Raw genomic sequence first — 56584 nt, 5'->3', positions numbered from 1 at the left:
GGGCCGTGCTCCGGGTCCCCGTCCGCGGCGGGGTCCTCGCACTCCTGCGGGGCGGAGGGGCGGCCCAGGATGCCGGACTGGGCGATGAGGTAGCCGAGCTGGGCCCGGCTGCCGCTGCCGAGGGTGGTGGCGAGCTTGGCGATGTGGGCGCGGCAGGTGCGCACGTTCATCCCCAGGCGCCGGGCGATGGCCTCGTCCACGTGCCCCTCGATGAGGAGCTGGGCGATGGTGCGCTGCACGCCGGTGACGCCGCCGGGGGTGCTGCGGTACGTCACCTCTTCCGTCAGGGGCACGGCGCGGTGCCACAGCTGCTCGAACACCTTGATGAGGTAGTCGACGAGGCCGGGGTGGCGCAGTTCCAGCGCCACCCGGCGGTCGTCGCTCACGGGGATGAAGGCGACCGTGCGGTCGAAGATGATGAGGCGCTCTATCAGCTCTTCGAGGGTGCGGATCTCGACCTTGCCGGTGGAGATGCGGTCCACGTAGGCGAGGGTGCCCTGGCTGTGCCGTGCGGTGTGCTGGTAGAGGGTCCGTATGCTGACCCCGCGGTCGATCAGCGGCTGGTCGCGCTCCAGGGCCTGTGTGAGGGCCTCGGAGGGCCGCGCTCCGCCCGGCTGGACCGTCAGCACCTCGGTGTGGCATTCGGCCGTCGCGAGGTTCAGCGCGGCGTTGATCCTTTCGAAACCCTCCAGCACCGTGATGGCATGGGTGTCGGCCGGACTCTGTGCGCTGATGGCCAGGAAAGGCTCGAAAGTGTCGGTGAGATCTACAGCGCTGCGTCGGCGGTCCTGGATCTCGCGTTCAATCGGATGGAGCCGTTGAGCCAAAGCCACGGACGGGGGAACCGGGCGGAGCTGGTTCGCGTCATCCGGATCGGGCTGTAGAAGGGCGAGTTCCAGCAGGCAGGGGGCGTTCTGGATCTCTCCCCGGGCTATCCGGCCGGTGCTCAGGGCAGCCGCGTAGAGCCGCGTCCCCTCGGCGCACATGGACGTGACGGGGTGGGGATGTGTCGCCATTGTCGGTTTTTGCGTCAAATCTCCACCCCCCAGGGTCCTGAACATGCAAGAACATGATGCATCGTCCCTGTGGCATTGACGTGCCTGAATGAGCCATCGTCTGACACGCGGGGGAGAGGATTCCATCAAGTGAGGACGAAGCCGACCATGTACAAGAGAATGCTTCGCTCGGTGCTTGCCATAGGTTTCTCCGCCGTTGCGGTTTTTGGGGCAGTCAGCGCCGTCGAAAGTGACGCGGGGAGCGCTAGGGACGGTCAGGGTACGAGCCTGACGAGCACGGAGTTCGACACCGGCTGGACCACGGCGCCCGTGGGCAAGTACGCGGACACCGGCTGGACCGCCGCAGAGCTGGGCGGCAAGGACGACACCGGCTGGACCGAGGCTCCTGCGACGGTGTCCGCATGACCCCCGACGACCGCGGCTTCCGCCGCGAGATGGCGTCCGCGTACCGCTCGGGCTGGCAGTTCATCGACCTCGCCACGGCCATCCCCCACCCCGGCGACTCGTTGATGGTCACCCTCTTCGGCCAACCGATCGTCATCGTGCGCGAGGAGGACGAGGACGTACGTGCCTACCGGTGCCTGCGCCGCCCGCGCGGCGCGCCGCAGCCCGTCCGCTGCGAGGTGCGCTACGGAATGGTCTTCGTCAATCTCGATCAGCGGGACCACCAGCTCTTCGAGCCCGACATCACCACCGCCACCCCCCGCAGTGCCTGAAGCGATTCCCCCGTCGTTGCAGATCGCTCAGGCGCTACCCCCACACAACGGCGCCATCGTGGACCTGACCACGATGGCGCCGTTGTGATGCCGCCGTCCAGTGCGTGATCCGGACAAGATGAAGGATCAAAGGCTCACGCGCGCCCCATCGCCCGGTCGAGGGTGATCTCCACGACCACACGGTCGGGATTGGGCGACGGCGTCCGCCCGTACCGCTCCGCGTAACGCGCCACCGCGTCGGCGACCGACGCCTCGTCCGTGCGGATCACCGCACGGCCCTCCAGCGTGGCCCAGCGTCGCCCCTCCATCTGGCAGACCGCCACCCGCGCCCCGCCGTCCTGCGCGGCCTGCGCGGCCTGCGCGGCCAGGACGTTGCGGACCTTCTTGCTGTGCTTGTTGCTGATCACCCGGGCCAGGCCGGCCTCCGGGTCGTACGTCACGCCCACCGGCACCACGTGCGGGGTCCCGTCGGGGCGCGGGGTGGTCAGCGTGCAGACGTGCCGCTCCCGCCAGAAGGCGAGGTACTCGGGCGTCGGGTTGAGTACGTCATGGGACATGGCCCGAAGGGTACGGGGAAGCCGTCCCCTCAACTGCCTTGAGTGGAATAGACTCAACTTTGCATACGCTGACTCTGTCAGACCCAGTTGGGGATCCCTCGGAGAGGAGAAGACGCAGTGGACGCCGAGCTGACCAACAAGAGCCGGGACGCGCTGAACGCGGCCACCAGCAGGGCCGTCAAGGAAGGCCATGCAGATCTGACCCCCGCGCACCTGCTGCTGGCCCTGCTCGCCGGCGAGGACAACGAGAACGTGACCGACCTGCTGATCGCGACGGAGGCCGACCAGGCCGCCGTGCGCAGCGGCGCGGAACGCCTCCTCGCCGCACTGCCCAGCGTCACCGGTTCCACGGTGGCGCCGCCGCAGCCCACCCGCGACCTGCTCGCCGTACTGGCCGAGGCCGACAGCGAGGCCGGCGAGCTCGGCGACGAGTACCTCTCCACCGAACACCTGCTCATCGCCATCGCCGCCAAGGGCGGCGCGGCCGGTGAGGTCCTTTCCACCCAGGGCGCGACGGCGAAGAAGCTGCTGGACGCCTTCCAGAACGCACGAGGAGCACGGCGGGTGACCACCCCCGACCCCGAGGGCCAGTACAAGGCCCTGGAGAAGTTCGGCACCGACTTCACGGCCGCCGCCCGCGATGGCAAGCTCGACCCGGTCATCGGCCGCGACCACGAGATCCGGCGCGTCGTCCAGGTGCTCTCGCGCCGCACCAAGAACAACCCGGTGCTCATCGGCGAGCCCGGCGTCGGCAAGACGGCCGTCGTCGAGGGCCTGGCCCAGCGCATCGTCAAGGGCGACGTGCCCGAGTCCCTGAAGAACAAGCGGCTCGTCTCCCTGGACCTCGGCGCCATGGTCGCCGGCGCCAAGTACCGCGGTGAGTTCGAGGAACGGCTCAAGACCGTCCTCGCGGAGATCAAGTCCAGCGAAGGCCAGATCATCACCTTCATCGACGAGCTGCACACGGTCGTCGGAGCGGGCGCCGGCGGCGACTCCGCCATGGACGCCGGCAACATGCTCAAGCCCATGCTGGCCCGCGGCGAGCTCCGCATGGTCGGTGCGACCACCCTCGACGAGTACCGCGAGCGCATCGAGAAGGACCCGGCGCTGGAGCGGCGCTTCCAGCAGGTGCTGGTCGCCGAGCCGTCCGTCGAGGACACCATTGCGATCCTGCGCGGGCTCAAGGGCCGCTACGAGGCGCACCACAAGGTGGTCATCAACGACAGCGCGCTCGTCGCCGCCGCGACCCTCTCCGACCGGTACATCACCTCCCGCTTCCTGCCCGACAAGGCCATCGACCTCGTCGACGAGGCCGCGTCCCGGTTGCGCATGGAGATCGACTCCTCGCCCGTCGAGATCGACGAGCTCCAGCGCTCGGTGGACCGCCTGCGGATGGAGGAGCTGGCGCTGAACAACGAGTCCGACCCGGCCTCGCGCGAGCGTCTCGACAAGATCCGCAAGGACCTCGCCGACCGGGAGGAGGAGCTGCGCGGCCTGACCGCCCGCTGGGAGAAGGAGAAGCAGTCCCTCAACCGGGTCGGTGAGCTCAAGGAGCGCCTGGACGACCTGCGCGGCCAGGCCGAGCGGGCCCAGCGCGACGGCGACTTCGACGCCGCCTCCAAGCTGCTCTACGGCGAGATCCCGGCCCTGGAGCGCGAGCTGGCCGAGGCCACCGAGGAGGAGGCCGAGGCCTCCAAGGCCGGCGCCTCGAAGAACACGATGGTCAAGGACGAGGTCGGCCCGGACGACATCGCCGACGTGGTGGGCGCCTGGACCGGCATCCCCGCGGGCCGCCTGCTGGAGGGCGAGACCCAGAAGCTGCTCCGCATGGAGGACGAGCTGGGCCGCCGCCTGATCGGCCAGACCGAGGCCGTGAGGGCCGTCTCCGACGCCGTGCGCCGCACCCGTGCCGGCATCGCCGACCCGGACCGGCCGACCGGCTCCTTCCTCTTCCTCGGGCCGACGGGCGTGGGCAAGACGGAGCTGGCCAAGGCGCTCGCCGACTTCCTCTTCGACGACGAGCGGGCCATGGTCCGCATCGACATGTCGGAGTACTCCGAGAAGCACAGCGTGGCCCGGCTCGTCGGCGCCCCGCCCGGATACGTCGGTTACGAGGAGGGCGGCCAGCTCACCGAGGCCGTCCGCCGCCGCCCGTACAGCGTGGTGCTCCTCGACGAGGTGGAGAAGGCCCACCCGGAGGTCTTCGACATCCTGCTCCAGGTCCTGGACGACGGCCGGCTCACGGACGGCCAGGGCCGCACCGTCGACTTCCGCAACACCATCCTGATCCTGACCTCGAACCTGGGCAGCCAGTTCCTGATGGACCCGGCCACCTCTGCCGAGCAGAAGCAGCAGCAGGTCCTGGACGTGGTCCGGGCGAGCTTCAAGCCGGAGTTCCTCAACCGCCTGGACGACCTGGTGGTCTTCTCCGCGCTGAGCCGGGACGAGCTGGCGCACATCGCCGAGCTCCAGATCCGCCGTCTCGCGAAGCGCCTGGCCGACCGGCGCCTCACCCTGGACGTCACCCCCGAGGCCCTGGCCTGGGTCGCGGACAAGGGCAACGACCCGGCGTACGGTGCCCGGCCCCTGCGCCGCCTGATCCAGACGGCAATCGGCGACCGCCTGGCGAAGGAGATCCTCTCCGGCGAGGTGCGCGACGGCGACACCGTACGGGTCGACGTGGCCGGCGAGGACCTGCTGGTGGGCAAGGCCCTCTGACCGGGCCCGCGACGGGCCTTCTCACCGGGCCTTCGGCCGGGCCCACGCCCGGGCACCCCGCGTACAGGAACGTGCGCGGGGTGCACTCCTGTCCGCCCGCAGCGGATCCGTGACCGTCGGGCTGGACATGGGGTGGGCGGGATGGGGGAGGATGCAAGTATCCGCACGAAGGGAAGTACACGGTGAGCATCGACCCGGCCTCGATTCCGAACTTCGGAGGGCAGCAGCCCGATCCGCAGGCCACAGGACCGGCGGGCCCCGTCGTCCCCGACCAGGATCTGGTCAAGCAGCTGCTGGAGCAGATGGAGCTCAAGTACGTCGTCGACGACGAGGGTGACCTCGCGGCGCCGTGGGAGGAGTTCCGTACGTACTTCATGTTCCGCGGCGAAGCGGAGCAGCAGGTCTTCTCGGTGCGGACCTTCTACGACCGTCCGCACAAGATCGACGAGAAGCCGCAGCTCCTCGAGTCGATCGACGACTGGAACCGTCGCACGCTGTGGCCGAAGGTCTACAGCCACACGCACGACGACGGCTCCGTCCGCCTGATCGGCGAGGCGCAGATGCTGATCGGCACCGGCGTCAACCTGGAGCACTTCGTGTCCTCCACGGTCAGCTGGGTCCGCGCGTCCATCGAGTTCGACAAGTGGCTCACGGAGCAGCTCGGACTGGAGAAGGACATCGACTCCGCCGACGGCGAGGACGAGGACGGCGGGGAGAACTGACCCCGCCGTCTCACAGGGGCATCTTGGCGAACACCAGGAGGTAGACCCCGTAGCCGTAACCGAGCCCGGCCAGCCCCGCGGTCACCACGACCGCGGAGCGCGGCCGGGCTCGCGCCATCACGGCGGCCAGCGGCAGCAGCAGCGGGAACGCCGGAAGCAGGAAGCGCGGCTTCGATTCGAAGTAGCCCGCCCCGCCCACGGCGATCACCAGCAGCACCGCGGTGTAGACGAGCAGCGGCAGCGGCGGCCGGTTGAACAGCAGCAGGACCGCGAGCAGCAGGGCGGTGCCCAGCAGCACCGCGGTGACGGCGGTGGCGAGCGCCACGGGCTCGCCGCTCAGCACCCGCCAGGTCATGGACAGCGCGTACCCGCCCCCGTCGAAGCGGGACCCCCACTGCCGCTGCACGGTGAAGTACCCCGCCGGGTCCCCCCTGCGCACCCCGACGGCCACCACGTACGCCAGCCAGCCCGCCGGCGCCAGCAGCCCGGCCACCCACACCTCGGGCGGGCGGGATCTTCGGACGAGCAGCGCGTGCAGGGCCGTGACGGACACGGCCGCCGCCACGGCGATCCCCGTGGGCCGGGTCAGCCCCGCGACCAGCGCCAGCGACCCGGCGAGCAGCCAGCGCTCGCGCAGCAGCGCGTACAGCGACCAGGCGGCGAGCGCGACCAGCAGCGGCTCGGTGTAGGCGAGGGTGAGCACCACCGCGTGCGGCACCGCCGCCCACAGCGCGACCAGCAGCAGTGCGACGCGCCGCCCGGCCACCAGCTCCCCGATCCGGTACACGCCGACCGCGGCCACCGCGGCCGCGGTCCAGGAGACCAGCAGCCCTCCCCACTCGCCGCCGCCGGCCAGGCGCACCAGCGCCGGGTAGAGCGGGAAGAAGGCGTAATCGCTCTGCACCAGCCCGGTGACGGGCCAGATCTGGGTGCGGCCGTAGCCGTGCCGGGCGATGGCGAGGTACCAGACGGAGTCCCAGGAGTGCCCCAGCACCCGTACGGGGCTGCGCCCTGCCCACCAGGCGGCGAGGGCCAGCACGGCGGCCCCGGCCACGCGGACGGCGGCGAAGACGCCGAGCGCGAGCGCGGCCGTGGGCACCCCGACGGCCCTGACGTCCCGCGGCCGCACGAAAACAGACGTACTGCCCGTCGCCGTCATCTACCCCGACTTCCTGCGCGCGTGCGTGAGGACGCCCATCCGGACCAGGAGGAGCCTCGGGCACCTTAAGCGTCCCCGCGTCCCTCCGTGGGTGAATGGCCCGGAAGCCCGGGTGACATCGGGCACGCCCGGGCCGCGGCCCGACGGCCGCGCCGCCGGCCGGCCGGCTCAGAGGCGCCGCAGCCGCTCCACGGCCTCTTCGAGGACCTCGGTCTTCTTGCAGAACGCCCAGCGGACCTGCGCGGCGCCGGCGGACTTGTCGTCGTAGAAGACGGAGTTGGGGATGGCGACGACCCCGCAGCGCTCCGGCAGGGCGCGGCAGAAGGCGAGGCCGTCCTTCTCGCCGAGGGGGGTGATGTCGGTGGTGATGAAGTACGTGCCCTGCGGGCGGAAGACCTGGAAGCCGGCCGACGCGAGGCCGTCGGCGAGGATGTCGCGCTTGGCGGCGAGGTCGGCGCGGAAGGCGTCGTAGTAGGCGTCCGGCAGCTGCAGGGCCTCCGCGACGGCGTACTGGAAGGGGCCCGAGGAGACGTAGGTGAGGAACTGCTTCGCCGCGCGGACTGCGGAGACGAGCGCCGGCGGGGCGGTGATCCAGCCGACCTTCCAGCCGGTGAACGAGAACGTCTTGCCCGCGCTGCCGATGGTGACCGTGCGCTCGCGCATGCCGGGGAAGCCCGCCAGGGGGAGGTGGGAGCCCTCGAAGACCAGGTGCTCGTACACCTCGTCCGTGACGACCAGCAGATCGCGCTCCACCGCCAGCGCGGCGATCGCCGTGAGCTCGTCCGCGGTCAGGACGGTGCCCGTCGGGTTGTGCGGGGTGTTCAGCAGGAGGAGCCGGGTGCGCGGGGTGACGGCGGCGCGCAGCTCGTCCAGGTCGAGGACGAAGCCGTCGTCGTGGGGGCGCAGGGTGACGGGGACGCGGGTGGCGCCGGCCATCGCGATGCAGGCCGCGTAGGAGTCGTAGTACGGCTCCAGGGCGATGACCTCGTCACCCGGCTCCAGGAGCGCGAGGAGGGAGGCGGCGATGGCCTCCGTGGCGCCCGCGGTGACGAGGACCTCGGTGTCGGGGTCGTGGCCGAGGCCGTAGAAGCGCTGCTGGTGCGCGGCGATCGCGGTGCGCAGCTCCGGGACGCCGGGGCCGGGCGGGTACTGGTTGCCGAGGCCCGTGAGGACCGCGCGGGAGGCCGCCTCGGCGATCTGCGCCGGGCCGTCGGTGTCGGGGAAGCCCTGGCCGAGGTTGATCGACCCGGTGCGTGCGGCCAGTGCCGACATCTCGGCGAAGATCGTGGTGCCGAAGGCCGCCAGCCGGCGGTTCAGGAAGGGGCGGTCGCTGCTCACGGGTGCGCTCATGGGCGCCATCCTGCGGGCAACCTCTGGACTTGCTCAAGTGTGCTTTGGGCCGTGCGGGCCGAGGGCATCCCCCCTGCACGCGGGACGCGGGGATCCCGCTCCCCGGGGGAACCGGGGCGTGAGAGAGGGGCGGACATGGAGTTCGTCTTGGTAGTGCTCGTGCTGTGTCTGGGGATCGTCTTCCTCTGGAGCCGGCTCGTCCGGTCCCGGTCCGTGCACGCTTCGCGTCCGCGCCGGCCGCGCCGCAGCGGGGGCGGCCGGCGCAGCTGGTGGGCCGGCGACGGCGGCTCGGCGGGCTGCGGGTCGTCGTCCTCGTGCGGTTCCTCGTCCTCCTGCGGGGGCGGGGGGTGCGGCGGCGGCAGCTGATACGGGGCGGCCGGCGCCGTCCTGACGTGGGCGTCCGACGGTCCGCTTCCCGTCGGGCGCCCCGCGCGTCGTCCATGCATCCCGACGCGCGGGACGCAACCTGTTGAACACGTGAACTGCCGAGCCCCCGGGGGGATGTAAACCCCTTCAACTTGGGTAAAAACGCTGTGAGTGCCGTGCCTTTCATGATTCCCTCGGTTGAGTAGACCAGTCCTCGGACCTCCCTGGACTTCCTGTGGACCCGTGCCGGTTTCCCCCCACCCGTGCTTGCTACCGCTGGCGGGCCCGGCCCATCTCCCTCGCGCGTTTGCGGAGCCGACTCATGCTCACGACCCTCCAGACCTCATACACCGACACGCGTGCCGCCGATCTCGCCTGGGCCCTGGGTCGGGACCGGCTGCCCGCCCTGGCCGTACTGAACCTCGAACTTTCGGGTGCGAAGGTCGAGTTGCGCCTGCTCGGGGCCTCCCATCAGGTTCTGCTGGAGGAGCGGGACGTGCTCTGTTCGGAGACGGTCGCCTGCATGCCCGGCAGCAGTACGCCGCTGCCGCTGGGCGTCGCGAAGCGGGTGGGCGACTGGGAGTACGAGTTCGCGGCGCGGGTCGAGACCCTGTCCCGGGGATCCTTCGCGGGGCGGGCGCAGGAGCTGCTCGCCCTGGTGGCGGATCACCCGAACGGACTGGCAGGGACGTTCCCGGGCAGCCCGCACGCCTTCACCGCCATGCTCGCCCAGCGGTACGAGGGTCAGGTGCGGTGGCGCACCTGGCACGCGTACCCGCAGGAAGGGCAGTTGGTGGCCACCCGGACGCGGGTCGCGCTCCGGATGGGCGCCGCGACCCCGCCCCTGGAATCGCCCGCCCTGCTGTAGGCCGTGCGGGGGACGGGCTGCCGGGCGGTGTGCGGCCGGTCGGCGCTGCGCGGTGCGGGGCGTGCGATGTGGTTACGCCAACTGGCCGAATCAATGCACCACTTGCACCCATGTGGGTGACCGGATGCGAGTGGGCGGTGACGTACGGTTCGCTTCATGATCGACCGTTCCGTCCCGCGCCGGGTCCTCCCGGCTCCGGAGCCGGGAGGCGCCGCGGCCGGTCCGGCCGCCCTGCCCGTACGGCCCCGGACCGGCCGACTCCTCGTCCTGGCCACCGTGTTCGTCTGCGCCGCCTGCGGGCTCGTGTACGAGCTGGAGCTCCTCGCCCTGGGCACCTACCTCATCGGCGACTCCGTCACCCAGGCGTCGGTCGTGCTGTCCGTCATGGTCTTCGCCATGGGCGTCGGCTCCCTGCTCGCCAAACGCCTGCGGCACCGGCCCGCCCTCGGCTTCGCCGTCATCGAGGCCGGGCTCGCCCTCCTCGGAGGCCTCTCCGCCATAGCGCTGTACGCGAGTTTCGCCTGGCTGGGCGAGTCCCGTCCCGCGCTCGTCGCGTTCTCCTTCGCCATCGGCATGCTCATCGGCGCGGAGATCCCGCTGCTGATGGTCCTCATCCAGCGCATCCGCAGACAGGACGCCGGCGGCGCGGTCGCCGACCTGTTCGCCGCCGACTACGTGGGCGCCCTCGTCGGCGGTCTCGCCTTCCCGTTCCTGCTGCTGCCGATGCTCGGCCAGCTCACCGGCGCCATGCTCACCGGCACCGTCAACGCCGTCGTCGGCGGCGGGCTGGTCCTGTGGCTCTTCCGCCACGACCTGAGCAGGCGCTGCCGCTGGCTGCTGATCGCTGTGAACCTCGCCGTCCTCGTCGTGCTGGCCTCCGCGACCGTCCTGGCCGACGACTTCGAGCGGGTCGCCCGGCGCGCCGTCTACGGCTCCGAGGTGCGCGTCGCCGTCCAGACCGGGGTGCAGGAGCTGGTGCTCACCGGCCCCGCGACCGGCTCCCCGCGCTCCCTCGACCTGTACCTCGACGGTCGGCTGCGGGTCAGCGGCTACGACGAGCACCGCTACCACGAGGCCCTGGTCCACCCCGCCATGACCGGCCCGCACGCCCGGGTCCTGGTCCTCGGCGGCGGCGACGGGCTCGCCGCCCGCGAGGTGCTCCGCTACCGGGACGTCGCCTCCGTCACCGTCGTCGAGGTCGACCCCGGCGTGGTCCGCCTCGCCCGCACCGATCCCATGCTCTCCGCGCTCAACGCCGGGGTGTACGCCGACCCGCGCCTGGCCGTCGTCAACCAGGACGCCTTCCGCTGGCTGCGCGGGCCCGCCGCGAACGACCGCTTCGACGTGATCGTCTCCGACCTCCCCGACCCCGGCATCACCCCCAGCACGAAGCTGTACTCACAGGAGTTCTACGGGCTGGCCGCGCGGGCCCTGGCCCCCGGCGGCCGGATGGCCGTGCACGCCGGGCCGCTGGCGACGCGCCCCCGTACGTACTGGACCGTCGACTCCACGTTGCGCGCGGCCGGGCTGCGCACCGCCCCCTACAGCGCGGGCGGCCGCCTCACGGGCTTCGCCGCCGGACCCGACCGGACCCCCCTCGGGGGGACCGGCGAGCCGCCCCGGGACTGGGGCTTCGTCCTGGCCGCCCGCGACCAGGAGCCCCGGCTGCGGGTGGACCGTGAGACGCCCGCGCTGCGCTCGCTGACGACCGGCTCCCTCCAGGACGCGGCGCGCGACGCCGAACGCTTCCGGATGAGCGGACTTCCGCCGTCGACGCTGCCGCACCCGCGGTATTCGTGACCCGGTGCGGTCCAGGCCGTAGGCTCGACCGCATGGAGCATCAGGTGTTCGTCCCGGTACCGGCAGACGACCTCCGCGCCGTGCTGCGCGACCCCGCACGGGTGGCCCGGTGCGTGCCGGGACTCCAGCAGGACGCCGACACGGGCGTCGGCCCGCTCTCCGGGCGGCTCAAGGTGCGGGCCGGCGGGAGCACCGTGACCTACCGGGGGTCCGCAGCCGTCATCGAACAGGACCCCGGCCACTTCACCATGGAGGGTGAGGGCACGGAGGTACGCGGCAGCGGCACCGTGAAGTTCTCGCTCGACCTGCGTCTGACCCCGGCCCCGGACGGGACCCGGCTGGACGTCACCGCCCGCGCCGCCGCCGACGGACGCGCCGCCGCCTTCGCCCCCGAGGCCGCGGCCACCGCCCTGCGCAGACTGCTCGACCGGGCCGCGGCCCAGCTGGCCGTCGGGTCCGCGATCGGCGACCCGGTCGCCGAGGCCGAGGACGCGGCGGAGCGCGAGGACGAGGCCGAGGACGCCGACGGTCCGGCGGGGCCGGACGACGACGTCACCGAGGTCAGTGCCACGCTCTTCGAGACCGAGGTGCCGCCCCCGTCCCTGGACCCCTCCCTGGACCCGTTCCTGGCCGGGGGTTTCGAGGACGACGCAGCCGGAGCCGCACGGCCGCCGGCCGAGGCCGCCCACGCCCGCCGCACCATGATCGGCCGTAGCGCCGAGGAGGTGGACCACGCGCCCCCGCGCGGCCGGTACGCCCCGGTCCCCGCGCCGGCCGCGACCGCCCCCGGTGACAGCATGCGCTGGATCGCCCCGGCCGCGGCGCTCGCGATCGCCTCGGCCGTCGTCATCGGCCGTGCCCTGCGCCGCCGCCGCTGACCTGCGCCCTCGGCCCCCTCGACGGCACGACACCTAACGGGCGGGACACCCCCTAGGGTCGACCGCATGAGTACGCAACTGAGCGCCGGCGGCACCGAGGTGACTGTCGACCAGGAGAACGGCTGCCGGATCGGCAGCCTGCGCATCGACGGGACCGAGCTGCTGCGCCAGGGGCCGCGGTACGGATCGTTCCCGATGGTGCCGTGGTGCGGCCGTATGAAGGACGGCCGCTTCCACAACGGTGCGACCGTCCACCAGATGCCCCTCGATCACCCGCCGCACGCCCTGCACGGCTTCGGCCGTGACGCGCGGTGGCGGCCCGCCGGAGCCACCCCCACCGAGGCCGCTTTCATCTACGACCTCGTCGACCCGTGGCCGGCCCCCGGCCGGGTCACCCAGGTCGTCACGCTCACCGAGGACTCGCTGACCCTCACCATGGGCGTGGAGACGTACGGGGACTCCTTCCCGGCCCAGGCCGGCTGGCACCCCTGGTTCCTGCGCAACCTCGGTGGCCAGGACGTGGAGATCTCCTTCGACCCCGCCTGGCAGGAGGAGCGCGGCGCCGACCACCTCCCCACCGGCAACCGCATCGACCCGAAGCCCGGCCCTTGGGACGACTGCTTCGGCATGCCCGACGGGGTCGACGTCACCCTCACCTGGCCCGGCGCCCTGGAACTTCGCATCACCAGCAGGTCCGAATGGGTGGTCGTCTACGACCAGGAGGACGAGGCCGTCTGCGTCGAGCCGCAGTCCGGCCCGCCGAACGGGATCAACACCGCTCCGCGCCTGGTCACCCCCGTCGACCCGCTGGAGGTCTCCACGACCTGGACGTGGCGGCGGCTCGCCTAGCCCGCAACTAAGCTCGTCGGCATGAGTGACGTACGGGATGCGCTTCTGCAGCAGATCAAGGACAAGGCCGTCGTGCACGGCAAGGTGATCCTCTCCTCCGGCCGGGAGGCCGACTACTACATCGACCTCCGCCGGATCACCCTCGACGGCGAGGCGGCCCCGCTGGTCGGCCAGGTCATGCTCGACCTCACGGCCGAGCTCGACTTCGACTGCGTCGGCGGCCTGACCCTGGGCGCCGACCCGGTCGCCACCTCGATGCTGCACGCATCCGCCGCGCGCGGTCAGCGCCTGGACGCCTTCGTCGTCCGCAAGGCGCAGAAGGCGCACGGTATGCAGCGCCGCATCGAGGGCACCGACGTGAAGGGCAAGCGCTGCCTGGTCGTCGAGGACACCTCGACCACCGGCGGGTCCCCGCTGACCGCCGTGGAGGCCGTCCGCGAGGCCGGCGGTGAGGTCGTCGCCGTCGCCACGATCGTCGACCGCGGTGCGGCCGACGCCATCGCCGAGGCGGGCCTGCCGTATCTCACCGGCTACCGCCTCGAGGACCTCGGCCTGTCCTGACCGGCCACTGCGACAACGGATGACAAAGGTTCGCGGCCGCCGGTGAGACGGCCCTGACCTGGCTTTACCCCGCGGCCCGGGATGTTTCACGTGAAACATCCCGGGCCGTTCGCCCACCACGTGAGACCGGTGGGCTGGACCCGTGCGCGGAGTCTGGAAAGATAAGCGCGACGATGACGTCGCCCCCAGGTCAGGGCCCGTAATAAGCACACTCCCCGCACATCCAAGGAGCGGACAGATGCCCATCGCAACCCCCGAGGTCTACAACGAGATGCTCGACCGGGCGAAGGCAGGCAAGTTCGCCTACCCGGCCATCAACGTGACCTCGTCCCAGACCCTGCACGCCGCGCTGCGGGGCTTCGCGGAGGCCGAGAGCGACGGCATCATCCAGATCTCCACCGGTGGTGCGGAGTTCCTGGGTGGCCAGCACAACAAGGACATGGTCACCGGTGCGGTCGCCCTGGCGGAGTTCGCGCACATCGTCGCCGCCAAGTACGACATCACCGTCGCCCTGCACACGGACCACTGCCCCAAGGACAAGCTGGACGGTTACGTACGTCCGCTCCTGGACATCTCCGCCGAGCGCGTCGCCCGCGGTCTGAACCCGCTCTTCCAGTCGCACATGTGGGACGGCTCCGCCGAGACCCTGGCCGACAACCTGGCCATCGGCCAGGAGCTGCTCGCCAAGGCCGTCGCGGCGAAGATCATCCTTGAGGTCGAGATCACCCCGACCGGCGGCGAGGAGGACGGCGTCAGCCACGAGATCAACGACGAGCTCTACACCACGGTCGAGGACGCGATCCGTACCGCCGAGGCCCTGGGCCTGGGCGAGAAGGGCCGCTACCTGCTGGCCGCCTCCTTCGGCAACGTCCACGGCGTCTACAAGCCGGGCAACGTCGTCCTGCGCCCCGAGCTCCTCAAGGACCTCCAGGCCGGTGTGGCGGAGAAGTTCGGCAAGGCCTCGCCGTTCGACTTCGTCTTCCACGGCGGTTCGGGCTCCACGGCCGAGGAGATCGCTACCGCGCTGGAGAACGGCGTCGTGAAGATGAACCTGGACACCGACACCCAGTACGCCTTCACCCGCCCGGTCGTGGACCACATGTTCAGCAACTACGCCGGTGTCCTGAAGGTCGACGGCGAGGTCGGCGTCAAGTCGAAGTACGACCCGCGCACCTGGGGCAAGGCCGCCGAGGCCGGCATGGCCGCGCGCGTCGTCGAGGCGTGCGCGGACCTGCGCTCCGCCGGCACCAGGATCAAGTAGTCGGCCGCCGCAGTCGCGGCAGCAGGCGCACAGGAGGGCCCGGCCCCCGTCCCAGGACGGCGGCCGGGCCCTCCGGCGTCCGCCGACGTCCCACGAGGGGGGCCGGGCCGTCCGGCGTTCGCCGACGTCCCAGGACGGGGGCCGGGCCGTCCGGCGTTCGCCGACGCCGGTCCCCCCCCCGCAGCCCGCGGGACCACCGCGTCCGGGGGTGCCGGGGACGACCGGGCCGGGGCCAGAGGGGAGACGGCGGGTTTTGCGGATCACCGCACCCGGCAGACTGGGGGCATGTCCATTCACCAGAACCTCCTCGGGGGCCCCGCCCCCACCCACCTCCCCGACGAGCCGGGCCGCGAGGCCATCGCCGCCGGCACCCCGGCCGTCGAGGTGGCTGCCGCGCACCCCACCTCCTCCCTCGCCTGGGCGGTGCTCGCCGACGAGGCCTTCGCCGCCGGCAGCACGGTGGAGTCGTACGCCTACGCCCGTACGGGCTACCACCGTGGCCTCGACGCCCTGCGCCGCGCCGGATGGAAGGGCCACGGCCCGGTCCCGTGGGAGCACGAGCCGAACCGTGGTTTCCTGCGCGCCCTCCACGCCCTGGCCCGCGCGGCCGAGGCGATCGGCGAGAAGGAGGAGTTCGAGCGCTGCACGACCTTCCTGCGCGACTCTTCGCCGACGGCGGCGGACACGCTGAGCGTCTGAGGCCGTACAGCGGGGAGTGACACGCGGACATCTCATGTGGTCTGCGTCACTCCCCGCTGGAGCGCCGGCGCGACGGCGCCCTATGATGCGGGCAGGGGACCGGGGCTCCACTCACCTCACGGAAGGAGCGGACCGCTACCCGGAAGCACGTGTCGAGGAGACAGCGATGTCGAACACCCTTGATGCCTCCGGAGTCGGCGGGGACACCCCGAACCTCGACTTCGACGGCACGACCCCGTACGAGGACTACGTCCAGGCGGACGTCCTCACCCACCTCCAGCACCTCCGCTCGGACGACCCCGGCGAGATGGTCTTCCTGGTCACGACCCAGGTCATGGAGCTGTGGTTCACGGTCATCGTCCACGAGTGGGAAACCGCCGCGAAGGCGCTGCGCGAGGACCGGATCCCGGTCGCGATGGACGCGCTGAAACGTTCCCTTCGTGAGCTGGAGGCCCTCAACGCCTCCTGGCGCCCGCTCGCCCAGCTCACCCCGGCGCAGTTCAACGCCTACCGCGGCGCCCTCGGTGAAGGTTCCGGTTTCCAGTCGGCGATGTACCGCCGGATGGAGTTCCTGCTCGGTGAGAAGTCCGCCTCCATGCTGGTGCCGCACCGCGGCGCGCCGCGCGTCCACGCGGAGCTGGAGAAGGCCCTCCAGGAGCCGAGCCTCTACGACGAGGTGCTGCGGCTGCTGGCCCGCCGTGGCCTGCCGGTCCCGGAGTCCGTCCTGGACCGCGACCTCTCGCAGCGCTACGAGGCTTCGGCCGAGGTCGAGGCCGTCTGGACCGGCCTGTACGCCGCGCCCGACGAGAACCTGGACCTCCACCGGCTCGGCGAGGTCCTCACCGACGTCGCCGAACTCGTCTGGCGCTGGCGCAACGACCACCTGGTCGCCACCCGCCGCGCGATGGGCGCGAAGACCGGCACGGGCGGTTCGGCCGGTGTGACCTGGCTGGAGAAGCGCGCGACGAAGAACGTCTTCCCGGAGCTCTGGACGGCGCGCAGCCATGTCTGAGCCTTCCACGGACTCCGGGACCGACCTGCGCGACCGCGCGGCCGCCCTGGACGCAGCCGACGAGCTCGCGAAGCTGCGCGAGCGCTTCACGCTCCCCGACGGCGTCGTCTACCTGGACGGCAACTCGCTCGGCGCGCTCCCGGCCGGCGTGGCCGCGACCACCGCCGACGTCGTCGCCCGGCAGTGGGGCGAGCTCCTCATCCGCTCCTGGGACGAGAGCGGCTGGTGGACCGCGCCCGAGCGAATAGGCGACAAGATCGCCCCGCTGGTCGGCGCCGCCCCCGGCCAGGTGGTCGTCGGCGACTCCACCAGCGTCAACCTCTTCAAGGCCCTGGTCGGCGGCGCCCGTCTCGCGGCTCCCGGCCGGACGAAGCTGCTGGTCGACTCCGCCACCTTCCCCACCGACGGCTACATCGCACAGTCGGCGGCCCGGCTGGCGGGCCTGACCGTCGTCCCGGTCGACCCTTCGCGAGCGGCGGAGGCGATGGACGCGGACACCGCGGTGGTGCTCCTCAACCACGTCGACTACCGCAGCGGCCGGCTCCACGACCTGCCGGCCCTCACGGCGGCGGCCCGCGCCGCGGGCGCCGTCGTGGTCTGGGACCTCTGCCACTCCGCGGGCGCCCTGCCCGTGGGGCTCGACGAGCACGACGTCGACCTCGCGGTGGGCTGCACGTACAAGTACCTCAACGGAGGCCCGGGCGCCCCCGCGTACCTGTACATCGCCGCCCGTCATCAGGACGCCTTCGACTCCCCCCTCCCCGGCTGGAACGGCCACGCGGATCCCTTCGCGATGACCCCGGACTACGAGGCGGCGCGGGGCGCGACCCGCGGCCGCGTCGGCACCCCGGACATCCTGTCCATGCTGGCGCTGGAGTCGGCGCTCGACGCCTGGGACGGCGTCGCCGTCGAGGCGGTGCGCGCCAAGTCCCTCGCCCTGACCGACTTCTTCCTCGAGTGCGTGGCGGCGTACGTCCCGCCGGGCTTGGTGGAGTCGGTCACCCCGGCCGAGCACGAGCACCGCGGCAGCCAGGTCTCGCTGCGGTGCGAGAACGCCCGCGAGGTCATGGGGGAGCTCATCGCCCGGGGCGTCATCGGCGACTTCCGCGCACCCGACGTCCTGCGCTTCGGCTTCACCCCGCTCTACGTCGGTTTCGCCGACGCGGAGCGCGCCGCGCGCACCCTGGGTCACATTTTCGGGTGACGCGGTAGCGAAACGTCACATCGCTGGGCGGGCGGGGCTACGGCTCCGTCCGCCCGCTCATATTCCCGGCCCCGCACGGAACCTGCTGTTCCAGACTGATACGGTCCCGCTCTGCCGGAACACCGGAACATCTGTCCCCGCTGTCCCACGCGTTACCGAGAGGTTGAGCCGATGACGGACCCCGCCGCCGTGGAACGGGACGCCGCCGAGGCCGCCTCGGCCTTCGCCCATCCGGCGGTCGCGCCGGACCTGACGGCCGCGTACGGAGAACACCCGGACCACGTCGTCGACTTCTACGCCCCGCGCGGCGACACCCGGGGCCCGGTGCCGCTGGTGGTGGTCCTGCACGGCGGCGCGTGGCGGGACCCCTACGACAGGCAGCACATCACGCCCTTCGCGGACTTTCTGGCCCGGCGTGGTTTCGCCGTCGCCAACGTCGAGTACCGGCGCGGGAGTTCCCTGCCGCACCAGGGCGCCGGGGGGCCGGTCGCCGGGCGCTGGCCGGAGACCTTCGACGACGTCGCCGCGGCGATGGACGCCCTGCCGGGCCTCGTCGGGACCGCCCTGCCGCAGGCGGACGTCCGCCGTGTGGTCGTCACCGGCCACTCGGCGGGCGGCCACCTCGCGCTGTGGGCCGCGGCCCGGCACGTGCTCCCGTACGGCTCCCCGTGGCGGCTGCCGGCCCCGCCGATGCTGCGCGGGGTGGTGGCGCTGGCGCCGATCGCGGACTTCGCGGTGGCGGAGGAACTGGGTGTGTGCGGCGGGGCGAGCGCGCAACTGCTGGGCGGTGCGGACCACTGGGACGAGCGGCTGCCGTCGGCCGACCCGGCGTCGCTGCTGCCGACCGGCATCGCCACGACGGTGGTCCACGGCCGGGACGACATCGTGGTCCCGCAAGCGGTGGCCGAGGCGTACGTGGCGGCGGCGGCCAAGGCGGGGGAGATGGTGGGGCTGACCCTCCTCGACGGGGTCGGGCACTTCCCGCTGATCGATCCGGCGGCCGACGCCTGCGCGGTGGTCGCGGAGGAGATCTCCCAGCTGGCCTGGTAACGGACTGCGTCCCTCCGCTGCACGGCCCCTGACCAGGGCGGAAACCGGTGGCGGGGATGGCCGTCACGCTGCGTACTCTGGTCGAGCTTTGATCAGTTTGCGTCAAGACCAACAAAAAATGGGGGGGCCGGTGCGCAATCACCGACTCGTAGTGACCGCTGCCCTCGTGGCGGCGGGTCTCGGGATCAGCCCGAGCATGGCCTCGGCGGCCGGGGGACCGGGCAAGCCAGTCACGCCGGGCCAGGCCAAGGCCGAGAGGGGCGCGAAGCCCGCGGGCAGCAAGTTCCACAGCCCTGCCGACCGCACGGTCCGCACGGCATTGCCGGGCGCCGGCAACAAGGCCGCCGCCGACCACCCGGGGATCGCGGTGGAGATCGATGGCCGAAGTGACAGCGCATACGGGCTGGTGATCGACACCAAGATCACTGCACCGGACTCCTCGCTCGACGTCGTCATCGACTGGGGCGACGGCCGGACGGAGAAGGCGAGCATCAAGGGGTCCGGCGCGCTGTCCCACGCGCACTCGTACGCCGAGCTCGGCACTTACAAGGTGAAGGTCACTGCGACCGACGTCGCCAACGGAGTCCAGGCTGCCAACGAGGTTGCGTTCGTGACCCCGGGCGCCAAGTTCGTACCGCTCGACCCGACCCGGATGCTGGATACCCGCAACGGTACGGGCACGAGCGCCGGCAAGGTTCCCGGGCGGGGTTCGACCCGCGTGAAGGTGGCGTCCAGTCGCGACTTCCAGGACGGACTCACGGCGGTCGCCCTCAACGTCACCGTCACCAACACCACCGACAGCGGCCACGTCACGGTGTGGTCGGGGGACAAGGGCTCCGGTCGGCCCGACACGTCGAACCTCAACTACACGGCCGGTGGGTCCGTCCCGAACATGGTCATCGTGCCGGTGGGCGCCGACGGCTACGTGGAGCTCTTCAACGGCGGCTGGAGCTCGGTCGACCTGATCGCCGACATCACGGGCCGTTTCGTCCGTACCGGGGGCAGTGGCTACACCTCGATGACCCCGTCGCGGTTCGTCGACACCCGCGAGGGCCTGGGCACGACCAAGGGCCAGCTCGCCGGGCGGGGTACCTTCAGTACGCAGGTCAGCGGCCTGAAGGGGGTGCCCCAGGGCATTACGGCCGTGGCGCTGAACGTAACGGTGACCAACCCGAAGGAGGCCGGACACCTGTCCGTCTTCCCCGGCGGCCCGGCCCCGACCGCGTCGAGCCTGAACTTCACCGCCGGGCAGACGGTCGCCAACTCCGTGATCGTGCCCGTGAGCGCGGACGGCAGCATCAGTGTCTTCAACGGCGCCTGGGCCGGTGCGGACGTGATCGTCGATGTCGTGGGCCACTACAGCAAGGACAGCAGGGCGGCGTACCGGCCGATCGGCCCGTGGCGGACGCTCGACACGCGCGATCCCGAAAGCTGGTGGCCGGGCGGGCGCCTGCCGGCCCGCGGGTACATCCCCCAGTGGTACGCGCCCGATGACGACCCCGCGGCCGACGAGGCCTTCGTGCTCAACACCACCGTCACCAACACGGTGGACTCCGGATTCCTCTCCGTCGCCCCGAGCCCCTTCCCGTGGCTGGTGAACGACCGGCCCGGGGCGCCTGTGCCACCCCGTCCCGGTTCCTCCAGCCTGAACTGGACCAAGGGCGCCACCGTCGCGAACCTGGTGCAGGCCGGCGACGGCGAGCACGGCATCGTCCACTTCTGGAACCAGGGCTGGAAGGACGCCGACCTGATCGTCGACTTCTACGGCATCTACGAGACCGACTGATCCGCCGGTCCGCGCACGACGGCGAGGGCCCGTCCGATCCTGCGATCGGACGGGCCCTCGCCCGTTCCTCCTGGACATAGGGATGAGTTCGGGTCAGAAACGGGGCAACTCCCCTTGCTCGCCCCCGTCTTCGCGATCTCGCGGACGAAGATCTATGTACTCTGGGGCTCAGACCTGAGCACGTTCAAAAATGGGGGGGATCGGTGCGCAGTCGCCGTCTCGTAATGTCCGTCGCCGTCATCGCGGCAACCATCGGTCTCGCGCCGGGCATCGCCCGGGCCGCGGAGCCGGTCGCGCCCGGAGCGGTCCCGCCCGGCGTGGGTGCGCCCGCCGTGGACCTGACCAAGGCCGCGGCGCCGAACCTGAACACCTTCAAGAGCCCGGCGGAACGTTCCGTCCGCAAGGCCCCGACCGCCGCCAAGGGCGGGGTGTCCACCCAGCAGGCGGCCGGCAACCCGGACCTGGCCCTCGTCCTGAACGCCGCGGCCACCACCGCGCACGCGTTCGACCTGAACACCACCGTCATCAGCGCCGACTCCACCCTGAAGGTCACCGTCGACTGGGGTGACGGCAGCAGCCCCGACGGCATGGACGCGTACGGCTCGACCGTGCTGAAGAGCAGTCACACCTACGCGAGGCTCGGCGAGTACAACGTCCGGGTCACCGTGACGGACCCGGCCAACCAGGCCGAGGTCGTCAACGAGTTCCCGGTCATGACCGCCGGCTCGGACTTCGTCGCGCACACCCCGACCCGCCTGCTGGACACCCGCGACGGGACCGGCGCGGTCCGGGGCAAGGTCCCCGCGTACGGCTCGACCCGGGTGCAGGTCGGCGGCAACGGCGCGATACCGGAGGGGGTCACCGCCGTCGCCCTCAACGTGACCGTCACGAACACCACCGGCGGCGGGCACATCACGGCGTTCGCCGAGGGCACCGAGCGGCCGACGACCTCGAACGTGAACTTCGAGGCCGGCCAGTCCGTCCCCAACCTGGTCATCGTCCCCGTCGGCAAGAACGGCTACGTCGAGCTCGCCAACCGCGGCTCGGAGTCCGTCGACCTCATCGCCGACGTGACCGGCTACTTCACGCGCACCGACGCCGCCGGCTACACGCCGATGACGCCGGTCCGGTTCGTCGACACACGTGAGGGCCTCGGTGCCACCCGGGGCCGGCTGGCGGGGCAGAAGACCTTCGGTACGAAGATCAGCGGCCTGCGCGGCGTGCCGGAAGGCATCACGGCCGTGGCGCTGAACGTGACGGTGACCAACCCGGGGGAGGCCGGGCACCTGTCCGTCTTCCCGGGCGGCGGGAGCGCCCCGATCACGTCCAACCTGAACTTCACCGCCGGCCAGACGGTCGCGAACGCGGTGATCGTGCCGGTCGGACCCGACGGCAGCATCAACGTCCGCAACGGCGCCTGGGCCGGCACGGACGTGATCGTCGACGTCGTCGGTTTCTACAGCACCGACAGCAAGGGCGCCTACATGCCGATCAAGTCGGCCCGGCTGATCGACACCCGCGACCCGCGCTGGCCCCACGGTCCGCTGCCGGCCCGCGGCTACATCTGGCAGGCACTGTCCGCGGGCGAGCCCGGCATCGCCGGCTACGTCCTCAACACGACGGTCACCAACACCGCCGGTACGGGCTTCCTGTCGGTCGCCCCGGACCCGAACACGCTGCAGCAGTACCGGGAGGGCCGCCGGGTCCTCCCGGCGCGCCCCACCGCCTCGACCCTGAACTGGACGGCCGGCAAGACCGTGCCGAACCTGGTCCAGGCGGGCTCCGGGAACAACGGCATCGTCGACTTCTGGAACCAGGGCTGGGACAAGACCGATCTCGTCGTCGACATCTTCGGCTACTACGAGACCAACTGATCCACCGCCGCGCGCCCCGGGGACGGTCTCCCCGGGGCGTTCAGCGTTCGGGCGGCCTGCCCCCCGGGGCCAGGTGTTCCACCAGTTCGGCCAGGTCCTCGCAGACCTGCTCGATCCGCAGCCGTACGTTGTTCTGCTCGGTGACCATCGCGGACAGGAGCAGCCCGGTCAGCGCGGCCGCGCCGTTGAGGGCCTGCAGGTTGACCATCAGCTCCAGCAGGCTGTGCTCGACGAACGGTCCGGCGTGATCGTGCGCCGCCGAGATCGCCAGGACCGAGATCAACAGGGTGCACGGCGCGCTCCCGGCGAACTGGAAGCGCACGGCCGCCCAGATCAGCAGCGGGAAGACGAGGAAGAGCACGGACAGGTGGCTCCGGGTGGCCACGAGGGTGACGATCACGGAGGTGATCGCCAGGGCCGACACCTCGGCCAGCCGGTAGTCGTCGCGGGGCAGCCGGGCCCGGCGCAGGACCAGCAGCAGCGGGGTCACCACGAGCACCCCCATGGCGTCCCCGACCCACCAGGCCGCCCACACCGGCCAGAATTCGCCCCGGGGCAGATCGCCGGTGAGCACGAGGGTCCAGGTCCCGGCCGTCGCGCTGAGCAGCATCGGCAGCAGGCCGCCCAGGAAGACGAGCGCCAGCGCGTCCCGCAGCCGGTCCATCTGCGGGCGGAAGTCCACCCGGCGCAGCATCAGGTACGCGCACACCGGCGCGAGGGTGTTCCCCGCGAGGATGCCGAGGTCGCTGAAGTCGAATGTGCTGATGCGTTCGATGGCGAGGTAGGTGCCGAGGGAGATTCCCGGCCAGACCCGCAGGCCCAGCCAGAGCAGGGCGGCCAGCGCGATGCCGGTGGGCAGCCACAGCGGGGTGACCTGGGCGCCGTCCACGGTCACGCTCTGGCGCAGGCCGATACGCCCGCCGAGGTAGTAGGCGACGGCGACGGCGAAGATCAGTAGGAGCAGTTCGGCCGGACGTCGCCATCCCTCGGTGCGCACCACGTCATCAGACAACAGCCCACGGGTCGGGCGGGGCGTGACACGCGCTAGGGGAGGTCGGTGTCATCCGGTGCCGGTACCGGTGCCGGGGCGGGTGCGGCCGCGTCGTGGCTGAGGACGAGCACCGCGGCGTCGTCGGCGTGTCCCGTCGAATCGGCCACCTTCATCACCTCGGCGGCGAGCTCGGCCGGGTCGGTGCCCGCCGCCTCCCGGACGACCCTGACCACGCGCTCGAGCCCCACTTCGAGCGGGAACCTCGGGCCCTCGACCACTCCGTCGGTGAGCAGGACGATCGATCCCGCCTGCGTCAGCTGTCGCCGGGTCACGGCGTACGGGGATCCGGGTACCAGGTTCAGCGGCAGTCCGCCGTGGTCCTCGGCTATGCCGTACTGGCCGTCGACCGTGGCCCAGACCGCCGGGACGTGACCGGCCCGGGCGCTCTCCAGCTCCCAGGTGTCCGGGTCGAAGCGGAGCAGGCTGCAGGTCGCGAAGAGGTCGCGGTTCATCGAGAGCAGCACCTCATTGGCCCGGCTCAGCACCTCGCCGGGGTCGACGACCACGGCCGCCACGGCCCGCAGGCAGATCCTGACCTGTCCCATGAAGGCGGCGGCGTCGACGTCGTGCCCCTGGACGTCGCCGATGCAGAAGGCGAGGGCGCCCTCCGGCAGCCGGAAGCCGTCGTACCAGTCGCCGCCGATGTCCAGGCCGTGCCGGGCGGGTGAGTACCGGGCAGCCGTGCGCAGCCCCGGCAGACACGGCAGCGCGGTGGGCAGCATCTCGCGCTGCAGGGCCTCGGCCAGTTCCACGCGGGCCTGCTGGAGCTCCACGCCCTGCCGCGCCTGAGCGGTCAGCCTGCCGAGCATGCTCAGCAGGTCGTCGCTGGCCACCCGTGGGGGACGGCGCCGGCTCATGGATGGCTCCGACGATGGTGCATCCGTCCCTGCTTCCGCCGTGGAAAGGACCTGCCCATCATATTTCCGCCCACCCGGACCGCGCCCGCCGAGACGACTCCGACGGAGGATCTTGCAACCGGACCGGGCTCGCACTCGTGTTCAGGGCAGACCGTGTTCGACCGTTGACGAAGCAAAATGGGGGATCGGTGCGCAATCGCCGACTCGTGGTGTCCGCTGCCCTGCTGGCGGCTGGTGCAGGGCTCATACCCGGGATCGCCCAGGCGGCGCCCGGCGCGCCGGCGGGGCCCGCCGGCCAGGGGGTGGCCGCGTACACGCCCGCACCCGTGTCCACGCCCGGGGCCGGGCCGGACGCGGCGCAGAAATCCGGGGGCCGGACGTTCAGCAGCCCCGCCGACCGCACGGTCGTCACCTCGCGGTCCGGCGCGCAGACCGGGGGGAACGCGCGCGCCAAGGGCACTCAGGGGGCTCAGCAAGGGGCGCAGGGCGCGCAGGACTCCTCCACTTCGATCTACCTGACCGCCCACACCGACGGCGCGCGCTCGATCGACCTGCGGTCCCACGTCATCGACTACGACGCGCCCGCCCTCGACGTCGTCGTCGCCTGGGGCGACGGAACGACGGACACCTACTCCCTGCCCGCCGGCGGCACCTCCGACGCGCGGAACCTCACGCACAGGTACACCGTGCTCGGCACCTACGACGTCAAGGTCACGGCGAAGGACACCGTCAACGGAACCGAGGCGGTGAACGAGCTCAGGTTCACCACCATGGGCGCCGAATTCACCGCACACGAGCCGACCCGGCTGCTCGACACCCGTACGGGCGTCGGCGCCGCGAAGGCCAAGGTCGGCCCGCGCAGCTCGGTGGCGCTGAAGGTCGCGGGCGCGGCGAAGGTCCCCGCAGGGGCCACCGGGGTCGCCCTCAACGTCACCGTCACCAACACCACGGGCGCGGGCCACATCTCGGTGCAGTCCACGAAGGCCGACGCGGAGGCCGCCGTGACGTCGAACGTGAACTTCGCCGCCGGCCAGACCGTCCCGAACCTGGTGATCGACGCGATCGGCGAGGACGGGTACGTCCACCTGTTCAACGCCGGGTGGGAGCCGGTCGACCTGATCGCGGACGTCACCGGCTATTTCGCACCGGCGGCCGCCAACGGCTGGGGCGCGCTGGACCCGACCCGGGTCGTGGACACCCGCGAGGGCCTCGGCACGGCCAAGGGCCAGGTCCCCGGCCAGGGCACTTTCGGCGTGGAGATCGCCGGGCGGGGCGGTGTGCCGAAGACCGCCACCGCGGTGGCGGTCAACCTGACCGTGGCCGATCCGCGGTCGGCCGGTCACCTGACCGCCTACCCGAGCGGTAAGGCGGCTCCGACGACCTCGAACGTGAACTTCGCCGCCGGGCAGACGGTCGCGAACTCGGCGGTCGTGCCGGTCGGGCCCGACGGGAGGATCATCGTGCGCAACGGCGGCTGGGACCCGGCCGACGTGGTGGTCGACGTCGTCGGCTACTACACCCCCGAGAGCCGGTCCGCCCTGGTGGCCTACGGGCTTCCGTACCGGCTCCTGGACACCCGCAAGGACAGCTGGGGCGGCCGGAAGGCCGGCCCGCTGAAGGCCCGTACGCACTTCCCGATGCAGTTCGAGGGCGATACGACGAAGCCCGACGTCGACGGCTGGGTGCTCAACACCACGGTCACCAACACCCGCGGGAACGGCTTCCTGTCCGTGACCCCGGACCCGAACTTCTGGTCCGACTACGTGAACGGCACCGCGGTGACGCCGCCGCGGCCCGTCTCCTCGGCCCTGAACTGGACGAAGGGCGCGACCGTCGCCAACATCGCGCAGACCCCCGGGGGCAAGGGCGGCATGATCGACTTCTGGAACCAGGGCTGGGAGGACACCGACCTGCTCGTCGACCTGCTCGCCTTCTACAAGACGGACTGACGGTCCGAGGGGGACTGGGGGACCGGGAGACCGATACGCCGCAGGGGCGGGACGCCGTGTGCGCGTCCCGCCCCTGCGGTGACGGCCCGCCTGCTTACAGGAAGGAGTTGATCTCGATCGTTTCGGTGCGGCCGGGGCCGACGCCGATCGCGGAGATCGGGGCGCCCGACATCTCCTCCAGGGCCTTGACGTAGGCCTGGGCGTTCGCCGGCAGGTCCTCGAAGGTCTTGGCCTTGGTGATGTCCTCGGACCAGCCGGGGAGGTATTCGTAGATCGGCTTCGCGTGGTGGAAGTCGGTCTGCGAGTAGGGGAGCTCCTCGACGCGCTTGCCGTCGATCTCGTACGCGACGCAGACCGGGATCTGCTCCCAGCCGGTCAGCACGTCCAGCTTGGTGAGGAAGAAGTCGGTGAGACCGTTCACGCGGGTGGCGTACCGTGCGATCGGCGCGTCGAACCAGCCGCAGCGACGGTCACGGCCGGTGGTCACGCCGCGCTCGCCGCCGATGCGGCGCAGGTCCTCGCCGTCCTGGTCGAACAGTTCGGTCGGGAACGGGCCCGCGCCGACACGCGTGGTGTAGGCCTTGAGGATGCCGATGACACGGCTGATCTTCGTCGGGCCGACGCCGGTGCCGGTGCAGGCGCCGCCGGCGGTCGGGTTCGACGAGGTGACGAAGGGGTAGGTGCCGTGGTCGACGTCGAGCAGGGTGCCCTGGCCGCCCTCGAAGAGCACGACCTTGTCCTCGTCCAGCGCGTTGTTGAGGATCAGGGTGGTGTCGGCGACGTACGGCTTGATCTGCTCCGCGTACTGGAGCATCTCCTCGACGATCTGGCCGGCCTCGATCGCGCGGCGGTTGTAGAGCTTCGCCAGGAGCTGGTTCTTGCCCTCCAGCGCCGCTTCGACCTTCTGGGTGAGGATCGACTCGTCGTAGAGGTCCTGGACCCGGATGCCGATGCGGTTGATCTTGTCCGCGTAGGTGGGGCCGATGCCGCGACCGGTGGTGCCGATCTTGCGCTTGCCGAGGAAGCGCTCGCCGACCTTGTCGAGGGTGACGTTGTACGGCGTGATCAGGTGCGCGTTGCCGCTGATGAGCAGCTTGGAGGTGTCGATGCCGCGCTCGTTGAGGCCGCGCAGCTCGGAGAGCAGGACGGCCGGGTCGACCACGACGCCGTTACCGATGACCGGGGTGCATCCGGGGGAGAGGATGCCGGAAGGGAGAAGGTGCAGCGCGTACTTCTGGTCGCCGACGACGACCGTGTGGCCGGCGTTGTTGCCACCCTGGTAGCGCACCACATAGTCAACGGATCCACCGAGCAGGTCGGTGGCCTTTCCCTTGCCCTCGTCACCCCACTGAGCTCCGAGCAGCACAAGAGCGGGCACAGGCGTACACCTCTTCCGGATGGGGCATGTCCAAGGTCAGGGGGGCGTACGACGATGTACGCGGGCTGAGCCGTCGGACGGGTTGCCCCGGAATAGACGAAGGCCCTGGCGCAATAGCGCAAGGGCCTCTTGCACAAAGATGCTACCCGAGGAAGGACCGAGGTGTCGGCTCCAGAGCCCACCATGAGCGAAGCGGGCGCGCCGGTAGGCGGTCTGCTGGTGCTCGTCGACCCGGTCGCCCGCCGTCTTGACGGCGAGTCCGTGCGGATCGCGAAAGATGTGTTGTCAGCGGGCGCGGCGGCGAAGATCTGCCTCCCGGATTCGCAGGAGGAGTTTGCGCGGGCGCTCGCCCGCCGGGGTCATCGGCAGCCGGTGATCGTGGGCGACGACCGGGCGCTGGTGCGCACCGTGGCGCTGCTGCACCGGGAGCGGGGGCTGGGTGAGAGCGCTCTGGCGCTGGTGCCGGTGGGGCCGGTGGGGTCCCTGGCGCTGGCGAGGTCCCTGGGCGTGCCCGAAACCGCCGTCGCGGCGGCCCGGGCGGTGCTCGACGGGTCGGCGCGGGTGTGCGACCTGCTGGTCGACGACAGCGACGGGGTGGTGCTGGGCGAGCTGCGGATCCCCCCGCTGCGGGGCCCGGAGCGGGGGGTCCCGCGGCCGGCCGGGCCGTCGGTGTGGAGCGCGTACCGCTCGCTGGTGCGCACGCTGGTCCGCCCGGTGGCGGCGGCGGGCGGGGCGGGCGGCGGGCACCACCGGCTGCGGGTGGAGGCCGACGGGGTCGTGCTGGCCGATGTGGACCAGCCCGTGGCGGACGTCTCGGTGCGCACGCGGGGCGGCGGGGAACCGGTGGAGGTGTCGGTGCGCACGGGCGGTGGTTTCGGCGGCTCGACGGTGACGGCCCGGGCGAAGACGGTGACGGTGTCGGGCGCGGACTTCCGCTACCGCGCCGACGGCGCGATGACCGGCCCGGTCCGCCGCCGTACGTGGACGCTGCGCCCCGGGGCGTGGACGCTGACCCTGCCCCGGTGACGGAGGCCGCGGCCGGGGCGGGGACCGCGATCGGGTCCGGTGACGAGCACGGGGCCGGTGCGGAGGCGGTGCGGGAGGCGCTGGGCGACTGGCGGCGGGACGCGCTGCTGCTGTGCCTGCTGCCGGTGTTCTGCTGGCCCGCGGTGGTCGCGGTGGTGCTCACGCGCCCGGTGGCGTCGGCGGTGCTGCCGGCCCCGGTGCTGCTGGGGCCGGTGGTGCTCGGCGCGCGTGAGCTGCACACGGTCCGCCGGGTGCGGCGCGTACTGCGGGACCCGGCGGTGTGCTGGGTCCCGTACGAGGCCGCAGTGGTCCGTGCGCGGTGGCGGCCGCCGGTGGTGGTCCTGGGGGAGGGGCGGCACGCCCTGACCCTGGGGGTGCTGGGCCGGCGGGCCCTGCCGCCGCGGCCGTGGCCGCGTAGGGAGCCCGCCCCGACGGTGCGGGCGGTACGGCTGGCGGGGGACCCGGCGCGGGGCGGGGTCCTGTGGATCCCGGACGCCCGCCGGCTGGGCCTCGCCCGGCCTGCCCGCGTCCGGCCTGCCCGCGTCCGGCCTGCCCGCGCCCGGCCTGCCCGCGCCCGGCCTGCCCGCGCCCGGCCTGGTCGGCCGGGGGACGGCGGCCTGCCCGCGGCCGGCCTGGCCGGCCGGGGGCCGGGATCCGCTCCGGTGGGCGCCGTCTAGCCGAGGTCGAGCGTCGCGCGGTGGGCGCGCCAGCGGTCCATCAGGCCCAGCATCTCGCCCTGCATGAACTCGAAGAACGCGGCCGTCTCCGCGACCCGCGCCCCGGCCGGCGAATGCACGCCGAGGCCGTCAGCGCCCTCGCGCAGGGTCTTCTCCCACTGGGTCAGGACCTGGTCGCGCCGGGTGAAGGTTTCGTACCAGAGCTCGTTGTGCAGCACGTAGCGGTCCCGTCGGGAGCCCGGTTCGCGTTCGCGGCTGACCATGTTGACCTGCGTCAGGTAGGACACCGCCCCCGAGACCGCCGCCGGGCTGATCCGGAGGGCCTCGCCCAGCTCCGCCGAGGTCATCGCGCCCCCGTCGCTGGCCAGCAGCTGCGCGAAGACGCGGGCGGCCATCCGCTGCATTCCGGCCTCGGTCAGCTGCGCGGCGAACCGCTCCACGAACCGCGAGACCGCTCCCTCGTCGCGCCCGGGGGCCGCGTCCGCGGGCCCGTCCCCATCCGTCTTCACCGTGTCGTTGGCCACCCTTCCGACTTTACGCGATTCTTGAGATTCCCAAGCTTCACAAATTTGTGAAATCGACGTACGTTCGGAGGCATGACGAAGGCAATCAGCGTCGTCGGCCTCCACAAGGCCTTCGGCCGCACCCGTGCGCTGGACGGACTCGACCTCTCGGTCGCCACCGGCGAGGTCCACGGCTTCCTCGGCCCCAACGGCGCCGGCAAGTCCACGGCCATCCGGATCCTGCTCGGCCTGCTGCGCGCCGACTCCGGCGTCGCCGAACTCCTCGGCGGCGACCCGTGGGCCGACGCCGTCCCCCTCCACCGGCGCGTCGCCTACGTCCCCGGAGACGTCACCCTGTGGCGCAACCTCTCCGGCGGCGAGGTCATCGACCTGTACGGACGGCTGCGCGGCGGCCTCGACCGGGCTCGGCGCGCCGAGCTCATCGAGCGGTTCGAGCTGGACCCCGCCAAGAAGGGGCGTACGTACTCCAAGGGCAACCGGCAGAAGGTCGCGCTCGTCGCCGCCTTCGCCTCCGACGCCGAGCTGCTCATCCTCGACGAACCGACCTCCGGCCTCGACCCGCTGATGGAGGGCGTCTTCCAGAGCTGCGTCGCCGAGGCCCGCGCCGCCGGGCGCACCGTCCTGCTCAGCTCGCACATCCTCAGCGAGGTCGAGTCGCTCTGCGACCGCGTCAGCATCATCCGCCGGGGCCGCACCGTGGAGACCGGCACCCTCGCCGAACTCCGCCACCTCACCCGTACCTCGATCAGCGCCGAGCTCGCCTGTCCGCCGAACGGCATGGCCCGCCTGCCGGGCGTCCACGACATTGAGGTGCGGGGACTGAAGGTCCGTCTCCAGGTCGACACCGACAAGCTGGACGCCGTCCTGCGGTCCCTCGCCGCGTCGGGCGTGCGCTCGCTGACCGCGACCCCGCCCACCCTCGAAGAACTCTTCCTGCGCCACTACACCGACGAGGCCGACTCCACCAACTCCGCCCGCTCCACCAACTCCGCCGGCTCCACCAACTCCGCCGGCTCCAACTCCACCGCCGCCACCGACGACAGCGACGACAGCGACAGCGAGGCGAACGTGCGATGAAGCGACGACCGACCGGCCTCGCGGGCACCGGCGCACTGCTCCGGCTGGCCCTGCGCCGCGACCGGGTGATGATGCCGGTCTGGATCCTGGTCACGACGCTCCTGGTGGTGAGCATGCCCGGGGCGCTCGGCAGCGTGTACGCCACCGCCGCGGAACGCGACCTCGCCGCCGCCTCGATGAACGCAAACAGCTCCGTGCGCGCTCTGTACGGCCCGGTCTTCAGCGATTCCCTCGGCGGCCTGACCGCCTGGCGCGCCGGAGTCTTCGGCGCGGTCCTCGCGGCTGTCATGAGCCTGATCATCGTGGTCCGGCACACCCGCGAGGAGGAGGAGACGGGCCGTCAGGAGCTGCTCTCCGCGGCTATGGTGGGCCGCCGTGCTCCGCTGACCGCGGCCCTGCTCGCCGCCCTCGTGGCCAACACGTGCCTCGGCCTGCTCGTCGTCGGCGGACTCGCCGGGCAGGGGGTACCGGGCGCGGCCGCGCTCGCGCTGGCCCTCGCCGGCACGGGCATGCTCTTCGCCGGGGCGGCCGCCGTCGCCGCCCAGCTGACCGAGAGCGCCCGGACCGCCAAGGGGCTCACGGCCGCGCTGCTCGGCGCGGCCTTCGTCCTGAAGGCCGCCGGCGACGCCGGTACGGCCGGCGGCCGGTCCGCTCTGACCTGGGCCTCACCGCTCGGCTGGGTGGAGAACGTACGGGCCTTCGCCGACGAGCGCTGGTGGGTGCTCCTGCTGCTCGCCGCCGGCGTCACCGCACAGGTGGGCGCCGGGTACCTGCTCGCCGGGCGCCGCGACCTGGGGATGAGCTTCCTTCCGTCCCGGCCGGGGCCGGCCGAGGGGCGGCTGGCCACGGCGGGCGCGCTGGCCTGGCGGCTGCAGCGCGGCACCCTCGCGGGCTGGAGCGCAGGCTTCCTGACGGCCGGTGCGGTCTTCGGCGGGACGGCGGACGGCGCCGCGGACCTGGTCGGCGGCAACGACAGGACGCGGGAGATCATCGAGCGGATGGGCGGGCAGGGCGGACTCACCGACGCCTTCCTCGCGACGATGGCCGGCCTGTTCGGCATGGTCGCCGCCCTGTACGCGGTATCGGCGGTCCTGCGCCTGAGCGCCGAGGAGTCGGGACAGCGGGCGGAACCGCTGCTCGCGAACGCGGTCGGCCGGCTCCGCTGGGCCGGCGGCCACCTGGCGGTGGCCTACGGCGGGTGGGCGCTGATGCTCCTGCTGGCGGGGCTGGGCCTGGGCATCGGGCACGGCGGCGAGGTGGGGACGACGGTCGCGGCCACCCTCGCCCAGCTTCCCGCGGTGTGGGTGATCGGGGCCCTCGCGGCGCTGCTCCACGGCGCGGTCCCCGCGTACGCGGCGGCCGCCTGGGCGGTGGCCGGGAGCGCCTTGGCCCTGGGCTGGCTCGGCCCGGCGCTGAACCTCCCGCAGGCCGCCCTGGACCTCTCGCCCTTCGCCCACCTGCCCAGGCTCCCGGGGGCGGAGTCCGTGTCGTGGCCCCCGCTCCTGGCCCTGACCGTCCTGGCGGCGGCCCTGACGGCGGCCGGCCTCGCCGCCCTGCGCCGCCGCGACATCACCGCCTGAGTCCCGAACGCTCAGAACTCCACGAGCAGGCGTTCCAGCCCGCGGATGACGTACCCGTCCCGCCACCGCGGCTCCTCCACGAGCCGCATCGGCGGGACTCCGTCCGCCAGCAGCGCCCCGAACGAGGCCTCCAGTTCCCGCCGTGCCAGCGGTGCCCCCAGGCAGTAGTGGATCCCGGCCCCGAAGGTCAGGTGGGGATTGTCGGCCCGTTCCAGGTCCAGGGTGTCGGGGTCCTCGAAGCGCGCGGGATCCCGGTTGGCGGATCCGAAGAGCAGCGCGACCTCGGCCCCGCGGGGGATGTCGGTGTCGCCGACCCGGATGTCGTCGAGCACCCAGCGCTCGAACATCTGGAGCGGAGTGTCGTACCGCATGAGTTCATCCACAGCTGTGGACAACTTTTCGGGATCGTGACCGGCGCGGAGCGCGGCGAGCCGGTCGGGGTTGCGGAACAGCGCCCACCACCCGTTGACCGTGGTGTTGACGGTGGCTTCGTGTCCGGCGTTCAGCAGCAGGACACAGGTGGAGATCATCTCCTGCTCGCTGAGCCGCCCCTCGTCGTCATGGGCGGCGATCAGTCCGGAGATCAGATCCTCGCCTGGGCGCGCCCGCCGCTCCGCGATCAGCTCCCGCAAGTACGCGCTGAACTCGACGCTCGCCCGCACGGCGCGTCGCGCCGTCTCCTCGTCCGGCCGCAGCTCGAACATCCCGCAGATGTCCGCCGACCAGGGCCGCAGCAGCCCCCGGTCCGCCTCGGGCACCCCCAGCAGCTCCGCGATCACCCCCACCGGCAGCGGCTCGGCGACGGCCGTGAGCAGGTCCCCGCCCCCGTCCGCGAGCAGCCGCCCCACCAGTTCTCCGGCCATCCGCCGCACGGCCGGGACCAGCCGCTCCACCGTCCGCGGGGTGAAGGCCTTCGCCACCAGCCTGCGCACCCGCGCGTGCGCGGGATCCTCCAGGTCCAGCAGGCCGTTGCCGTTGAGCACGTGGAAGGGCTCGTGCTCCGGCGGCGGCGCCTCCCGCCCGAACTCCTCGTGCGTGAACCGGTGGAGGTAGGTCCGTCCCAGCCGCCGGTCCCGCAGCAGCGCGCTCACATCGGCGTAGTGCGGCACCAGCCACTGCCCGGTGGCCTCCCACCAGATGGCCCGCCCCCGTTCCCTCAACTCCCGGTAGGCCGGGTACGGATCGGCGACGAACGCGGCATCCCACGGATCAAAGCCCATCCCCGCAGACTAAGCGCTCTGCCCGCCGGATCAGGCCGGTGTCACCAGGCGGGTCTCATAGGCGAACACCGCCGCCTGCGTCCGGTCGCGCAGGCCCAGCTTCACCAGGATCCGGCTCACATGGGTCTTGATCGTGGACTCCGCGACGATCAGCCGGTCGGCTATCTCCGCATTGGACAGTCCCTGCGCGATCAGGATCAGCACCTCCGTCTCCCGCTCCGTCAGCTCGCCCACCCCCGCCGGATCCGCGAGCTTGCGCGCCTCGGAGATCTTCGAGAACTCCGCGATCAGCCGTTTGGTCACCGAAGGCGCCAGCAGCGCCTCACCGGCCGCCACCACCCGTACCCCGTCCGCCAGCTGACGGGCCGACGCATCCTTCAGCAGGAACCCGGACGCGCCCGCCCGCAGCGCCTGGTACACGTACTCGTCGAGGTCGAAGGTCGTCAGGACCAGCACCTTCGCGTCCGTGTCCGCAGCGACGATCTCCCGCGTCGCCTCCAGGCCGTTCATCTGCGGCATCCGGATGTCCATCAGCACCACGTCCGGCCGCAGCGCGGCCACCTGCGCGATGGCCTCCCGGCCGTCGACCGCCTCGCCCACCACCTCGATGCCGTCCATGGCGTTCAGCAGAACGGAGAACCCCTCACGGACCATCATCTGGTCGTCGACGATCAGCACTCTGATCGTCATACCGCCCCCTCCCGCGGCTCGGGCACCGGCTCGGGACGGTTGCGGACCGGAATGAACACCGCGACCTCGTACCCGCCCGACTCCGTCCGCGCGGCCGTCATCTCCCCCTCCAGCATGGCCACCCGTTCCCGCATCCCGGTGATCCCGTGGCCGGCCCCCGCGGAGGGCGGCACGTCCCCGGTCGGCGCCTCGTTGACGACGCGTATCCCCAGGCCGCCCAGGACGTACGACACCTCCACCCCGGCCGCCGCGCCCGGCGCGTGCCGCAACGTGTTGCTCAGAGCCTCCTGGATGATCCGGTACGCCGACAGCTCCACGCCCTGCGGCAGCTCCCGCACCGCACCCGTGACCGTCTTCTCCACGCGCAGCCCCGCCTCGCGCACATTGGCCAGCAGCCCGTCCAGCGAGGCCAGCGTCGGCTGCGGGGCCTCCGGCGCCTCGTAGTCCGCGGACCGCACCACACCCAGCACCCGCCGCAGCTCCGTCAGGGCCGCCACCGCGTTCTCCCGGATGGTGGCGAACGCCGCCTCCAGCTCCGGCGGCGGGTTCTTCACTCGGTACGGAGCGGCTTCCGCCTGGATGGCCACCACCGACATGTGGTGGGCCACCACGTCATGCAGCTCCCGCGCGATCGTGGTCCGCTCCTCCAGCAGCGTCCGCTTGTCCCGCTCGACGGCCGTGACCTCCTGCTGCGCGCTCACCTCCGCCTTCGCGTGCCGGCGTATCTGGATGCTGCCGGCGACCACCAGGGCGAAGGCAGAGGTCACCGTCATCTCCGGCGCGTTCGACCCCCACTCGCCGCTGAACACCACGGAGAGCGCGGCGCCCAGCGCGAGGGTCAGCGCCCACATCCAGGCCGCCACCCGGGGGCCGGTCCGGAGCGTGACGAGGACCATGACCACGATGTAGGAGAAGAAGGCGCCCGGGGTCCAGGGCCAGTTCACGCTCCCGCCGAGGGCGGCCAGGACCACCGTCATCGCGACGGCCGCCCACCACGCTCCGATCGGACGCACCAGCGTCATCACGACGGGAACCGCGGCTGTCAGCCCCATGACGAGCTGCCCCAGATCACCGAGATAGCTCGACTGCCCCTCCATCGTGAAGAGCACGGCGACGAAGGCCAGCAGTCCCACCGCCACGTGCCGCCGCCACGGCGCGTACTGCCGTATCGCCCGGGGGAGCCGTCGCGAGAAACGGCCCGGACCCCCCGCCAAGGGCATCGGCCGGTAGGCGAAGGCATCGGTGAGGAGGTCCTGGCGCAGGGTCGCGATCACCTCCGATGCCAGTCGGAATTCAGGCGTCCGGGCTGTCCCCCCGGTGGTCGTCTCGGTCATACGCACCACCGTAGGTCTGTAGCGCCTTCGTCCGCGTCGCCGCTGATGGGGATTTCCCCGGGTCCCTCTCAAGTACTACAAGGGTCCGTCAGTAGCCCGTCGGACGGATCAGACCGGTCTCGTACGCGAACACCGCCGCCTGCGTCCGGTCCCGCAGACCGAGCTTCACCAGGATCCGGCTCACATGCGTCTTCACCGTCTGCTCGGCCAGGACCAGGTGCTCGGAGATCTCCGCGTTCGACAGGCCCTGCGCGATCAGCGACAGCACCTCGGTCTCCCGCTCGGTCAGTGCGTCGATGCGGGCCCGCGACGGCGCGCGCGGCGCCCCCAGCCGGGAGAACTCCGTGATCAGCCGCTTGGTGATGTTCGGCGAGAGCAGCGCCTCACCCGCGGCCACCACGCGCACCGCCTCGGCGAGCTGATCGGCGGAGGCGTCCTTCAGCAGGAACCCGGAAGCCCCGGCCCGCAGCGCCTCGTACACGTACTCGTCGAGGTCGAAGGTGGTCAGCACCAGCACCTTCACCGAGGCGTCGGAGACGCGGGTGATCAGGGACGTGGCTTCGATGCCGCCCATGCCCGGCATGCGGATGTCCATCAGCACCACGTCCGGGGCCAGCTCGGCGGCCTTCGCGACAGCGTCCGCCCCGTCCACCGCCTGCCCCACCACCTCTATGTCGGGCTGCGCGTCGAGAAGCACGGTGAAGCCCTGCCGCACCATCATCTGGTCGTCGGCGATCATCACCTTGATCGGGGTGCTCATGGGGCCTTCTTCGTCTCGGGGCCGGTACCGGCGGCCGGGTTCTGCGGATCCATCGGAAGCACGGCGCTGACCTCGTACCCGCCGTCGGGACGTGGGCCCGCGGCCAGTTCGCCACCCAGCATGCCCGCCCGCTCCCGCATCCCCAGCAGCCCGTGCCCCGCTCCCTGCGACGGTGGGGCCGGCCGGGTCGGCGCGCTGTTGACGATGCATAGATGCAGCTCGCGCGGCCCGTAGGCGACGCCCACCTCCACCCGCGAACCGGGCGCATGGCGAAGACAGTTGCTCAGCGCCTCCTGCACGATCCGGTACGCGGTGAGTTCCACGCCGGGGGCCAGCGACCGGCGGATGCCCGCCACCTCGGTCGTGACGTCCAGCCCCGCCCCCCGCACGTTGTCCACGAGGCCGCCCAGCTCGGCGAGGGTCGGCTGCGGATGCTGCGGGGCCGCGGGATCACCGGGCTGTTCCGAGCGCAGAACTCCCAGCACCCGGCGCAGCTCCGTGAGGGCCTCGAGTGCGTTCTCCCGGATGCCCGCCAGGTTCTCCCTGAGCTCCTCCGACGGGTTCTCCACGAGGTGCGGGGCGACCTGCGCCTGGATGGAGATCACCGACATGTGGTGCGCGACGACGTCGTGCAGCTCGCGGGCGATGCGGCTGCGCTCCTCCAGCAGGGTGCGCCGGGCCCGCTCCTCCGCGGTGAGGGTCTCCTGCTCGACCAGCTCGCCACGGGCCAGCCGCAGGGCGCGCAGCGCGTACCCGAGGAGCCCGACGAAGCCGAAGAGGACGGAGGCCGCCATGGAGCAGATCTGGCTGCCGTCCGGATGGAAGGCCAGCTCGGCAGCGCCGGTGAGGGCGACGGATATGCCGACGACCCCTATGGTCACCCGCGGCGGCACTCGGAGGGCGACCAGCAGCAGTACGGGCGCGAACGCGAACATCCCGCCCGGCGTCCAGGGCCAGGTCTGGCCCTGCCCGACGTTGTCGTGGATCATCCAGGCGATCCAGCCCGCGGCCAGCAGTCCCAGCCACCAGGCCGCGATCGGGCGGAACATCGCGAGCCAGATGGACAGCGCCGTCAGGAGCGCGACGGCCAGCGGCGGCCCACCCTTGACGTGGTAGTGGTCCATGAGCTGCTCGGTGGTGAGGAACCCGAAGAACACCGCCGCATAAGCGACGCATACGTGCGGCAGCCGGGCCAGCCACCGCGGCCCTCCCATTGCGGGAAGGGGATCGCGCCGCAGGGTGAACAGTTCCAGCGCCAACGCCATGCGCGGTCCCACACCTTGGGCGGGCACGGCGGGCTTCGGCTCGGCCGGGGGCAGGCGCTGCTCGTTCACGTCGGTCAGCCTAGGCATGGATGATCTCCTCGGCGGAAGGGCCCGGGACACGGCGGGCGGCGGTGACCGCGGCCGAGCGGGAACGCCGGTCCCGTTCATGTACGCCGAACGCCGTCCAGCAGAGCCCCAGCGCGGCCGCGAACACCGGCAGCCACAGCACCCGGGCCGCTATCCAGCCCACCGAGTCGGGCACGGTGTGCAGCCCGGGCAGGCGGACCGGGAGCAGCAGCCCGAGGGCGGTGACGGCCATCATGGCGGTCTGGTGCCACAGGAAGACCGTCATGGCGGAGAGGTTCACCCAGGCCGCCCCCGCCCAGGCAGCGGGCCTGCGCACGAGCCGGGCCAGTCGGTCGCGGGCCAGCAGGGCCAGCCCGCACTGGGCCAGTCCGAACGTGACCGCGGCGAGGGTCGGCGGGTTCAGGTTCGAGACGGCCGCGCCCGGCACGCCCACCATGGACGCCGGATACCCGCCCCACAGCACCAGCGCGCCGGTGGCCGTCGCGGCCGCTGCGACGAGGAGCAGGAGCGGGCCGCGCCGGGAGAAGGCCCCGCGCGACCACGCGGCGCCCAGCGTGAAGGGGACGAGCCATCCTGCGGCCACGTTGACCCAGCCGATCCAGGCGGGCCCGCCCGTCCCGAAACGCCACAGGTCGACGCCCGCCACCACGGCGGCCGGCCACAGCGGGTGGAGCCGGGCCACGAGCGGAGTCGCGGCGGTGAGCGCGGCGAACACCAGCAGGAACCACAGCGGCGACAGGACCAGCCTGACCAGCGTCCGGACGGTGTCGAGCTCAGCCCCGCCGAGGAGCATCCCGCCCGCCACGACCGTCCAGAGGACGAGCACGGCGGCGACCGGCCGGAACAGCCGGGCCAGCCGCTGCCCTACCCAGGCCCCGTACGAGATGCCCCGCTCGCGCGCCGAGGCGTACCCGAGGGCGGCGACATGGCCGCCGACCAGGAAGAAGACGGCCAGCGTCTGGAACACCCAGGACACCGGGGCCAGCCAGGGCATGTGCACCAGCGGGCTGGTGCCGCGCAGACCGTCGTCGGCGGTGGTCAGGGAGGTGACCAGCCAGTGGCCGAGGACGACGCCGAGGATCGCCAGGGCCCGGAGCGCGTCCACGGCCCGGTCCCGGTCGGTCGGCGTGGCCGCTTCGATGCCCGCCGCCAGAGCGGACCAGCGCGCGCGGAGCTCACGCATGGCCGGCCTCCCCGACGGGAGCCGTGCCGAGGACGATGGCTGCCAGGGCGTCGAGGGACCGGCTGCCCGGCTTGAGGTAGTCGCTGTGCCCGCCCGCTCCGGCGTCGAACGCCCGCGCACCGAAGGCGGGGTCGACCGGGTCGGTGCCGAAGCCCAGCCCGCCGAGCCGTACGTGCGGCACGCCGGCTATCCAGTCGGCGCCGCCGCGGCCGGCCCACACCCGGGCCGTGGTGGGGAGCTCCCGGGCAGCCCCGGCCCCCGTGCCGGGGCTGCCGAACAGGACCACGTCGCCGACGGCCGGGCCCGTCGCGGTCCGCGCGCAGACGACGGAGCCGTAGGAGTGGCAGAACAGCGAGAGCCGGGCGCCCGGCGCCGCCATGCTCGCCAACCGGTCCAGGAACGGACCCAGTTCGGCCGCGGCGCCGTCGGCCCGGCCGGCGGTGAGCACGGTCGTGCTGACCGTGCCCGGAGTGTCGTAACCGAGCCAGGCGACCACGGCGGAGCGCGGATGTGCCGCCTGGAGGCGCTGCCGGAGGGCGACCGCCCCGGACCGGAACCTCTCGTACGTGTCGAGGGTGGTGTCGGAGCCGGGCACCAGGACGACGACCCGCTCGGCGGCCTCCAGGTCGCCGAACACCTCCACGGCCCGGCCCCTGCCACGGCCGTCGAAGGCGAGGAGCTGCGCCGTGCCGGAGGCCGCCATGGCCCGCAGCCGGTCGGCCCGTCCGGTGCGGTCGGCTTCCTCGGCCATCCGGACCGCCTCGGCGAGGTTGGCCCGATTGGCGGCATACCGGCTCTGCGGCGAGGTGCCCTCGGCGAATACGGCGGGCGCCGGGGCCGGAGCGTGCGCGGAGGCTGCAGCGGACACGGGAACGACCACGGCGGCAGCGACCAGCGAGGCCAGCAGAGTACGACGCAGCCGCCCCCCACGCGCCCCCGCCCGCCGGGAGCCGAACGCGGCTTCACCCGAGCCGACTTCACCTGCCGCCGCCCTCGGCGCCCTCGCCGCCTGTGCCGTCGCCGCGGTCCCGGCGGTGCCCGCCGTCCGTGCCGCCGTCCCCGTCGCCATCGTGTCTTCCTCCGGTCTCCCCGAAGGGCCGTCAGCGCCCTTCTTCACTACCGAAGTTAGAAATCCGCGCCCCTCGTCGGCGTCCCGCCACGGAGCCGTGTCCGTACGTAGCTCTTAGGTATGACGGCAGATACTCCAGAGCCACGACGCGCCCGGCGGCGCGCTCCGATGAGCTTCCAACATCCAGCAGCACAAGACCACTTGGAGTACGGCGATGACCGACGAAGACTGGCGTCACGATCGCATCGGCAGCGCACACCGCGGGGCGAACCCGACCGTCCTGCGCCGCCTCGAGGCCGGCTTCGCGGTCATCGGGGACCGGCAGTTCCTCCCCGGCTACTCGGTCCTGCTGACCGACGACCCGGCCGCGACCCGGCTCTCGGACCTGCCCCGGCCCCGCAGGGCCGCGTACCTCTCGGACACGGAGCGCCTGGCCGAGGCCGTCGAGCGGGCCTGCGCGCGGCTCGATCCGGCCTTCCGCCGGGTGAACATCGAGATCCTCGGCAACACCGACCCGTACCTCCACGCCCACATCTGGCCCCGCTACGACTGGGAGCCGGCCGACCGGGTCCGGCGGCCCGTCTGGCTGTACGACGAGGAGGAGTACTGGCGCGGCGAGCAGCACGCGCTGGCTCCGCGCCACGACGCCCTGCGGGCGGCGATCGGCGAGGAACTGGACCGGCTCGGGGCAGCCGGGCCGTCGGCCTGACCGGGGGCGGCTCCCGGGCTACGTCGTCGCCACCCGCACACCGAAGCCGATCAGGACGACCCCCGTCACCCGGTCCAGCCCCCGGCGCACCCGCGGCCGCGCGAAGAACCGCCGGGCGCGCGAGAGGACGTACACGTACGTCCCCAGCCAGAGCGCGGTCAACAGGACGTGGACCAGCACCAGCAGGGCCATGCCGACCGCCGGTCGCAGCCCCGGCGGGGCCAGGGCGGGCAGCAGCCCGGTGTAGAAGACGGCGATCTTGGGATTGAGGACGTTGGCGACCAGACCGGTCCGCCAGGCCCCGCCGCCCCCGGTCGCCCGGCCGCTGGTCGCACCACCGCCGGTGGCCGCAGCACCCCCGGTCGCCCCGCCCCCGGTCGCCCCGCCCCCGGACGGTTCCGCACCCGGCCGCAGCAGCGACCGGATGCCGAGCAGGCAGAGGTACGCTGCGCCGGCGATCTTGACCACGAGGTACACCTCCGCGGAGGCGGCCAGCAGCGCCGCCAGCCCGGCCACGGCCAGGGCGCCCCAGACCAGCAGGCCGACGGCGATCCCGGCGACCGTCCGCAGCCCGTCGCCGCGGCCGCGGGTGACGGCGCGCCGGGTGACGACCGCCATGTCGGGACCGGGGACGAGCGTGAGGAGCGCCAGGACCCCGGTCGCGCCGAGGAGAGCGGTGAGCATGCGGCTCAGTCTGCCACCAGGGGTTCCACGTATCCCGCTCGCCAGCGCGGGGCCGGGTCCTGGCCGGGGCTCGTCCAGTACTCCCTCGCCCCCACGATCTCCCCGTCGCGCACCGTCCACAGGGAGACGGCCCGGTAGACGACGTGGTCCTGCGGCATCTCGACCTCGGTGACGACGTCGTCCCCGTCGGCCAGGATCCGCAGCACTCTCACGGGCTTCTCGTCCGAGTAGCCGTCGTCGCTGTTCACCGCGATGAAATTGGCGCGCCCGACGATGCGCTCACCGCTCACGGGCCACTCGATGACGGCGTCCTCGGCGATGAGCCCGGCCACGCCGTCCCAGTCACGTGCCTCGATCCGCTCCCACAGTCGTGCCACTACCCTCAACGGCTCCATGTGCCGCAGTGTCCGACAGGGCCTTCGTGCGCAACAAGCTTTGCCTGAAGGCTTATTGACCTCGACACAAACGGGTCCGGGTCACTGCCTGCGGTAGTCGAGCGGGGCGCTGTCGCTGCCCGCGAGCTCTCTGCGCAGGGTGCCGCCGGGCAGCAGCCGGAGCCGGCTCCGGCTGCCCGCCGTGCAGGTCGGCGGGGCGCCGGACGTGACGGTGGAGGCATCCAGCTCCACGGGGTCGTGGGCGCTGCGCAGGGGTGCGGTCCAGGCACAGGCGAATCCGGGGTCATGGACGGACAGCGCCATCACCGGCTCGTCGGCTCCGCCGCGTGTGAGGGTGAGCCGCCAGATCTGGCTGCCGCGTACGGCCTGCCAGGTGCCGACGTAGGCCTCGGGCAGGCTGCCGGCCAACGGCGCCACCGGCGCCGGCGCGGAACCCAGGGCGGAAGCGGAAGCCGAAGCGGACCCCGAGCCCGACGTAGAGCCGGATGTAGAGCCCGATGTAGAGCCCGACGTCGAGCCCGACCCGGACGCCGAGCCGGACCCCGACTCCGACGTCGCCCCCGCGCCCGCGATCGCCCCCGCACCGGCCGTCGCCGGCGCACGGGGGACCGTGACGGGCGGTCGCGGATCCTCGGCCCCGCTCATCACCGCGTACACCGTGCCGGCCGAGAGGCCCGCCACGACCGCGGCGACCGCGAGGAGTGCGGCGGTGGACGCCGTCCAGGGCCTGGGCGGGGCTTCCGGTTCCAGCGGCGGGTACGCGGAGTAGGAGGGCGGCAACGGGGGCGGCGTCGGCACCGCGCGGTCCGGCCCGGCGTCCTCACGGTCCAGCAGCTGTACGGCGTGCCTCCCGAGCCGGACCACCAGCGGGGCCGGCAGCCAGGGCTCCAGGGCCCTCCCGTCGGCCACGGTGTCGTCGGCGCCGACCCGGGCCAGCACCTCCGCAGGTTCGGGCCGCGCGCCGGGATCCCGGTGCAGACAGTCCCGTACGAGGTCCAGCAGCTCGGCCGGTACGCCGGCCAGGTCGGGCTCCGCTTCGGTGCTGCGCAGCAGGAGCGCCGCCAGGCCGCCGGGCTGCTCCGCGTCACCGAAGGGCAGACGCCCGGTGGCCGCGTACGCCAGGACCGCGCCGAGGCAGAAGACGTCGCACGCGGCGGTCACCGGTTCGCCGCGGATCTGCTCGGGAGCCATGAAGCCCGGGGAGCCGATGACTTCGCCGGCCCGGGTCAGGCCCGCGTCGTACCCGGTGGGCGCGCGGGCGATGCCGAAGTCGATCACGCGTGGGCCGTCGAGGGTGATCAGGACGTTCGAGGGCTTCAGGTCGCGGTGGACGATGCCGGCGCGGTGGATGTCCTCGAGGGCGTGCGCGAGGCCCGCGGCCAGGATCCGTAACGAACGGGGCGGCAGCGGGCCGATGTCGTGGGCGACGACGCGGCGCAGGCTCGGTCCGGCGACGTAGCCGGTGGCGAACCAGGGGGTCGGGGCCTCGGTGTCGGCGTCGAGGACCGGAGCGGTCCATTCCCCGCCGACCCGACGTGCTGCCGCGACCTCCTGGCGGAAGCGGATGCGGAACTCCTCGTGCGCGGCGAGTTCGTGGTGGACCAGCTTGACCGCGACGGTGCGGCCGCGGTCGGAGCGGGCGAGGTAGACCTGGCCCATGCCACCGGAGCCGAGCCGGGACAACAGGCGGTAGGGGCCGATGCGGGGCGGGTCGTGCGGCTGCAGTTGTTCCATGGCCGGGTGGTCCTCCCCCTGCTGGCCGAACAGCTCCGCAGGGAAAGACGGCCGGGGGTGTCCGCCGGTTGCCTCCGGTCACCCCCGCGCGGGCCCGAACCCTTGAGCGAACCAGCGCGCGGCCCGGCGGCCGCCTTCCGGGGACGCGGCCCTTCGCCGAGGTCCGGCCCCGGAAGGCGAAGCCCCCTCCAGCCGCCGCCGGACGCCCTCAGAGCCCTGCCCGAGGCGTCGGTTGGGCGGCATCGGCAGGATCGCCCGAACCGGCAGGATCGCCCTGACCGGAGGGATCTGCCGGACCAGCCGGCCCAGCCGCGTCGCCCGGCCCAGCCGCGTCGCCCGGCCCAGCCGCGTCGGCCGGACCAGCCGGGCCAGTCGCATCGGCCGGGCCAGTCGCATCGGCCGGATCGTGCGCCGCGGGCAGGGTGTCGAGTGCTGCGGCGAGGCGCTCCAGGACGCCCACCGTCTCTGCGAAGGCCGCGTCGCCCAGCTCCGCCGCGAGGCGGGCGGCCATGGCCGAGTGGCCCGGGCCGATCCGGTCCACGGCCGCACGGCCCTCCTCCGTCGGCCGCAGCAGCTTCGCCCGCCGGTGGGCGGGGTTCGGCGCGTACTCCGCGAGGCCCTTCGCGACGAGCAGGTCGGCGATGCGCTGGACGCTCTGCCGGGTGATCCCCATGCTCCGGGCGATCCCCGCGACGGGCAGGGGCTCCCGCAGCACCGCTCCCAGTACCTGCCACCATGCGGCGGTCAGTCCGGCCGGCCGCGCCAGCTCCTCGGAGAGGGAGAGGAACTGGCCGTTCAGCCGGAACACCCCGAGCGCGGTGCGGCTCAGCAGGTCCTGCCGGGTCCGGGCGGACGCGGTCGGCGACGGCTCAAGCATCGGCGACGGCTCAAGCATCGCCCGCCTCCGACGCCGCCATCAGGACCGGGTAGGCGTTCTCGTCCGAGTGGTGGAAGAGCCCGTACCAGGCGTCCAGGACGTCCGGCTTGTAGACGTCCAGGCGGGCGAAGACCTCGCGGGCGAAGGCGACCGGCTCCGTCGGCCCCGCCGTGATCAGGTTCCCGTCGGTCACGGCATCGGCGTCGACGTAGTGCTCGGCGCCCGCGTAGCCGGGCTGTTCGGCCAGGTAGAGGGAGATCGCGCTGGTGTGGGCGCGGTCGTCCAGCAGGCCTTCGCGGGCGAGGCCCGCGGTGGCCCCGCAGATCGCGGCGACCGGCACACCGGCGGCCAGGAACTCCCGCGCCTTCGCCGCGAAGGGCGCCAGCTCGTCACCGGCGTCCCACAGTGCGGCCCCGGTGAGGATCAGCAGCGAGGAGTCCTCCGGTCGCAGGTCCGCCAGGGCCAGGTCAGGCTGGATGCGGACGCCGCCCATGGTGGTGACCGGCGCTCCGGCGGCGAAGCCGACCGTCCGCACGGCGTGGCCGCGTTGGGTGAGGTGCGCGGTGGTGTGGCCGGTCTCCCAGTCCGCGTACGTGTCGTAGACCGCGAGGTGGACGGGCTTGTGTGCGGTCTCGCTCATGGTGGTTCGCCTCCAGCGTCGGGTGGTGCCAGGTGCCTGCGGTGCTCGAGATGCCTGCGGTGCCTGAGGTGCCTCGTGGTGCCTGCGGTGCCTGCGGTGCCTCGTGGTGCGTGTCGCGCGGGCCGTCCGTACCGGCCTTCCACGAAAAGCGCCTATGACAATAGACTGTCATAACGACAGGATGCTGTCAATACTTCTCCCGGGCGATCGGGTGGCGCAGACAGACTGCCGAGACCCGCCCGCCACCCCCATACAGTCCGCCGATATCCCTCCCCACCTGCGCACTTCTAGCGTGACGCCATGACCCCTCATGCCACCCCGCACACCCTTGCCGCCGTGAAGGACGCAGATCGGAAGCACGTCTTCCATTCCTGGTCCGCCCAGGCCCTGATCGACCCGCTCGCCGTCGCGGGTGCCGAGGGCTCCTACTTCTGGGACTACGAGGGCAAGCGCTACCTCGACTTCTCCTCCCAGCTGGTCAACACCAACATCGGCCACCAGCACCCCAAGGTCGTCGCCGCGATCCAGGAGCAGGCCGCCCGGCTCTGCACCCTCGCCCCGGGCTTCGCCGTCGACGTGCGCTCCGAGGCCGCACGCCTCATCGCCGAGCGGACCCCCGGCGACCTCGACAAGATCTTCTTCACCAACGGCGGCGCCGAGGCCGTCGAGAACGCCGTCCGCATGGCCCGTCTGCACACGGGCCGCGCCAAGGTGCTCTCCACCTACCGCTCGTACCACGGGGCCACCGCCGCCGCGATCAACCTGACCGGCGACCCTCGCCGCTGGCCGTCCGACACGGCCGCCGCCGGCGTCGTGCACTTCTGGGGCCCCTACCTCTACCGTTCCGCCTTCCACGCGACCACCGAGGCGGAGGAGTGCGAGCGCGCCCTCGCCCACCTCGCCGACACCATCGCCTTCGAGGGCCCGCAGTCGATCGCGGCGATCATCCTCGAGACCGTGCCCGGAACCGCGGGCATCATGGTCCCGCCGGCCGGCTACCTCGCGGGTGTCCGCGAGCTCTGCGACCGCTACGGCATCGTCTTCATCCTCGATGAGGTCATGGCCGGATTCGGGCGGACCGGCAGGTGGTTCGCCGCCGAACACTGGGGCGTCACCCCCGACCTGATCACCTTCGCCAAGGGCGTCAACAGCGGCTACGTGCCGCTCGGCGGCGTGGCCATCTCGGCGGCCATCGCCGAGACCTTCGCGACCCGCCCCTACCCGGGCGGGCTGACGTACTCCGGCCACCCGCTGGCCTGCGCCGCCGCCGTCGCGACGATCAACGCGATGGAAGAGGAGGGCGTCGTCGAGCACGCCGCCCACCTCGGCGAGAACGTGCTCGGCCCGGCGCTCGCGGAACTCGCCGAGCGCCACCCCTCGGTCGGCGAGGTCCGCGGCCTCGGCGCCTTCTGGGCCCTGGAGCTCGTACGGGACAAGGAGACGCGCGAGCCGCTCGTCCCGTACAACGCGGCCGGTGCGGACAACGCCCCGATGGCCGAGTTCGCGGCGGCCTGCAAGGCCTCCGGCCTGTGGCCCTTCGTCAACATGAACCGGACCCACGTCGTCCCCGCGTGCACCATCACGGAGGCGGAGGCGAAGGAGGGCCTGGCCCTGCTGGACGAGGCACTGACGGTCGCCGACCGCCACACCACCGCCTAGAGGCGGCTCGTCCGCATAACGGTCCTGACCTCTACATAACGATCACAAACCGCTCGGTTTCAGCCTCGCTGTCTGGCCTATGGTGTCCGAAGCTCGACGACAGGACGGACCCCTATGCCAGGCAGCGCGGCTGTCACCCGCAACACACTTCGCCAGCAGATAGCGGATGCGCTGCGCGACGAGGTGCTCGCGGGACGTCTGCCTCCGGGGACCGAGTTCACCGTGAAGCAGATCGCCGAGCAGTACGAGGTCTCCGCGACCCCGGTGCGCGAGGCGCTCGTGGACCTCTCGGCCCAGGGGCTGCTCGAACTGGTCCAGCACCGGGGATTCCGCGTGCGGACCCTCTCGGTCGACGACTTCCGCGGAATGATCGAGGCCCGGTCGCTGGTCGTGGACGGGATATTCCGCCGGCTCGCCGAGCAGGGCGCAGCCCCCGGCTCCGGCGAGATGCTGGTGTCGGTGCGCCGCCGGGGCGAGGAGGCCCGCAGGGCCGCCCAGAGCGGCTCCCTGGAGGTGCTGATCGGCTACGACCTGCGCTTCTGGCGGGAACTGAGCGGGCTGGTGGCCAACGCCTACATCACCGAGTTCCTGCACCGCATCCGCGTGCAGTGCTGGGTCTTCGCCGTCCCCCACCTCCAGCGGGAGCCGCGGCTGCGGGAGGCCCTGTGGGACGGGCACAGCGATCTGGTGGACGCCGTGACGCTGGCGGACGCCGACGCGGTACGCCGCATCGTGCAGGGCTACAACGAGCACGCGCTGGCCTGGGCCGCCCGGCTCTGAGCCCTGTCCGTCCCGGTGGGCCGCGACGTTCCCGTCGTTCCCGACCGGACCCGGGCCCCGTCGTTCCCGGCCGGACCCGGGCCCTGTCGTTCCCGGCCGGACCCGGGCCCCGTCGTTCCCCACCGGGACCGGTCCGTTCCGGTCGGTCCCGGTGGGCCCGGGCGAGCCGCGGGACGCCCAGTTCCGCGCACCCCTTCGCGGAGGGTGTTCGGCGCACTACGCTGGCCGGATCGGCGACAACGACTGATCGGAGGCCGTGTTGGCCTGTGACCTGTGGCTGGTCCCCCTTGTCGACGTGCTGTGCCACAGCCCCGACAACCCCTTCGCGGAAGAGATCGCCTCGTACGACAAGGCGCTGGGTGAGGCCGGACTCCCGTCCGTGCCCGTGTTCGCGTACATGCCGGGTCTGAGCGGGGACGTCGCCCCGGTCGCCGGTTTCGACTACGACGCCCTGCATTTCCTGAGACGGGCCTACCTGCTCCAGCTCTGCGGCCTGCCGGTGACCCCGGTGGACGAACTGGGCGGGGACTACGAGCAGCTGCTGGAGATGTTCGAGCCCACCGCGCAGCAGTCGCACCTGGTGTGGCACTACGACCACGCGGGCGCCTACGTGCCCGTCGACTTCGCGGCGCCGCTGGCGAACGAGGAGCTGCTGGCCGGAGGGGGTCCGCTGGGGTCGGCCCAGGGGCTCCTGCGGGAGCTGGTGTTCGTCGCGCCCGCCATCGGGATCGACCCCGGGAACCCGCCCGCGGCTCCGGCGCCGCCCGGGCGGCCGACATCGCTGGAGGAGCCGGCGGGACCGATCCCGTACGACGGCAGCCCCTTCGCCCGCGAGCGGCACGTCTGGCTGGGACTGCACGCTGCGGCCACCCGCAGTCTCGGACAGGGCTCGATGATCATCTTCAGCTGACCGGACCGGTCGAACCCGGGGACCGGCTCGACCAAGGGGCGGGGCCGGGCCGGCGGGCGGGGCGGCACCGCCCCGCCCCTCGCGATCTCAGCGGGGCTGCTCCGGGGGCCGCTGCCGCGGCATGTTCGGGCGGGTGCCCGGCGGCAACGGGTATCGGGCCGGCGGGATGTACGCGTCCGTGCCGCGCGCCCCGGAGGCGCCCAGTGACTGCATCACCAGCGGCGCGGGCCCGGCCCGGAACTCCACCATCCAGTCCGCCGTCTCCGACCTCACCAGCTCGGTGATGTCCTCGGAGAAGCGGCGCAGCACGGTCAGGCACCGCTCGGCGGCCTCGCTGGCGGTGCCCTCGGTGGGCCCGAGCACCTCGCGGACGTTCTCCGACGCCCAGTCGAACTGCAGGGTCTGCAGCCTGCGCTGCACCGCCTGGGCCGTGGCCACGTCCCGCATCCACCCCGACGTCAGCCCGAAGAACCGGTCGCAGGCCAGCGCCGCGGCGCCCAGCAGCAGCGCCAGGTACCCGTACGTGGATCCGCCCGGGGCCGAGCCCGTCAGCTCCAGCACCGGCATCGCGGCGCCCGTGACGGCCCCCAGAGCCGCGCCGACGCGCAGGATGCGCGCCCCGCGGCGCTTCCACGCCCGATCGGACAGGTACCACTCGGCCGTGCGCAGCGCGTCCGCCTCGACCCGCCGGTAGAGCTCGTCGAGCCGCTCGGCGGGCTCCCCCCAGTCCCCGAGGGGGAAGGGCCGGCCGGTCAGATCGCCCGCCGCCTTCGGCCCGCCGCCTTCCTCCCGGGGATCCCGGGGTGGCCCCTCGGGCTGCATCTCCGGCTGGCTCACCCGGCACTCCCTCTGCCTGCGCTGACGTGTGGTGGTGCGCGTGTGCGCAATGATGCGCATGCTCTTCCTACCTTCGAATGACGGGCGATGGACAACGAATCCCCGGATTTCCGCTCGCAAGGAGGGCTCCATCAGGTACGCGCACGCCCCGTCTCTCACTCGAAAGAGTTGGTCCTCACGGCGTAGGGCGCGGCGCCCGGGGAGCACGTAGGCTCGGATTGACCAAGCGTTCCGAAGGTCTCGGGGCGCGAGGGTCCTGACGGTACCGACGTACGGAAGTGAGTGCCCTGTGATTCCCGGTGGTGGCCAGCCCAACATGCAGCAGCTGCTCCAGCAGGCCCAGAAGATGCAGCAGGACCTCGCCGCAGCCCAGGAGGAGCTGGCGCGGACCGAGGTCGAGGGCCAGGCCGGCGGCGGCCTGGTCAAGGCGACCGTCACCGGCTCCGGTGAGCTGCGCGCGCTGGTGATCGACCCGAAGGCCGTGGACCCGCAGGACACGGAGACGCTCGCCGACCTCGTGGTCGCGGCGGTCCAGGCCGCCAACGAGAACGCGCAGGCGCTCCAGCAGCAGAAGCTGGGCCCGCTCGCGCAGGGCCTGGGCGGCGGCAGCGGGATTCCCGGGCTGCCGTTCTAGCAGTACCCTCCCTCGTCCCCTCCCATTCGACGCATCCATCCGAAAGAAGGCAGTCCGTTGTACGAAGGCGTGGTCCAGGACCTGATCGACGAACTGGGCAGGCTGCCCGGCGTCGGGCCCAAGAGCGCGCAGCGGATCGCCTTCCACATCCTGCAGGCCGAGCCCACCGACGTCCGCCGCCTCGCGCACGCGCTGCTGGAGGTCAAGGACAAGGTCCGGTTCTGCGCCGTGTGCGGGAACGTGGCGCAGGAGGAGCGGTGCGGCATCTGCCGTGACCCGCGCCGGGACGCGACGGTCATCTGTGTCGTAGAGGAGCCGAAGGACGTGGTCGCGATCGAGCGGACCCGCGAGTTCCGGGGCAAGTACCACGTCCTGGGCGGCGCGATCAGCCCGATCGAGGGCGTCGGCCCCGACGACCTGCGCATCCGCGAGCTGCTGGCGCGCCTGGCGGACGGCGAGGTGACCGAGCTGATCCTCGCCACCGACCCGAACCTGGAGGGCGAGGCGACCGCCACCTACCTCGCCCGCATGATCAAGCCCATGGGCCTGAAGGTCACCCGCCTGGCCAGCGGGCTCCCCGTCGGGGGAGATCTCGAGTACGCGGACGAGGTCACGCTGGGGCGGGCCTTTGAAGGAAGGCGACTTCTCGATGTCTGACGCAACGCTGCACGCCCTCGGCCAGGATCCGGACGACTTCGCCGCCTCGATCGCGGACCAGATCGAGTCGTTCATCGTCGCGGTCACCGAGGTCGCCAAGGGCGAGGACCCGGACAGTGCGGTGCCCTTCCTCCTCCTGGAGGTGTCCCAGCTGCTGCTGGCGGGCGGCCGTCTGGGCGCGTACCAGGACGTGCTGCCCGACGAGCGCTACGAGCCCGACCTCGGCCCGGAGCCGGACGTCGACGACCTGCGCGAGCGGTTCGCGATCATGCTGGAGCCGGTCGACGTCTACTCCGAGGTCTTCGACCCGTACGAGCCGCGCAAGGCACCGGTGGCCCACCGGATCTCCGACGACCTGGCCGACGTGGTCGCCGACCTGCGGCACGGGCTGATCCACCACCAGGCGGGCCGCATCACGGAAGCCCTGTGGTGGTGGCAGTTCTCGTACTTCACCAACTGGGGCCCGACCGCCTCGGCGACCCTGCGCGCCCTCCAGTCCCTGATCTCGCACGTGCGCCTTAACCAGCCGCTGGCGGCCCTGGACGGCCTGGACACGGACGAGGACATGACCGAGGACGACCTCGCGGAGCAGGCCGGACAGGTGATGGCGCAGGAGCTGGGCCGCCTGGGCCGCACATGACCCGCCGCAGGTGACCCGCTCCGGACGACCCGGCGCAAGTGGACCTCCGGCACGGGAACCCGGATGTTGATCTTTTCGTCTCATGATGTGGTACGAGGCGGTCGGATCCCGGTCGCTCGTTAGACTGCACCAGCAATGAGACGGACTGAGCGAGGAGCGCACGTGGGCCTTGTCGTGCAGAAGTACGGAGGCTCCTCCGTAGCCGATGCCGAGGGCATCAAGCGCGTCGCCAAGCGGATCGTGGACGCCAAGAAGAACGGCCACCAAGTGGTCGTCGTGGTCTCCGCGATGGGCGACACGACGGACGAGCTGATCGATCTCGCCGAGCAGGTTTCCCCGATGCCTGCCGGGCGCGAATTCGACATGCTGCTGACCGCCGGAGAGCGGATCTCCATGGCCCTGCTGGCCATGGCGATCAAAAACCTGGGCCACGAGGCCCAGTCGTTCACCGGTAGCCAGGCAGGCGTCATCACCGACTCGGTCCACAACAAAGCGCGCATCATCGATGTCACGCCGGGCCGTATCCGCACCGCGCTGGACGAGGGCAACATCGCCATCGTCGCCGGCTTCCAGGGGGTGTCGGCGGATTCCAAGGACATCACCACCCTGGGCCGGGGCGGCTCGGACACCACCGCCGTGGCGCTCGCCGCGGCGCTGGATGCCGAGGTCTGCGAGATCTACACCGACGTCGACGGCGTCTTCACCGCGGACCCCCGCGTCGTGAAGAAGGCCCGGAAGATCGACTGGATCTCCTCCGAGGACATGCTGGAGCTGGCCGCCTCCGGCTCCAAGGTGCTGCTGCACCGCTGTGTCGAGTACGCACGCCGATACAACATCCCGATCCACGTCCGTTCGTCCTTCTCGGGACTGCCGGGCACCTGGGTCAGCAACGAGAATCCGCAAGGGGACGAGCAGGTGGAGCACGCCATCATCTCCGGAGTCGCTCACGACGTCTCCGAAGCCAAGATCACGGTCGTCGGCGTCCCGGACAAGCCGGGCGAGGCCGCCGCGATCTTCCGCGCCATCGCGGACGCCGAGATCAACATCGACATGATCGTGCAGAACGTCTCCGCGGCCTCGACGGGCCTCACCGACATCTCCTTCACCCTCCCCAAGGCCGAGGGCCACAAGGCCATCGACGCCCTGGAGAAGGCGAAGAGCGCGATCGGTTTCGACTCCCTGCGCTACGACGACCAGATCGGCAAGATCTCCCTGGTCGGCGCCGGCATGAAGACGAACCCGGGCGTCACCGCCTCGTTCTTCCAGGCGCTGTCCGACGCGGGCGTCAACATCGAGCTGATCTCCACCTCGGAGATCCGGATCTCGGTCGTGACCCGCCAGGACGACGTCAACGAGGCCGTCCGCGCCGTGCACACCGCCTTCGGGCTCGACTCCGACAGCGACGAGGCCGTCGTCTACGGGGGCACCGGGCGATGACGGCGCCCCGGTCGACCCCGGCTCCGGCACTGGCCGTCGTCGGGGCGACCGGAGCGGTCGGGTCGGTCCTGCTCCGGCTGCTGTCCGAGCGGGCCGACGTCTGGGGCGACATACGCCTGATCGCCTCCGGGCGCTCGGCGGGCCGGATGCTGTCCGTCCGCGGGCAGGAGTGCGAGGTGCTCGCCCTCACCGAGGACGCCTTCGACGGACTCGGCCCGGGCGACATCGCCCTCTTCCTCACCCCCGCCGAGATCTCCGCCAGGTGGGCCTCCGTCGTCACCGCGCGCGGCGCGGTCGTCGTCGACCAGTCCGCCGCCTTCCGGGACGATCCCCAGGTGCCGCTCGTGGTGCCCGAGATCAACGCCCACGCGGCGCGGATCCGGCCGCGCGGGATCGTCGCCGTGCCGGACACCGCCACCGCCGCGATGATCGCCTCCCTGGGCGCGCTGCACGCCGAGTACGGCCTGACCGAGCTGGCCGTCTCCACGTACCAGGCCGCGAGTGCGGCCGGCCGGGCCGGGTCAGAGGCACTGCGCCGCCAGCTGTCGCTGGTCGCCGGGACCTCCCTGGGCGAGCAGCCCGGCGACGTACGCCGCGCCGTGGGCGAGGAGACCGGTCCCTTCGCGGCCCCGCTGGCCCTCAACGTCGTGCCCTGGTGCGGTGAGCTGGACGAGGACGGCTGGTCCTCGCACGAGCTCGCCGTTCGGGCACAGACCCGCCGGATCCTCCAGCTGGAGACGCTCCCGGTGTCGGTGACCTGCGTCCGGGTGCCGGTGCTGACCGGTGACTCGCTGACGGTGCGGGCCGGCTTCGGGAACGAGGTGAAGGCCGCGCACGCCCGGGAAATCCTGGAGGCCGCGCCCGGCGTGGTGCTCGTGGACGACCCCGCGGCGGGGGAGTTCCCCACTCCCGTGGACGCCGCCGGGACGGATCCGGCCTGGGTGGGGCGGGTGCGGGCCTCGCTCGACGACCCGTACGCGCTGGAGTTCTTCGTGTGTGCCGACAATCTCCGCAAGGGGGCGGCATTGAATGCCACGCAGATCGCGGAACTGATCGCAGGTGAGTTTGCGTAATTCGCTTTGTAGGATCGGTGCCGATCCCTTGATCAAGGTGATGGCCCGACTGCCGTTTCGCTGGACGGGGCAATCGGGAAGAGCGGGTACGCATGAGCGCAATACGGATTTCTCCGGTGAGGCTTCCACGCGCGTACAACCCTGACGGGGGGACGCGTGTCCTACAGGCGTGGCAGAGGCACTGCTCGAAGTGGCCGTCCTACCGGCACGCGCGGGGATCGTCCCGCCGCCCCGGGGTTTCCGCACGTCCGGCGGCGGTCTTCCCGTGATCGTTCCCGTCCCGCCGCCGGGGACCCCGGAGGCGCCCGCACGGGCCGCCGCACCACTCCTCCCGGGCGGCCTCGTGCCCGCGCAGCGTGACAACGCCGGGACGAACGGGAAGCTCGAGGACGATACGGCGGGGCCGGCGGCAGTGGTGACGGCCGACGCGGCGGACCTGACGGCGGGCCCGAGGTCCGACGCGGACCTGACGGCGGGCCCGACGGCCGACGTCGCGGCGGAGGTGGTGGCCGGCACCACGGTCGACCACCTCACGGCGACCTACCAGGCGCACTACCGTTCGCTCCTCGGCCTCGCCGCGCTGCTCCTCGACGACACCGCCTCCTGCGAGGACGTGGTCCAGGAGGCGTTCATCCGGGTGCACTCCGCCCGCAACCGGGTCCGCGACCGCGAGAAGACCCTGGCGTACCTGCGCCAGACCGTCGTGAACCTCTCCCGTTCCGCCCTGCGCCGGCGCATCCTCGGCCTCAAGCTGCTGTCGAAGCCCATGCCGGACATGGCGAGCGCCGAAGAGGGCGCGTACGACCAACTGGAACGCGACGACCTGATCAAGGCGATGCGGGGGCTCCAGCGCCGCCAGCGCGAAGTGCTGGTGCTGCGCTACTTCGCGGACATGACGGAATCCCAGGTCGCTGAGACGCTCGGGATATCGCTCGGCTCGGTCAAGGCGTACGGATCGCGGGGCATTGCCGCGCTGCGGGTGGCGATGGAGGCTGCGCAGTCATGATGGACGACCACACGGCGCCGCACGGCGCGAGCGGCGAGGACGAACTGCGCATCCTCCTGCGCGGGGCCGTCGAGGGCCTCCAGCCCTCCGAGGACGCGCTCGAGCGGATCCTGCACGGCGTCCCCGCGCGGCGCCGGGCCCGCAGGCGCCGGGCCGTCGTCGGCGCGGCCGCGGCCGCGCTGCTGGCGGGGACCGCGATCCCGGCCGCCCTGCACCTGGCGGGCGGCGAGGGCACCGCCCCGGACCGCCATGCCATGGCCGGCCACGAGGCGCACTCGGGCGACGAGCGGGACGGCGCGTCCGACCCGCACCAGAACGGATACGGCGCCTACCCGAAGGCAGGGGGCTCCGTCAGCGGCTCCCCGGACGCGGGCGGCGCCACCGGACAGCCCGACCCCTCGCAGGGCGGCGCCCCCTCCGGCGGGCTGACCTCGGGCCCGGCCGGCACCGGCGCCTCGGGCGGACCGGCCGGTTCCGCGGCCGGCCCGGCGGCCGGTACGGGCCCGCTGCCGCCGGTGGCCGCTCCGGGCGTGCCCGGGTGCGGGGCCGAGCAGCTCGGCGTAGTCGGCTACGTCCGCAACCCGGAGGGCGACGGCCGGGTGGCCGGCGGCTTCAGGGTCACCAACGTCTCGTCCCAGGGCTGCGCCGTCACCGGCCGGGACGCCGTGACCGCGGCCTCCGCGCCCGCCGCGACGCTGGCCCCGGGCTCCGGGGTCGCCGTGGTCGGCCACACCGCGGGCGGCCCGGGCAGCGGGCTGCTGCCCGACCCGTCGGCGGAGGCGCCGGTGGTGGTGCTCCCGCCGAACAAGTCCTACGAGGTCCGCTTCGCGTGGGTGCCGCCGGGCGAGCCCTGCGCGGCGACCGGCTCGACCAGTGGCGGTACGCCGCCGCAGACCGGGTCGGCGGGCACCTCGGGCAGCCTGCGCAGCGGAGCGGCGTCGGAGCCGCAGACCGGCACTCCCCAGGCGCCGAGCGTCGTCGAGGTGTCCCACACCCCCCAGACCAGCGGCGCACCGACGACGCGGACGTCGATCCCCGACGCCTGTGGCGGCACGGTCTACCGGACAGGTGCGATCCCGGTCGACGACTGATCCTGCGGGTCCTGGCCGGCCGGGGCGGTGGGGTCCGCCGGGGCGGTGGGGTCGAGCAGGCCCGCCTCCGCGTCGCGCAGCGTCTCCACCTCGCGGCGGTAGAGCCGGAACCACATGAAGAGCACGAAGGCGACGAAGACGAACCACTCGCCGGTGTAGCCGAGGTTCTGGAAGGCCTTCAGGTCGAGCCCGGTGTTGGTCGGTGCCTGCGCAGGCACCGGAAGCATGCCGTCCGCAGGGGTCTGCACGGTCAGCCAGGCGTCGTACAGCGGGTGCGGGACGATGTTGACCAGCGTGGCCGCCGCGATCACGCCGACCTGCCCGGCGGGCAGACCGCCCTGGGCGTGGACCCCCTTCGTGCCCGAGTTCTCCGGGGCCTGGAGGGCTCCGGTCACCTCGACCCGGCCCGTCGGCGCGGCCGGCGCCTTCGCCGGGTCCGCCGGGCCCGGCAGCCAGCCCCGGACGACCGGGACGGCCTTGCCGGAGTCGGTCTTCAGCAGCGTCAGGACGTAGAAACCGGTGGCGCCGTCGAGCCGCCGCTCGGGCACCAGCATCTGCTCGGCGTACTCCCCGGACGTGGAAGCCAGCCGTCCGGAGGTCTCCGTGTCGACCGGGAGCAGCGAGTCCAGCGGGGCGGCCACCTGGTCG

At 72.4% G+C, this 56584-nt stretch carries 52 protein-coding genes and 1 pseudogene (2 of these 53 only partly in view); 31 read left to right on the top strand and 22 right to left on the bottom strand.

Translation table 11 applies throughout. The annotated features are described in order from the left end of the window. A protein-coding gene (locus IH80_RS0104755; RefSeq protein WP_051808792.1) for a hypothetical protein crosses the window boundary here: on the bottom strand, positions 1 to 1061 show its 5' portion. 13 nt of this gene lie to the left of the window's left edge; 1061 of the gene's 1074 nt are visible here — the first part of the coding sequence; the start codon lies at positions 1059 to 1061; the stop codon falls past the left edge of the window. Positions 1062 to 1417: 356 nt separating this feature from the next. On the opposite strand from IH80_RS0104755, the gene IH80_RS0104745 reads away from it, so the two are divergent. Beyond that, a complete protein-coding gene (locus tag IH80_RS0104745; RefSeq protein WP_030026718.1) occupies positions 1418 to 1732 on the top strand; it encodes a hypothetical protein in 315 nt (104 codons plus the stop codon). 134 nt (positions 1733 to 1866) lie between these two features. Here IH80_RS0104745 and IH80_RS44540 read toward each other — a convergent pair whose 3' ends face one another. Then, the gene (locus tag IH80_RS44540) at positions 1867 to 2289 is read right to left on the bottom strand and encodes a pyridoxamine 5'-phosphate oxidase family protein (RefSeq protein WP_030957927.1); all 423 of its coding nucleotides are present in this window, start codon (positions 2287 to 2289) and stop codon (positions 1867 to 1869) included. A 117-nt stretch (positions 2290 to 2406) separates the two neighbouring features. On the opposite strand from IH80_RS44540, the gene clpB reads away from it, so the two are divergent. Both clpB and IH80_RS0104730 read left to right on the top strand, forming a co-directional pair. After that, the gene (gene clpB, locus IH80_RS0104735; protein ID WP_030957925.1) at positions 2407 to 5007 is read left to right on the top strand and encodes an ATP-dependent chaperone ClpB; all 2601 of its coding nucleotides are present in this window, start codon (positions 2407 to 2409) and stop codon (positions 5005 to 5007) included. 182 nt (positions 5008 to 5189) lie between these two features. Further along, positions 5190 to 5729: a YbjN domain-containing protein gene (locus IH80_RS0104730; protein WP_030957924.1), complete on the top strand. Its 540-nt coding sequence runs from the start codon at positions 5190 to 5192 to the stop codon at positions 5727 to 5729. Positions 5730 to 5739: 10 nt separating this feature from the next. On the opposite strand, the gene IH80_RS0104725 is transcribed toward IH80_RS0104730, so the two are convergent. Beyond that, complete coding sequence (locus IH80_RS0104725) at positions 5740 to 6858, bottom strand: glycosyltransferase family 39 protein (RefSeq protein WP_234432125.1); 1119 nt, start codon at positions 6856 to 6858, stop codon at positions 5740 to 5742. Positions 6859 to 7056: 198 nt separating this feature from the next. Beyond that, entirely contained in the window at positions 7057 to 8247 is a 1191-nt protein-coding gene (locus IH80_RS0104720; RefSeq protein ID WP_386392041.1) for a pyridoxal phosphate-dependent aminotransferase, read from the bottom strand. A 679-nt stretch (positions 8248 to 8926) separates the two neighbouring features. Between IH80_RS0104720 and IH80_RS0104715 the strand changes: the two genes are divergently transcribed. The 12 genes from IH80_RS0104715 (at position 8927) to IH80_RS41410 (ending at position 22446) form a co-directional block, all read left to right on the top strand. After that, positions 8927 to 9472, top strand: a complete 546-nt coding sequence (locus IH80_RS0104715; protein WP_030957919.1) for a DUF2617 family protein — start codon at positions 8927 to 8929, stop codon at positions 9470 to 9472. A 156-nt stretch (positions 9473 to 9628) separates the two neighbouring features. Continuing rightward, positions 9629 to 11272, top strand: coding sequence for a polyamine aminopropyltransferase (locus IH80_RS0104710; RefSeq protein WP_030957917.1), 1644 nt, complete (start codon positions 9629 to 9631; stop codon positions 11270 to 11272). 32 nt (positions 11273 to 11304) lie between these two features. Continuing rightward, positions 11305 to 12150: an SRPBCC family protein gene (locus tag IH80_RS0104705; protein ID WP_030957915.1), complete on the top strand. Its 846-nt coding sequence runs from the start codon at positions 11305 to 11307 to the stop codon at positions 12148 to 12150. 66 nt (positions 12151 to 12216) lie between these two features. After that, positions 12217 to 12999, top strand: a complete 783-nt coding sequence (locus IH80_RS0104700; RefSeq protein ID WP_030957914.1) for an aldose epimerase — start codon at positions 12217 to 12219, stop codon at positions 12997 to 12999. Between the two features lie 21 nt (positions 13000 to 13020). After that, entirely contained in the window at positions 13021 to 13560 is a 540-nt protein-coding gene (pyrE, locus tag IH80_RS0104695; RefSeq protein ID WP_030817422.1) for an orotate phosphoribosyltransferase, read from the top strand. A gap of 238 nt (positions 13561 to 13798) precedes the next feature. Next, positions 13799 to 14821, top strand: coding sequence for a class II fructose-bisphosphate aldolase (fbaA, locus tag IH80_RS0104690; RefSeq protein ID WP_030957913.1), 1023 nt, complete (start codon positions 13799 to 13801; stop codon positions 14819 to 14821). A gap of 285 nt (positions 14822 to 15106) precedes the next feature. Continuing rightward, positions 15107 to 15520, top strand: a complete 414-nt coding sequence (locus IH80_RS0104685) for a DUF3151 domain-containing protein (protein ID WP_030957911.1) — start codon at positions 15107 to 15109, stop codon at positions 15518 to 15520. Positions 15521 to 15686: 166 nt separating this feature from the next. Beyond that, positions 15687 to 16532 carry a tryptophan 2,3-dioxygenase family protein gene (locus IH80_RS0104680; protein ID WP_030957909.1) on the top strand — a complete coding sequence of 282 codons (846 nt, stop codon included), beginning with the start codon at positions 15687 to 15689 and terminating at the stop codon, positions 16530 to 16532. Then, a complete protein-coding gene (gene kynU / locus IH80_RS0104675) occupies positions 16525 to 17736 on the top strand; it encodes a kynureninase (protein ID WP_030957908.1) in 1212 nt (403 codons plus the stop codon). Before IH80_RS0104680 ends, kynU begins: the two co-directional genes overlap by 8 nt. Positions 17737 to 17907: 171 nt before the next feature. Next, a complete protein-coding gene (locus tag IH80_RS0104670; protein ID WP_030957907.1) occupies positions 17908 to 18786 on the top strand; it encodes an alpha/beta hydrolase family protein in 879 nt (292 codons plus the stop codon). A gap of 151 nt (positions 18787 to 18937) precedes the next feature. After that, on the top strand, positions 18938 to 20572 hold the full coding sequence (locus IH80_RS40580; RefSeq protein WP_030957906.1) for a hypothetical protein: 1635 nt from the start codon (positions 18938 to 18940) through the stop codon (positions 20570 to 20572). 224 nt (positions 20573 to 20796) lie between these two features. Next, positions 20797 to 22446 carry a PKD domain-containing protein gene (locus tag IH80_RS41410; RefSeq protein ID WP_063757247.1) on the top strand — a complete coding sequence of 550 codons (1650 nt, stop codon included), beginning with the start codon at positions 20797 to 20799 and terminating at the stop codon, positions 22444 to 22446. 40 nt (positions 22447 to 22486) lie between these two features. Here IH80_RS41410 and IH80_RS0104655 read toward each other — a convergent pair whose 3' ends face one another. Beyond that, complete coding sequence (locus IH80_RS0104655) at positions 22487 to 23446, bottom strand: MASE1 domain-containing protein (RefSeq protein ID WP_030957902.1); 960 nt, start codon at positions 23444 to 23446, stop codon at positions 22487 to 22489. A gap of 44 nt (positions 23447 to 23490) precedes the next feature. Continuing rightward, positions 23491 to 24354 carry a PP2C family protein-serine/threonine phosphatase gene (locus IH80_RS0104650; RefSeq protein ID WP_051808790.1) on the bottom strand — a complete coding sequence of 288 codons (864 nt, stop codon included), beginning with the start codon at positions 24352 to 24354 and terminating at the stop codon, positions 23491 to 23493. Positions 24355 to 24542: 188 nt separating this feature from the next. Here IH80_RS0104650 and IH80_RS0104645 point away from each other — a divergent pair, with 188 nt between their 5' ends. Then, complete coding sequence (locus IH80_RS0104645; protein WP_158943284.1) at positions 24543 to 26303, top strand: hypothetical protein; 1761 nt, start codon at positions 24543 to 24545, stop codon at positions 26301 to 26303. A gap of 94 nt (positions 26304 to 26397) precedes the next feature. Here the strand turns inward: IH80_RS0104645 and IH80_RS0104640 are convergent, their stop codons facing one another. Further along, a complete protein-coding gene (locus IH80_RS0104640) occupies positions 26398 to 27681 on the bottom strand; it encodes an adenylosuccinate synthase (RefSeq protein WP_030957897.1) in 1284 nt (427 codons plus the stop codon). A gap of 183 nt (positions 27682 to 27864) precedes the next feature. Between IH80_RS0104640 and IH80_RS0104635 the strand changes: the two genes are divergently transcribed. Together IH80_RS0104635 and IH80_RS45680 are read left to right on the top strand one after the other, a co-directional pair. Further along, positions 27865 to 28707 (top strand): hypothetical protein, encoded by an 843-nt coding sequence (locus IH80_RS0104635; RefSeq protein WP_030957896.1) that lies wholly within the window; start codon positions 27865 to 27867, stop codon positions 28705 to 28707. Further along, positions 28704 to 29384: a hypothetical protein gene (locus tag IH80_RS45680; RefSeq protein WP_030957895.1), complete on the top strand. Its 681-nt coding sequence runs from the start codon at positions 28704 to 28706 to the stop codon at positions 29382 to 29384. Before IH80_RS0104635 ends, IH80_RS45680 begins: the two co-directional genes overlap by 4 nt. Here the strand turns inward: IH80_RS45680 and IH80_RS0104625 are convergent. After that, positions 29381 to 29908 (bottom strand): GbsR/MarR family transcriptional regulator, encoded by a 528-nt coding sequence (locus IH80_RS0104625; protein WP_030957893.1) that lies wholly within the window; start codon positions 29906 to 29908, stop codon positions 29381 to 29383. The genes IH80_RS45680 and IH80_RS0104625 overlap by 4 nt on opposite strands. A 72-nt stretch (positions 29909 to 29980) precedes the next feature. Between IH80_RS0104625 and IH80_RS0104620 the strand changes: the two genes are divergently transcribed. Continuing rightward, entirely contained in the window at positions 29981 to 30985 is a 1005-nt protein-coding gene (locus tag IH80_RS0104620; protein WP_051808788.1) for an ABC transporter ATP-binding protein, read from the top strand. Beyond that, positions 30982 to 32565 (top strand): ABC transporter permease, encoded by a 1584-nt coding sequence (locus IH80_RS0104615; protein ID WP_030957888.1) that lies wholly within the window; start codon positions 30982 to 30984, stop codon positions 32563 to 32565. Before IH80_RS0104620 ends, IH80_RS0104615 begins: the two co-directional genes overlap by 4 nt. A gap of 11 nt (positions 32566 to 32576) precedes the next feature. Here the strand turns inward: IH80_RS0104615 and IH80_RS0104610 are convergent, their stop codons facing one another. From IH80_RS0104610 to IH80_RS0104580, 7 genes are all read right to left on the bottom strand, one after another. Further along, positions 32577 to 33785 carry a cytochrome P450 gene (locus IH80_RS0104610; RefSeq protein ID WP_030957887.1) on the bottom strand — a complete coding sequence of 403 codons (1209 nt, stop codon included), beginning with the start codon at positions 33783 to 33785 and terminating at the stop codon, positions 32577 to 32579. 30 nt (positions 33786 to 33815) lie between these two features. After that, a complete protein-coding gene (locus IH80_RS0104605; RefSeq protein WP_030957886.1) occupies positions 33816 to 34475 on the bottom strand; it encodes a response regulator in 660 nt (219 codons plus the stop codon). Beyond that, positions 34472 to 35809: a sensor histidine kinase gene (locus IH80_RS0104600; RefSeq protein WP_037878860.1), complete on the bottom strand. Its 1338-nt coding sequence runs from the start codon at positions 35807 to 35809 to the stop codon at positions 34472 to 34474. The genes IH80_RS0104605 and IH80_RS0104600 overlap by 4 nt, the downstream gene beginning before the upstream one ends. A gap of 88 nt (positions 35810 to 35897) precedes the next feature. Next, a complete protein-coding gene (locus IH80_RS0104595) occupies positions 35898 to 36569 on the bottom strand; it encodes a response regulator (RefSeq protein WP_030957882.1) in 672 nt (223 codons plus the stop codon). Further along, positions 36566 to 37921 (bottom strand): sensor histidine kinase, encoded by a 1356-nt coding sequence (locus IH80_RS0104590; RefSeq protein WP_030957880.1) that lies wholly within the window; start codon positions 37919 to 37921, stop codon positions 36566 to 36568. The genes IH80_RS0104595 and IH80_RS0104590 overlap by 4 nt, the downstream gene beginning before the upstream one ends. Continuing rightward, on the bottom strand, positions 37914 to 39104 hold the full coding sequence (locus IH80_RS0104585) for an acyltransferase family protein (protein ID WP_037878858.1): 1191 nt from the start codon (positions 39102 to 39104) through the stop codon (positions 37914 to 37916). Before IH80_RS0104585 ends, IH80_RS0104590 begins: the two co-directional genes overlap by 8 nt. Next, the gene (locus IH80_RS0104580; RefSeq protein WP_324609387.1) at positions 39097 to 39972 is read right to left on the bottom strand and encodes an alpha/beta hydrolase; all 876 of its coding nucleotides are present in this window, start codon (positions 39970 to 39972) and stop codon (positions 39097 to 39099) included. Before IH80_RS0104580 ends, IH80_RS0104585 begins: the two co-directional genes overlap by 8 nt. A 415-nt stretch (positions 39973 to 40387) precedes the next feature. Here IH80_RS0104580 and IH80_RS0104575 point away from each other — a divergent pair, with 415 nt between their 5' ends. Then, positions 40388 to 40882: an HIT family protein gene (locus IH80_RS0104575; protein WP_030957877.1), complete on the top strand. Its 495-nt coding sequence runs from the start codon at positions 40388 to 40390 to the stop codon at positions 40880 to 40882. Between the two features lie 18 nt (positions 40883 to 40900). Here the strand turns inward: IH80_RS0104575 and IH80_RS0104570 are convergent, their stop codons facing one another. From IH80_RS0104570 to IH80_RS0104550, 5 genes and pseudogenes are all read right to left on the bottom strand, one after another. After that, complete coding sequence (locus tag IH80_RS0104570; RefSeq protein ID WP_030957876.1) at positions 40901 to 41566, bottom strand: LysE family translocator; 666 nt, start codon at positions 41564 to 41566, stop codon at positions 40901 to 40903. Between the two features lie 5 nt (positions 41567 to 41571). Next, positions 41572 to 41943 carry a nuclear transport factor 2 family protein gene (locus IH80_RS0104565; protein WP_324609386.1) on the bottom strand — a complete coding sequence of 124 codons (372 nt, stop codon included), beginning with the start codon at positions 41941 to 41943 and terminating at the stop codon, positions 41572 to 41574. Positions 41944 to 42042: 99 nt separating this feature from the next. Continuing rightward, positions 42043 to 43695, bottom strand: coding sequence for a serine/threonine-protein kinase (locus tag IH80_RS0104560; RefSeq protein ID WP_030957874.1), 1653 nt, complete (start codon positions 43693 to 43695; stop codon positions 42043 to 42045). Positions 43696 to 44113: 418 nt separating this feature from the next. Next, positions 44114 to 44572 (bottom strand): annotated as a pseudogene (locus IH80_RS0104555) (MarR family winged helix-turn-helix transcriptional regulator); the annotation flags it as partial. Positions 44573 to 44582: 10 nt separating this feature from the next. After that, entirely contained in the window at positions 44583 to 45212 is a 630-nt protein-coding gene (locus tag IH80_RS0104550) for a DJ-1/PfpI family protein (protein WP_030957872.1), read from the bottom strand. A 300-nt stretch (positions 45213 to 45512) separates the two neighbouring features. On the opposite strand from IH80_RS0104550, the gene IH80_RS0104545 reads away from it, so the two are divergent. From IH80_RS0104545 to IH80_RS0104535, 3 genes are all read left to right on the top strand, one after another. Continuing rightward, positions 45513 to 46871, top strand: coding sequence for an aspartate aminotransferase family protein (locus IH80_RS0104545; RefSeq protein ID WP_030957871.1), 1359 nt, complete (start codon positions 45513 to 45515; stop codon positions 46869 to 46871). A 114-nt stretch (positions 46872 to 46985) separates the two neighbouring features. Continuing rightward, positions 46986 to 47651, top strand: a complete 666-nt coding sequence (locus IH80_RS0104540; RefSeq protein WP_030957870.1) for a GntR family transcriptional regulator — start codon at positions 46986 to 46988, stop codon at positions 47649 to 47651. 259 nt (positions 47652 to 47910) lie between these two features. Further along, positions 47911 to 48561 (top strand): hypothetical protein, encoded by a 651-nt coding sequence (locus IH80_RS0104535; protein WP_030957868.1) that lies wholly within the window; start codon positions 47911 to 47913, stop codon positions 48559 to 48561. Positions 48562 to 48648: 87 nt separating this feature from the next. Here the strand turns inward: IH80_RS0104535 and IH80_RS0104530 are convergent, their stop codons facing one another. Then, positions 48649 to 49398: an SLATT domain-containing protein gene (locus tag IH80_RS0104530; protein ID WP_030957866.1), complete on the bottom strand. Its 750-nt coding sequence runs from the start codon at positions 49396 to 49398 to the stop codon at positions 48649 to 48651. Positions 49399 to 49687: 289 nt separating this feature from the next. On the opposite strand from IH80_RS0104530, the gene IH80_RS0104525 reads away from it, so the two are divergent. The 7 genes from IH80_RS0104525 (at position 49688) to IH80_RS0104495 (ending at position 55936) form a co-directional block, all read left to right on the top strand. After that, positions 49688 to 50032 (top strand): YbaB/EbfC family nucleoid-associated protein, encoded by a 345-nt coding sequence (locus IH80_RS0104525; RefSeq protein WP_078628190.1) that lies wholly within the window; start codon positions 49688 to 49690, stop codon positions 50030 to 50032. Positions 50033 to 50089: 57 nt separating this feature from the next. Continuing rightward, positions 50090 to 50689, top strand: a complete 600-nt coding sequence (gene recR / locus IH80_RS0104520) for a recombination mediator RecR (protein ID WP_030648057.1) — start codon at positions 50090 to 50092, stop codon at positions 50687 to 50689. Beyond that, a complete protein-coding gene (locus tag IH80_RS0104515) occupies positions 50682 to 51329 on the top strand; it encodes a DUF5063 domain-containing protein (RefSeq protein ID WP_030957863.1) in 648 nt (215 codons plus the stop codon). Before recR ends, IH80_RS0104515 begins: the two co-directional genes overlap by 8 nt. A gap of 162 nt (positions 51330 to 51491) precedes the next feature. Continuing rightward, a complete protein-coding gene (locus IH80_RS0104510; RefSeq protein ID WP_030838740.1) occupies positions 51492 to 52766 on the top strand; it encodes an aspartate kinase in 1275 nt (424 codons plus the stop codon). After that, positions 52763 to 53839: an aspartate-semialdehyde dehydrogenase gene (locus IH80_RS0104505; RefSeq protein ID WP_030957862.1), complete on the top strand. Its 1077-nt coding sequence runs from the start codon at positions 52763 to 52765 to the stop codon at positions 53837 to 53839. Before IH80_RS0104510 ends, IH80_RS0104505 begins: the two co-directional genes overlap by 4 nt. A 466-nt stretch (positions 53840 to 54305) precedes the next feature. Further along, on the top strand, positions 54306 to 54845 hold the full coding sequence (locus IH80_RS0104500; RefSeq protein ID WP_030957861.1) for a SigE family RNA polymerase sigma factor: 540 nt from the start codon (positions 54306 to 54308) through the stop codon (positions 54843 to 54845). Further along, positions 54842 to 55936: a hypothetical protein gene (locus tag IH80_RS0104495; RefSeq protein ID WP_051808786.1), complete on the top strand. Its 1095-nt coding sequence runs from the start codon at positions 54842 to 54844 to the stop codon at positions 55934 to 55936. The genes IH80_RS0104500 and IH80_RS0104495 overlap by 4 nt, the downstream gene beginning before the upstream one ends. On the opposite strand, the gene IH80_RS0104490 is transcribed toward IH80_RS0104495, so the two are convergent. Then, positions 55903 to 56584: the 3' portion of an SURF1 family protein gene (locus IH80_RS0104490; protein ID WP_037878854.1), read on the bottom strand. Its footprint extends 152 nt past the window's final position; only the last 682 of its 834 coding nucleotides appear in the window; the start codon falls outside the window, past its right edge; it ends in the stop codon at positions 55903 to 55905. The two genes, IH80_RS0104495 and IH80_RS0104490, sit on opposite strands and share 34 nt — an antisense overlap.

This window comes from Streptomyces sp. NRRL S-378 (assembly GCF_000720645.1).
GTDB lineage: Bacteria > Actinomycetota > Actinomycetes > Streptomycetales > Streptomycetaceae > Streptomyces.
The sequence above is the reverse complement of the archived record's forward strand: the minus strand, read 5'-3'. Positions and strand labels throughout refer to the sequence as shown.

Coding starts and splice junctions, on each gene's coding strand:
- IH80_RS0104560 (WP_030957874.1), bottom strand. CDS start 43,695: ATGGAACAACTGCAGCCGCACGACCCGCCCCGCATCGGCCCCTACCGC.
- IH80_RS0104650 (WP_051808790.1), bottom strand. CDS start 24,354: ATGAGCCGGCGCCGTCCCCCACGGGTGGCCAGCGACGACCTGCTGAGC.
- IH80_RS44540 (WP_030957927.1), bottom strand. CDS start 2,289: ATGTCCCATGACGTACTCAACCCGACGCCCGAGTACCTCGCCTTCTGG.
- IH80_RS0104595 (WP_030957882.1), bottom strand. CDS start 36,569: ATGAGCACCCCGATCAAGGTGATGATCGCCGACGACCAGATGATGGTG.
- IH80_RS0104600 (WP_037878860.1), bottom strand. CDS start 35,809: ATGACCGAGACGACCACCGGGGGGACAGCCCGGACGCCTGAATTCCGA.
- IH80_RS0104620 (WP_051808788.1), top strand. CDS start 29,981: ATGACGAAGGCAATCAGCGTCGTCGGCCTCCACAAGGCCTTCGGCCGC.
- IH80_RS0104545 (WP_030957871.1), top strand. CDS start 45,513: ATGACCCCTCATGCCACCCCGCACACCCTTGCCGCCGTGAAGGACGCA.
- IH80_RS0104670 (WP_030957907.1), top strand. CDS start 17,908: ATGACGGACCCCGCCGCCGTGGAACGGGACGCCGCCGAGGCCGCCTCG.
- IH80_RS0104575 (WP_030957877.1), top strand. CDS start 40,388: ATGACCGACGAAGACTGGCGTCACGATCGCATCGGCAGCGCACACCGC.
- IH80_RS0104605 (WP_030957886.1), bottom strand. CDS start 34,475: ATGACGATCAGAGTGCTGATCGTCGACGACCAGATGATGGTCCGTGAG.
- IH80_RS0104635 (WP_030957896.1), top strand. CDS start 27,865: ATGAGCGAAGCGGGCGCGCCGGTAGGCGGTCTGCTGGTGCTCGTCGAC.
- IH80_RS0104715 (WP_030957919.1), top strand. CDS start 8,927: ATGCTCACGACCCTCCAGACCTCATACACCGACACGCGTGCCGCCGAT.
- IH80_RS0104745 (WP_030026718.1), top strand. CDS start 1,418: ATGACCCCCGACGACCGCGGCTTCCGCCGCGAGATGGCGTCCGCGTAC.
- IH80_RS0104615 (WP_030957888.1), top strand. CDS start 30,982: ATGAAGCGACGACCGACCGGCCTCGCGGGCACCGGCGCACTGCTCCGG.
- IH80_RS0104505 (WP_030957862.1), top strand. CDS start 52,763: ATGACGGCGCCCCGGTCGACCCCGGCTCCGGCACTGGCCGTCGTCGGG.
- IH80_RS0104710 (WP_030957917.1), top strand. CDS start 9,629: ATGATCGACCGTTCCGTCCCGCGCCGGGTCCTCCCGGCTCCGGAGCCG.
- IH80_RS0104685 (WP_030957911.1), top strand. CDS start 15,107: ATGTCCATTCACCAGAACCTCCTCGGGGGCCCCGCCCCCACCCACCTC.
- IH80_RS0104720 (WP_386392041.1), bottom strand. CDS start 8,247: ATGGCGCCCATGAGCGCACCCGTGAGCAGCGACCGCCCCTTCCTGAAC.
- IH80_RS0104700 (WP_030957914.1), top strand. CDS start 12,217: ATGAGTACGCAACTGAGCGCCGGCGGCACCGAGGTGACTGTCGACCAG.
- IH80_RS0104610 (WP_030957887.1), bottom strand. CDS start 33,785: ATGGGCTTTGATCCGTGGGATGCCGCGTTCGTCGCCGATCCGTACCCG.
- IH80_RS0104495 (WP_051808786.1), top strand. CDS start 54,842: ATGATGGACGACCACACGGCGCCGCACGGCGCGAGCGGCGAGGACGAA.
- IH80_RS0104550 (WP_030957872.1), bottom strand. CDS start 45,212: ATGAGCGAGACCGCACACAAGCCCGTCCACCTCGCGGTCTACGACACG.
- IH80_RS0104515 (WP_030957863.1), top strand. CDS start 50,682: ATGTCTGACGCAACGCTGCACGCCCTCGGCCAGGATCCGGACGACTTC.
- kynU (WP_030957908.1), top strand. CDS start 16,525: ATGTCTGAGCCTTCCACGGACTCCGGGACCGACCTGCGCGACCGCGCG.
- IH80_RS0104680 (WP_030957909.1), top strand. CDS start 15,687: ATGTCGAACACCCTTGATGCCTCCGGAGTCGGCGGGGACACCCCGAAC.
- fbaA (WP_030957913.1), top strand. CDS start 13,799: ATGCCCATCGCAACCCCCGAGGTCTACAACGAGATGCTCGACCGGGCG.
- IH80_RS0104585 (WP_037878858.1), bottom strand. CDS start 39,104: ATGCGTGAGCTCCGCGCGCGCTGGTCCGCTCTGGCGGCGGGCATCGAA.
- IH80_RS0104590 (WP_030957880.1), bottom strand. CDS start 37,921: ATGCCTAGGCTGACCGACGTGAACGAGCAGCGCCTGCCCCCGGCCGAG.
- IH80_RS0104540 (WP_030957870.1), top strand. CDS start 46,986: ATGCCAGGCAGCGCGGCTGTCACCCGCAACACACTTCGCCAGCAGATA.
- IH80_RS0104570 (WP_030957876.1), bottom strand. CDS start 41,566: ATGCTCACCGCTCTCCTCGGCGCGACCGGGGTCCTGGCGCTCCTCACG.
- IH80_RS41410 (WP_063757247.1), top strand. CDS start 20,797: ATGTCCGTCGCCGTCATCGCGGCAACCATCGGTCTCGCGCCGGGCATC.
- IH80_RS0104705 (WP_030957915.1), top strand. CDS start 11,305: ATGGAGCATCAGGTGTTCGTCCCGGTACCGGCAGACGACCTCCGCGCC.
- pyrE (WP_030817422.1), top strand. CDS start 13,021: ATGAGTGACGTACGGGATGCGCTTCTGCAGCAGATCAAGGACAAGGCC.